This is a genomic window from Pseudoalteromonas sp. CO109Y (assembly GCF_004208935.1).
Classification (GTDB): Bacteria; Pseudomonadota; Gammaproteobacteria; order Enterobacterales; family Alteromonadaceae; genus Pseudoalteromonas; species Pseudoalteromonas shioyasakiensis.
This window is the reverse complement of the sequence record NZ_SGPD01000011.1, coordinates 288,356-346,026: the sequence shown is the minus strand read 5'-3', so window position 1 is coordinate 346,026 and position 57,671 is coordinate 288,356. Positions and strand designations below refer to the sequence as shown.

The following is a 57,671-nucleotide window of genomic DNA, read 5'->3' as shown; positions in this document are numbered from 1 at the left end:
ATTACGTTCTTTTTTTATCTAAGTATTAAACGCTGGTGTTATGTGTTCACGGAGAAGTGGCGCATTTAGGAAACTGGGATAGCGCAATTATTAAAGCTTGTCATTGGTAGACTTTGGAGTGATTGTAATAACTCTGGTGATGGGTTCGCTCACTACAAACGAAAGTGGTACAGCTGGCTTATTTACATCAAGTCGCGGGTAATAGATATTAGATAAAAGAGAGGTTAAATTGAAGCGGAGTGTTCATTTCAAAGTAAATTTGGGTTTGTTAGTGTTTTGCATAATAGGCTTTCAATTTCAATCTATAACCATTGATGGCTTCTTTGTTAACCCATTTTATATAGGTAGCATGGTACTTGGTTTTCTATTAGTGGTTAGAGCTTTGCGTTATACCTGCCAAAAGTGTTTAAGAAATCAAATAATGCTAGGCTTTTGCAAATATCGTTTACCAACGTCAAAGTGCTACAACTGCGATTATGAAATTGATCAACATCATAAATAACAAAAAATTCACGGCAGAACAAAAATATAGAATTAGAATATGGTCCGCTTCACATTTTAGCTAAACACTCTTGCCGGTTACAAAAGCTTTAGCAAACATCTGATCTTTAAATCAAGTAGAGATAACAAACCGCTTATCTAAACAGATAAAAGCCCAGTTAAACTGGGCTTTGCACTCTCACAATTTAATGCTTTTTCATTTTACTCATTTCAGCATGACAACTTTGAATTGTCAGCAGGGTTTTTGATAACGCGGCTTCACAATCATGTGGCTGTGGTTTTTTAAGCGCATGCTTGATTTCGGCTAGTGTTTTATCTTCAACTTCTTCAAGTTCACTAACATAGGTGGCGTTTTTGTCGGCACCGAGTTTAGTGATTACTGATGTATAAGCTTTACGCGCTTCTACAGCAAAATCAGAGCCATTTTCGCGCTCGCCATTTTCGTTAATAGCATAAGGTTGTAAGCGCTCAACACTCACTTTACGCGCATCTATCATGCGTTGAAATAAGGCAATTATGCTTGGGTCGGTTACTTTTTCCTGAGCTTTTTCATAAAAATCGATACCGCTATTCATAACTTGGATGATATCTGCAATATGATGAACGTCTTGTCCTTGATGAGTATTCATAATGACCTCTTTTTGAATATTAAAAACAATGCAATTAGATACTTGCAAAGCATATTCCAGTTCATCACTTAAATATAAAGTTATTGTATTTCAGTTGGTTATTGATTTTTAATAGGGGGGATGCTGCTGATAAGCTAAGCTAACGCTTTGCTTATCAGCAATAATTACAATTTGGTTGGTAAAATCTTACTTAAGCTCGTCGGCTACTTCTGCAACCTTTTGGCGTAACCAAATATGGCTTGCATCACGGTGTAATAGCGGGCTCCAAATCATATCGAGCTCAAACGGCGGAATAGGGAATGGCGGCTCAAGAATTTTAAGGCCCGGATCGTCTAAATAAATATTTGCGGCTTTTGAAGGTAGCGTTGCAACCAAGTTTTGTTCTTTCGCTAAGTGAATAGCTACATGGTAGTTACGGGTAAAGGTGGCAATATTACGGTGTTTACCAAAGTGAGCGAGCGCCTCATCAACCCAACCTAGCTTTTGCACATCTTTAGGGTCCATACCCACACCTACACCAAAGCCTGTTTTACTTACCCAGATGTGGCGCGCTTTTAAATAGCTGTCGAGGCTGAAGTCTTTGATAATTGGGTTATCTGCTTTTACTAGGCAGCAAAAGCTGTCTTTCCAAATTTGTTTATAGTGAAACGATTGCGGTAAGTTTTCAAAACGGTTGATAGCCATATCTACCTTACCGTTTTCAACATCGTGGAAGGTAACATCACTTGGGGTCAAAATATCGAGTGTGGTGTCGGGGGCTTCTTCGTGTAATTTACTTAATAAGCGTGGAGCAAGGGTACTTGCTGCATAGTCACTGGCCATGATACGAAAAACACGTTTACTTTGTGATGCTTCAAATTCTCGATTTGGTGCAAGTGTTTCTTCAAGGGTCATTAAAATGCCGCGGATCACAGGCTGCAACTCTTTTGCGCGCTCTGTCGGTACCATACCTTCGCTGGTACGCACTAAAATAGGGTCGTTGAATAAATTACGGAGTCTTTTTAGGCCATTACTCATGGCAGGTTGGGTAATGCTTAGCTGGTTAGCAGCTTTAGTTACATTACATTCCCTTAGTAAAGTATCTAGGTAAACAAGTAAGTTTAAATCTATTTTACTTATATTCATTGTGTGTCCTTGGTGTTTACCAATAATGGATAAATCGTTGTGCAGCAGGGTATGGATAAATGTGGCTAACTACACCTTGCTTATAATTGTATTGTGCTTGTCGCCAATAGGCTGGATCTTCAAGCTCTGGGTGTGTGCTCAATAAATATTGCTTATACACCGGGTTTGCTGTCACAAAGGTACATAATTGCTCTGGAAACACATCTTGTGGTGCCACAGAGTAACTTTGCTCATTGGTTAAGTAATCATCGTACGACTTTGCTTTTGGTAAGGCCCGAAAGTTCATGTCTGTTAGGTACTGAACTTCATCATAGTCGTAAAAAATAATGCGATTATGTTTACTCACCCCAAAATTTTTCAACAGCATGTCGCCTGGGAAAATATTTACGGCGATCATTTCTTTTAAAGCTTGGCCATATTCTTCTATTGCTTCAAACGCTTGCTGTTCACTGGCATTTTCAAGATACAGATTTAACGGTGTCATCCGTCTTTCTATATACAAATGCTTAATGATTAACCATTCGCCTTCAATAATCATCGAAGAACCAATGGTTTTATGTAACTCTGCAAGTAATTTACTATCAAATCGGGCTAGTGGAAATACGACGTTCGAATACTCTATGGTGTCGGCCATGCGGCCAACACGGTCATGGCTTTTTACTAATTGATAGCGTTTTAATACGGTATCGCGGCCAAAGGGTTTGCTTTCTCCAAAGGTGTCTTTAATGACTTTAAACACATATCCAAACGACGGCAGGGTAAATACCATCATCACCATACCCGGTGTACCAGGGGCAATTACAAGCTGATCGTTTGAATGATCTAAATGACTTAAAAACTCTCGGTAAAACTCGGTCTTACCTTGTTTATGAAAACCTATTGCATTGTATAGCTCAGCCAGTGTTTTATTCGGCATAAGCTGATTTAAAAAGCGTACTAACGCTGATGGCGCATGGGTTTCAACCATAAAATAAGCACGGGCAAAACCAAAGATAACCCGCATTTGCGATGATTTGGTGAGTAGGGCATCAAGGTATAACCCTTTGTCTTCATGGTGCAATACCGCAATAATAAATGGCTGTACGCCACTTTCTGACACCACGCGACCAACAATATAAGCCGCTTTGTTTCGGTAAAACGGGGCTTGCAGTATATCAAAGCGCATTTGCCATGCTTGGTGATGTGTATCGGGCGCTTGTTTATAAAAGGCTTTTACCAGCAAGCGAATATCGCGTTCTAAATCAACAAAGGGCGCTTTAAAATCAAACTGATTAATAATTTTGCGTATTGTGGGTCTTAAGCCATCAACAACAGGGTGGTAACTGCGGTATTCAACTTCCATTGGAAGTGCGGGGGCATCTGCAAGCGTCGCTTTTACAAAGATAAAGTCATTATTAAAATAACGACGATGAAATAAACGACAAAAAACAGAGTTGTAAAAGGTTTCGGCAAGTTCTGCCTGAGGGTGAAAGCGCAAAAATTGCTGATAGAGCTGTTTGGTTTCGAGCCAGCAGGTTTGATCTAAGGTAATAATTTGCTGTTCGTTGAGCGACTTGAGCTTAGCAATGGTTTCGTTAACCCGATCATCGTAATGGCTAATTCTGAGTTTGCTAATCTCATTTATTTTTTGCCAATCACGATGCGCAAACGCAAGTGGTGCTTTGGCTGTAATTGCTTGAAAGAGTTTATAGTGATTGCGAAACCCAGATAAAATTAACTCTGCAATGTGTTGTGGCTGCATATAAACTCCTTACTAATAACAACATAGAGCAATAACTCTATTGGTGTTAAGAATATGTTATTTATTCTTCAAACCCAATAGTAAAGTGTATTTAATTATAGCGAGCGAGTTTTTTCTCTAGATTTGCGAGTTTTTTATTAACGCTTTTTACGTCGCGCCCGTATTGCTTGTTAATTGCTTTTAGCTGCTTTTTAATGTCTTTATTAATTTGTTTCGCTTCTTTATCAGACAAAATTCGGTTTAAGCGCTGCTCTTGCTGGTACTGAGCTCGGTCTCGATCACGGCTTAAAATATCTAAACGGTGTTTATAGCTGCGAATTTCAGCTTCGAGGTTTCTGATAATTTGCTGGCGTTCAAGCTCGTTGAGCTCTTTAACAAAGTTTTGCGGAGCTTGTAAGTCTGGATCGGTTACTTGAATTTTGTGCTTGGTTGCACGGCTACCACAGGGGAACTCACTAAATACCGTGCCTCTGTCTGTGACACATTTATAGTATTCTGTGGTGGCAGCAAGTGATGTGTTGGTAAAACAAACTAGTGTAAGCGATATTAGATAAATGATTATGGCTTTCATGACGTCCGTGTCTCCTAATCAAATAAGGTGTCTAATATCTAAAGCTAGCTTGAAATATTGATTTATCAATAAGCGCTAGGGCGTATATCGTTTCAGCTTTTTAATGCTTTGCACTAAGAATGGAATATCTAGGCCTTGTTCAATGGCAAAGCCTTGCGCTGCTGAAATGTTTTTAAAGTTACCGTCTGAATCAATCAGGGTAATTCTGTCTTTCTTGAATGCGATAAATACATTCTGCGAGTAGTTAACACCGGTGTCGTCATGGCGCTTGTATAAGTTACTGCCTAACATGCTTTGTTTAGCTAGGGTTTTGCAACCTAAATAATGGCCTACGCTGGTGGCGATAATATCACTTGGTTGAATAAGGCCTTCGGTTTGTACAACTTTTTTATCTGAGCTGTATAAACGAGAGGCTGTAACAATACCATTGCTCTGCTGTGCAAGACTAAAGGCAAACACGGCATTAGCTGATTCACGCGCGTGTGTTGTGGCGTCTGCACGTACAAGGCGAACCGCTGGGTTTTGGTCGTCGTTATTAATAAATTCGAATTGCTCAAAACCATTAATTTGAATTGAGCGATTATCAGCAAGCCACACAGGCAGTTGCTGTTTGTCTAGAATAGGGGCTTTGTAAAATGCTGGCAGGCCATACACTAAACTAAATAGCGTATCTTCTGTTTCTACAGGTTGTAAGAACAAGTCTGTCTTGCGTAATGCAGGCTCAGTGGCAACAAATTGCTCTAGGTCAGCATTATTTTCAAATACTAAAATATCGATAGTCGCACTCGACTCAGCTTTACACTCGGCAAGTGGAGTAGGTGCTAAGTAATCAATATTATGTGGGTCAAGCCTTACATCGTGTGCTTCTTTATAGCTTTCTAGATCTAGCAAATCGTTTTTAGCTAATAAGCTTTTAGCTGTTGTAGGGTAAGACAACGGCAATACATTATCTTGTTTAGTGATATCAAACTTTAAATTGGCATCTGCCCAAATATGAATACTGTGGCTAAGTGCAAAACACACTAAAATTGTGCTGGTTGCATAGCGCGGGAACTTATATTGCTTTAAACGCGCCAAGTGGTGCCAGGTGTAGTTACTGACTAATAACTGGAACGCTAAAATTAGCAGCACAATGCCGCCTGCAAGAATCGTTGTTAATGCCGGTGAGCTTGTTAAACGGTGCCACAACAAAGAAACGATTTCAGGTAGAGCAGACGTATTTAAGTGATAGCCCAAGTTAAAATAAACATAGGCATCAAGCGTTAAGAATGACGCGCCGAGGGTTGCAATAATGGCTGCCATCCCCCGGATATGCCGAGGGTATGGAAACACTAAGCTTAATGGAAATATCGTTAAAACAAAGGCAATAAAAGTAATAAAGCTGGTGTGGCTTAACCAGGTCACGAGCATGTATAAATAGCCCATGAAGGTTGTCGGTGCACTATCTGCGACTAAGTAGCTTAAGCTAATAAATAGCACTAAACCTATGTTTGCAAAGGTGAACCAATGGCCCCAACTTAAAAGCTGACTTACTTTTGAAGAAAACTGACTTTGTTGCGATAAATTCATAAATCTTATTTAACCGACTGCGCTAATGCTTTGGCAAAGTTGTCGGCAACAGCTTGTCTTTTCTCTGATGGTACATGCTCTTTTAAAATATGCGTGATAGAATTTCCTAAACACATAAGGCTTAAATCAACAGGCGCTTTGTGCTCTGTTAGTACATCAATCAGCTGATCAACGATTTGTTCTACTTGCTCATTAGAATATTTTGATATGATAGGCATCAGTTGGTTCGATAAAAAGAGTTATATTCCCGTATTTTAACACCAGAGGCGTGAAAAACAAAGATGACAATAGATGTTAAAAAATTAGTCGTTCATTATGTAGACAAAAAAGATGACGATACAGATATTCATTTACGCAATGATGAGATGGTTGTTAACGATAAAGTAGCCGTTTTTATAGAGCAGCTACACCATGCATATAATGGTAAGCCTGGTAAAGGCTACTGTGCATTCAGCGGCGAGAAAAACAGCATTGTTGCTTCGGCTATGCAAAGTTACCGTAACGACGAACTTGGTTTTTGGCACATGACAGAGCAAGCAACAAATGTGCTAAAAGAAGAGTTAAATAAGTATGCCTTTAATGAAACGGGTTATTTAGTTTTTTGCCATTATCAATATGTTGCAAGTGACTTCTTGTTAATTGCGATGATCAATATTAAAGAGCATTACTCAATTACTTCTGAGCTTGATTTAGCTTCATCTCGTCACTTAGATATTTCGCGTATGCAACTAGCTGCACGTGTCGATTTAACTGCGTGGGATACTCAACCAGAAGATAATCGCTATGTGTCGTTTATTAAAGGTCGTGCAGGTCGTAAAGTGGCTGACTTCTTTTTAGACTTTTTAGGCTGCGAAGAGGGCATTGATCCTAAACAGCAAAGCCAAGTTATGCTTAGTGCTGTAGAAGATTATTTATCTGAGCAACAATACGACAAGTCAGAGAAAGATGAGCTACGTAAGCAAGTTTTTGATTACTGTAATGATTGCGTAACCACAGGTGAAGATGCCAACGTTAAAGAGCTTTCTGCAACCTTATCGAAAAATGACGACAGCCCATTTGAAAGCTTCTGCCAAGAGCAAAGCTATGACTTAGAAGAGTCGTTCCCTGTTGATAAGAAAACAGTCACTAGTATGGTGAAGTTTTCTGGTATGGGCGGCGGTGTTAGCGTGAGCTTTGAACGTAAACACTTAGGTGAGCGCGTCATGTATAACGAAGCAACTGATACACTGGTGATTAAAGGTATTCCACCTAACCTTAAAGACCAGCTTCAGCGCTTTATGGAGCAGGACGAAAGTTAATCGGGTTTAAGCTTCAAGTTTTAAACCATAAGCCGATAGATACTCGTTTTATAGCCCAGCACTTGCTGGGCTTTTTAGTTTTGGGCCTTACACTAGAGATGAATTTACAGCTTTAGAATTTCAACTCGATTTACCTAAGCTAAAGTAAAAATTTACTTCTAATATTTTCTTTGCTTTAGTTCATCAGACAGTTCATGTTCTGACGGCGGCGGTGATTGCGGTGGCGGAGATTAGATAAAGCAGTTCCATTTGCCATCATTGATTTAGTAAAACATCTACTGATGGTTTTAAGCATGGTTAATATAAAAATTCGAATAGTGGAAGGCGTAAAAATGCTTTTCTTTTCCTTCAGTATCGCTTAGTTTTAATACACTCAAGGTACAAACTTCCCCGATGGCTAAGGAGAGTCATAAATGAAACTTGCCCAATTGAATATCGCTCTTGCCAAATATCCATTGGATGCCCCAGAGATAAAAGATTTTGTTGATAATCTTGATTTAATAAATGGCGTTGCTGAAAGCAGTGCTGGTTTTGTATGGCGATTAAAAGACGAATCAGGCGATGCCACCAATATTAAATTGTTTGATGATCCAAATATGATTATCAATATGTCTGTGTGGGAAAGCGTTGAAGATCTCAAAAACTTTATGTTTCGTACTCACCGCAGAGATTTTATGCGCAGAAAAGGTGAATGGTTTCAGCGCTTATCAGAAGATAGCTATGTTTTATGGTGGATTGAAGATAACCATATTCCAACCCCTCAAGAGGCATTAGAAAGGTTGCAAAATCTTCGTGAAAACGGCGACACACCACATGCTTTTACATTTAAAAGTAATTTTACGGCTGAAGAATTTAAAAAATATAAATAACAATTAACTGCGATAAAAATAAGGAAAAATTATGCATGTTGTATTAGGTGTTTTAGGTATTGTAGTGACCATTTTGGTGTTACTGAATCGACTTCAAGAAGGGGGGATAGATATTGGTTGGTTGAATCCTTTTAGCTGGTACCGACGTCGTAAATTCAGGAAACACCATGATTTAAATCCTGCATTTAAGTTAGATTCACCCATGGATGTAGCTGCGTTATATATGGTCGCAGTATCCAAAATAGACGGTGAAATGAGTAAAGAACAAAAAGAAAAAATCTTATCGCTTTTTAACAGCGAATTTCATTTAACTATGAAAGAAGCAACTGATTTATTACGCTCAAGTACGCATTTGTTAGGGCATACTAGCGACGTTTACGATAAACCTCACAAAGTAATTGAGCGATGCTTAGATAAAGTAACAAAAGAGCAAGCAGCTTCAATTTGTTATCTCGTCGATGAGGTAGCGAATGTTGAAGGTGAACCGACGGCTCAGCAAAGAAAACTTGTCACAGAGATAAAAAATGCATGCCCTCGGGAGGCTGCTGGCAAGTGGTAATTCATCAACAAAACCAATCAACTGAAAATTAAAATGACAATTATAACCCCTTAACTGATTTTGAAACGTTCTAGTGAATATCGTGAAGGTGTAACTACTTATCAAATCTTTAAAGATGTTTATGAGAGAGTTTTTATGAAAAAAAAGTTATCAGTGGCTTTATTGGTTTTATCATCTTTTGCTAACTCAACAACGTGGGGAGAGTTAGAAGTAGATGACCCAATCGTTAAGGGTGCAAAATGTGCGGTTGCTGAGCCTGCAAGCTATGGTGGTTATATTTACAGTTGGCCATCAAAATATGACCAGGTGTTTTGGCCACATACGGAAAGTAATGGCATTTGGTTTTGCGAAACATCGGGTTTTATAGCTTTAATTGGGGACTTTGACGAACTTAAACCTGCAGAAATCGAGAGAATAACGGAATTTCTTTCGTCTCAACACATTTCGAAGCCAACTCTAGAGCAAAAATTAGCTTTGCTCGAGCAAACTTACGCACTTCGCGAAAAAGATGAATTTTTTAAAAATAAGTTGCTAAGGATCCTTGCTCGTTGGCAGCAGTCTTTAGGGTACCTTGATAAGGCAAATAGCTATCGAGCTAGAGCATTTCAAGAGGTTCAACATGCCCTAAATGGAGATTTAGATGGATATAAACGACTTGAATACCTTTATTTGGCGACGAACTACTCAAAGCAGTTTGCAGAGCAAAATAAACATGTAGGTTACTTAGACGATTTGGAAACAGCATTGAAAGCGGTGACTGATCCTGAGTTAAAAGGCTATGCAGGGTACTTGTCTGAATTGATAAAGGACAGCGTTTATATCAACGAAGGCGGGAAGCTCGACCCTGACTTACCGAAACAGTGATGAATACCGAATAACAAGGTTGATTATATGAAGTACAAGATTCTAGTGTTGTTAATGCTTGCGTCAAGCTTTCAGGCTAAATCGGTTCAGAAGCTGTCTAATACTGAACTTAGCTTTATACTTTCTTCTATGGAAGTGCTTTATAAGAATAAATCTTTCCCGCAAATTAGGGTCATTCAAAGCTGGGAGTCGCAGACTGAATGTGATGGTGAATATCAAACTTGCCCAAATGCTAGGTTATTCATATCAGTAAATACAGGCGATCTTTACGAAGTTCCAGCCTTATTTGAATTACCAAAATCCAAAGGCTGGCAATACGTTAGTTTTGTAGAACATGATGATTCATTCTTACTTATGATTAAAACAACGCTAGATCATGCAAATATATCCGCTGAGTCGAGAAGTAAGTGGCGCAGTAAAGCCTATGCAATAAAAATTTCAAAATATGAATACGATGTACTAGAGGTCATAGAAAAGTAACTTCATTTAATAATTTTGCCTTGCAGCAACATGGATATTTAGGGCAGAAGTAATGTAAAAAATGAGTACTAGGAATAAAGCAATAGCTAAATAAGGGACACGACCATGATAAAACGTAACAAAGCTAATACTGGGCTACTTTTTTGTATCGGTGCCGCTATTGGATTTTCGATCTTCATTGCATACCAGCAACTGATTATTGGTCTTTTATTTGCTGTAATAAGCGTTAGTGTTGCAATCTTAATTGTTTCAAATAAATGGCTTAACTAATGCTTTTCTGAGTGATGAAAAATGAATTTATCTTTCACTACAAAAAGATTAAATGTGATTGAAATAGACGCAAGCTCGTCAATGGTTGAGCATCATCAATTGACGATTGCCTTGCCGGCGATATTTACCCCCGCTGTAGTTGCTAACTTACCTGGTTATTTTCAGGGGATAGATTCTATAGCTGCTGCAGAAAAGTGGTTGGCTAACATGCTTAACGAGTGCCGCTTATTAATGGTGCAATCTCAACATCAAGAAGTTGTTGGGCTTTTATTTATATATACCGAAAACCATGATGCTCATATTGGTTATTTGTTAGCTGAGCAATATTGGGGGCAGGGTCTTGCATTTGAGTTATTGCAGGGATTTATAAACCTCGCTGGTACTCAGTCACAATGGCATAAGCTCATTGCTGGTGTTGATGAATCAAATACACCATCAATTAAACTTTTAAAAAAGTTGGCTTTTGAAAAGCAAGCATCTAAGGAAAATGGCATGTTGTTTTATGAATTAAACTTAAACCAAGGCATACAATAATGATAATAACTGCATTTTTAGTTAACTCGTTTAGTGCAAATAATACAGGCGGCAACCCAGCAGGTGTCGTGTTGAATGCAGATAAACTCACAAACGCAGAAAAACTGACGATTGCAAAAGAAATTGGCTTTTCAGAAACCGCATTTGTAGCGCAAGATCATGAAGTTGACTTTGCTGTGTCATTTTTTACGACAACCGAAGAAGTTGATTTTTGTGGCCATGCAACCCTAGCGGTGTTTGCTACGCTCTTCGAACAAGGGTTATTAAAACCTGGCTATTACACTCAACGAACAAAAGCGGGCTTGTTAGGTGTAACAATTGCCGCAGATGGGCAAATTACCATGGAGCAAGCCTTACCAAAGTACCTTGGCAACTTTGCTTATGATGACCTTGCAGGCTTACTAGGGCTTGATGAAGCAACACTGTCAGAAACATGCTTGCCGATCGATGTAATAACTACAGGATTGCCGGATATTATCGTTGCTGTGCCGAATGGCTACTTAGATAAAATTGTTATTGATGAGGCAGCGCTTAGCGAGTTCTGCCAACAGCATAATGTGATTGGTGTGCATGCCTTTGAATTATGTGAAGAGCAAAGTGAGCTGACCGCAAGTTGTCGTAACTTTGCGCCTTTGGTTGGTATACCCGAAGAGTCAGCAACCGGTAGCGCCAGTGGCGCGCTTGCATGCTACTTATCAAAACATGTATTTGTACAGCAAGAAAACCATTTCAAGTTTGAACAAGGCCGAGCAATGGGGTGCAGTTCACATATTTCTGCCAGTGTTTATTCGGATGAGCAGGGTGTTTATAAGGTTCTTGTAGGTGGTTATGCCAATCACCTAGGTACTCAACAGGTTGTTATTTAAAAGCATTACACACAAAAAAGCCGCGTTATAAACGCGGCTTTTTTATTAAGTGACTAAATTAATCAGCCGCTAAGGTTTTTGCCATATCAGCACGGGCTCTGCCAGCAGGTTTAATTGAACCTGCACGAAGGCCGCTATCTGGAATAGCTGTACGCTTGTCATGCGCCATAGCCGATGGTGTTGGCTCTGGCTCACTATCTGCAACTGGCGTAGGTTTTGCCATTGCAGCGCTAGCTGAACCTTTTACTAAAACAGTTTTTTCATTTTTAGCAGGTTCTTCAGCTTTTACTGGTTCTTCAGTTTTAACTGGCTCTTCAGTTTTAACTGGTTCCTCAGCTTTCACTGGCTCTTCAGCTTTCACTGGCTCTTCAGCTTTTGCTGGTTCTTCAGCTTGTACTGGTTCTTCAGCTTGTGCGGTTTCTTCAGCTTTCACTGGTTCTTCAGCTTGTACTGGTTCTTCAGCTTGTACTGGCTCTTCAGCTTGTACTGGCTCTTCAGCTTGTACTGGCTCTTCAGCTTGTACTGGGTCTTCAGATTGTACTGGATCTTCAGCTTGTACTGGTTCTTCAGTTTTAACTGGTTCTTCAGCTTTCACCGCTTCTTCAGCTTTCACTGGCTCTTCAGCTTTTACTGGCTCTTCAGTTTTAACTGGTTCTTCAGCTTTTGCTGGTTCTTCAGTTTGAGCTTGTTTCGCTTTTAGCTCAGCTTCATATTCAGCAGCAGCTTGGTCGGCAACTGGAATAAATGCTGGCGCATCAGTTTTCTCATCACTCGATTTTTCATCATGCTCAGGGCGACGGCGACGTTGACCAGCAGCACGTAAGTGGCGAGGTGAACGACGAGAGCGTGTACGAGGTTGAGCTTGTTCTTCATCAGTTGATGCTTCAACTACCGATTCAGTTTGCTCTGCTTGTTTAGGCTCAGCGTCAGCTTTTACTGGTTCTGCAGGTACTTGCTTTTCAGCAACTGGCTGTTCTGCTTGTTCAGTTTCAACTGCTACTTTTTCTTTTGCAGGCTTAGCTGGTTTTTCAGCTTTAGGTGCTTGCTCAGTTGTTTCAGTTGTTTGTACTGCTTTTGCTTCATCTGCGCTTTCATCTGTTACGCGAACTTTTTTGCGTAAGTTGCGACGTTGACGACGAACCTTAGGTTTAGTTTCCTTTGGTTGCTCAGATTTCGTCTCTGGTGCAGTGTCTTTATTCGTTTGTTCTACATCATCATTACGTTTTTCATTACGTTTTCTGTTGTTAGAATTACGACGACGTTTGTTGCGATTCTCATTACCTTCTTTTTGCTCAGGCTTATTCGAAGTATTTGTGTTTTCTTCTTTAGCTTGTGCATCGTCAGGACGTTTATTACGAGAGTTGCGACGGCGCTGGTTGTTGCTTCGGCGACGGTTGTCGTTGTTGCGACGATTATTACTACGTCTTTGTGCTGCTTTTTTCTCTTCTTGCTCTTTTTCAGCTTCTTCTTCGGCATTACTGAATAGCGACTTGAAGAACTTACCAATGGCAGCAAATAAACCACCTTCAGACTTTTTAGCCGCAGGGGTCGTTTGCTCAGCTTTTGGTGCAGCTTGAGGTGCAGGTGTATTAGGCATAACAACACCTTTAAGAACCGGCTCTTCACGAACTGGTGCTGAAGGCGCTTTAGCCATTTCAAATGCTTCTGGCTCAGGAGCAACAACTTGCTCGTAGCTTACTGTTTCGATTGTTTCGTCTTTACGTAAGCGAACTACTTCGTAATGTGGCGTTTCCATGTGTTGATTAGGAATGATCACAACATCAACGTTATGGCGCTTTTCGATGCGTTGCACACTACGACGTTTTTCGTTTAATAGGTAAGCGGCAACAGCCACAGGCACCTGTGCATTTACTTGTGATGTGTTGTCTTTAATTGCTTCTTCTTCGATTAAACGAAGGATAGACAATGCAATTGATTCGTTAGAACGAATTGTACCTTGACCATTACAACGAGGACATGGACCTTGGCTTGCTTCACCTAATGAAGGGCGTAAGCGCTGACGCGACATTTCAAGCAGACCAAAGCGTGAGATCTTACCAATCTGTACACGGGCACGGTCAGGGCGAGCAGCGTCTTTTAAACGATTCTCTACTTCGCGTTGGTGGCGTGGTGGAGTCATATCGATGAAGTCGATAACAATAAGACCACCTAAGTCACGTAAACGTAATTGACGAGCAATTTCGTCTGCCGCTTCTAAGTTAGTATTAAGTGCTGTTTCTTCGATATCACCGCCTTTAGTGGCTTTAGATGAGTTGATATCGATAGACGTAAGCGCTTCAGTTGGATCAATTACAATTGAACCACCTGATGGTAAGCGAACTTCACGTTGGAAAGCAGACTCAATTTGGCTTTCAATTTGGTAGTGGGTGAATAGTGGTACATCGCCCTGATAAAGCTTAACGCGGCTCATGAAATCAGGACGGAAACGCTCAATATGCGCTTTCGCTTCTTCAAATACACGTGCTTTATCAATTAAAATTTCACCAATATCACGACGTAAATAGTCACGGATTGCGCGGAAAATTACGTTACTTTCTTGGTGAATTAAGAACGGAGCAGGGCCGCTATCAGCAGCTTGCTGAATTGCTTGCCAATGCACCAATAGGGCTTTTAAGTCGTACTCTAGTTCTTCAAATGATTTACCAACACCTGCAGTACGAACAATTAAGCCCATGCCTTTAGGTAATTCTAAACGGCTTAGTGCTTCTTTAAGTTCAGTACGCTCATCACCTTCGATACGGCGAGAAATACCACCGGCACGAGGGTTGTTAGGCATAAGTACTAAATAGCTACCTGCAACGCTGATAAAAGTCGTTAACGCAGCACCTTTTTGGCCACGCTCTTCTTTATCAACTTGCACAATTACTTCTTGGCCTTCTTTGATCACGTCACGGATATTTGGACGACCTTGGAATGTATAGCCTTGTGGGAAGTAGGTGCGAGCTATTTCTTTAAGAGGAAGGAAACCGTGTCTCTCAGCGCCATAATCAACAAAGGCAGCTTCTAGTGACGGTTCGATACGGGTAATTTTACCCTTGTAAATATTTGCTTTTTTTTGTTCGTGACCTGGGCTCTCTATGTCTAAATCATACAGGCGCTGGCCATCAACCAGTGCAACGCGCATTTCTTCTTGCTGCGTCGCATTGATTAGCATACGTTTCATATTGTTACTCTACTAATTCTGTCGCTGACATGACGATATAAACTCGTCTGTTCAGTGGTTTCTGACGGTTGTTTTTGTGCAGTCTCACGACTGGGTAAAGTCAAAACCTGAAGTTGTTTGCTTACATTGAGCATCACTAAGTGTGGCTGACAATAACATGTTGTCACGTTATTAAATTCTTATAGGTGTCAAAACTGCCGCCAATTCTGCGGTTTTAATTTACGAGTTTTGTCCCGAAGTCGACCATGTTCAAATTTTTATTCAATGTCTTGCTACAACAGCTGCTTCTGAATGACGTTGCTACGTCGTCACTATCAGTCAATTTATCTTGTTCAATTGCTTTTTATGTTCATTAATCAACATTCGTGCTCAAATTATTCAGGCAATATATTACGCGCATCGCCGATAATTGAACGCTCGTGTTGGCTGGGTAATTATAAAAGCTTTGGAAAACTTAGCGCGGATCTGTATGATCGGCAACCCAGAATATGCTTCACGAATGTATTAATGTGATAAAAGCACCGTTGTTACTTGCAAACTTTATGTTCGCGACGGTGATTATCCCACTATTACAGTCGCGTTAGCAACTAAATTATTTACTTAAATCAGTGATTAGGCAATGTCAGAAAAAACCGGCTTACAAGTTTCGTTTGTTACCATAGGTGAAGACCATCTAGGTCAACGTATTGATAACTTTCTTATTACTCACCTAAAAGGTGTGCCTAAAAGTGCAGTTTATAAAATTCTTCGTAAAGGCGAAGTGCGAGTAAATAAAAAACGCATAAAACCTGTCTACAAACTACAACTAAATGATGTGGTTCGTATTCCACCTATTAAAGTGGCCGAAAAAGAAGAGTTTGTGCCAAAAAAACTCGATAAAGTAAAACAACTTGAAGACGCCATTTTGTTTGAAGATAAGTATTTAATGGTGATCAACAAGCCTTCGGGTATGGCTGTGCATGGTGGCAGTGGCCTAAGTTATGGCTTAATCGAAGCACTTCGCGTACTTCGCCCTGAAGAGCGTAGTTTAGAGCTTGTACACCGCCTAGACCGTGACACATCAGGTTGCTTGCTTATTTCTAAACGTCGTTCAGTGTTAACTGATTTACATAAACAGTTACGTGAAAAAACCATGGAGAAAAACTATTGGGCATTAGTTGATGGTCAATGGGATTCTAAAACGAAAAATGTTACCGAAGGACTTCGTAAAAACACCTTGAAGTCTGGTGAGCGTGTGGTTCGTGTTGATAATACCGAAGGTAAACCATCACACACGCGTTTTCGTGTGCTTGAGCGATATGCTGAGTGCTCATTAGTGCAAGCGTCGCCGGTAACAGGGCGTACTCACCAAATTCGTGTACATACGCAATGTAAAGGTCATCCAATTGCGTGTGATGATAAATATGGTGTTGCAGAGTTTGATCAATACGTAAATAAGCTGACTGGTTTAAATCGTTTGTTTTTACATGCCCACGATTTACGTTTTATGCACCCTAAAAACGAAACAACCATGCATGTTGAAGCGCCACTCGATAATGCACTTCAAAACTGTATCAAAAAGCTACGTGCCGATAATGAACAAGTTTAAGCTGGTTATTTTTGATTGGGATGGCACTGTGATGGACTCTGTGCCAAAAATTGTTACCTGCTTGCGAAATACTGCGCGAGACTTAGGTATTCCTGTTCCAACAGAGCAACAAGCAAAAGATGTTATTGGTTTATCGCTGGCAAAAGCCACTGAAGTGCTTTTTCCGGCGCATTTACATTTAAGAGACGAACTCGTTGCAGGTTATAAAGCACAGTACCGTGAGTTAGATGTTACACCTACACCTTTATTTAAAGATGTAGAATCCGTTTTAAAGCAGTTAAGTGATGCAGGCATGCAATTGGCAGTGGCTACCGGTAAAGGGCGTGAAGGCATTGATAGGCTTCTTGATGAGTCAGGCCTTGGGAAGTACTTTTTGAATGTAAAATGCTCTGACGATGCTGAGTCGAAGCCATCTCCAGATATGCTTGAGCAAATTTTACGTGAGCAGGGTATAGCAAAAGGTGATGCTGTGATGATTGGCGATAGCCAATTGGATATGGCAATGGCTAATGCCGCAGGTATTGCTTGTGTTGGAGTGAGTTTTGGTGCTCATAGCCCGGCGCAGTTACAACAACATACGCCGTTATGTGTTGTTGATTCATACCAACAACTTTTGCAGGTTTTAACTACGCCCCTTGCAGCGCTAACACGTCAACACCAAACTCAGCCAGCACTTTAGTTAATGTGATCAGTGGCAGGCCTATCAATGTATTAGGGTCATCGCCACTGAGCTTTTCAAATAAACAGATACCTAATCCTTCACTTTTAAAACTACCTGCACAGTTGTATGGCTGCTCTGCATCGCAATAAGCATTGATCTGTTCAAGTGTGAGTGCTTTAAATGTCACATCAAATGGCACCACGGTGGTAATTGATTTATCGCTTTGTATATCAAATACACTTAAACCCGTTAAAAAGGTCACTGTATGGCCACTAAACGATGTTAGCTGCTTAATGGCATTCTCTTTAGTATGAGGTTTACCTAAAATTGTATCGTTGAATACCGCAACTTGATCAGAGCCGATCACCAATCCTTCGCTAAAATGTTGTTTGGCAACTCGGGCTTTTTGTTCGCTTAAACGAGTAACTAATTGCTCTGGCGTTTCAGCTGCGATAGGAGACTCATCAATATCTGGAGAAAAACTTTGAAAAGGTAAGTTAAACTTAGTTAATAATTGCTGTCTAAATGGTGAGCTTGACGCTAATATAAGTGTTGGTTTCATAATAAATTCTGGATGAAAATTGTATTTTGCCAAGGATAAGCCACAATGAATCCGAAAACAAAGCAGAAGATCGTTAAAAACCTACCAAAATTGGTTTTTTACTTTGACTAACTTACTAACTATCTATATGATGCAGCCCCTATGCAAAAGGTGAAAATTCCCATCACTCTTCATCCCAGCAAAGCAGCTCAACATCGTTTAACGTATGACGGTATTGTCCCGCTTGAAAAACTTTCTCGTTTAGAGCAAGTTGTGCAGGAGGAAGCAGGTGAAATAGCGGTAAAGATTCATTGCAAAATTGACGAGCAAGGTTTAGTGGTAATAAGTGGAAACTTATCAACACATGTAACTGTAACTTGTCAACGCTGTAATGGAGAATTAGGGTTGGATTTGGAACAAGACTTTGTGTATTCGCCAATTGGTTTGGATGCAGAGTCAGATCATTTACCTGAAGGTTACGATGAAGTAGAGCTGGACGAAAACGGTGAAATCAACGTATTTGAGTTAATCGAAGACGAACTGATTTTAGCTATTCCAATAGTGCCTACACACAACGAAGCTTCATGCAGTTATTCATCAGAGCCTACTAGCTTTGGTAAATTAGCAGCAAAAGATGACAAACCAAATCCATTTGATATTTTGAAACAACTTAAGAAAGATTCTTAGGAGAAGACTAATGGCTGTACAAAAAAGCAAAAAGTCTCGTGCAAGACGCGGCATGCGCCGTTCACACGATGCGATCAGTGGTCCAACTTTAACTGTAGATCAAGTTTCTGGTGAGACTCACCGTCGTCACCACGTAACTGCTGACGGTTACTACAAAGGCGTTAAAGTAATTTCTAACTAAGAGATTGCTATATGCTGACCAATCTAACCATAGCGTTAGATATGATGGGGGGCGATTACGGCCCCCGTTCATCTATCCCCGCTGCCGTGCAAGCGGTAAATGCTAATACCAACTTAAGACTCATCTTATGTGGTAATCAGCAAGTTATTCTAAAAGAACTCGAAGCACTCGATTCTGTTTCACACCCTCGTTTAATTATTCGCCATTGTAGCGAAGTGGTCACAAATGCGTGTGAACCTGCTTCAGCGGTTCGTTCTAAAAAAGATTCATCAATGCGAGTTGCCCTCGATTTAGTTAAATCGGGTGAAGCGCAAGCGTGTGTAAGCTCTGGTAATACAGGCGCGTTATTTTTTATGGCGCATTATGTATTAAAGATGCTTCCAGGCGTAAAACGTCCTGCATTAATCTCTGCTGTTCCAACCGAACGTAAAAACCCTGTTTATTTACTTGATTTAGGTGCTAATGTGCATTGTGACGCACAAACCCTTTATCAATTTGGCATTATGGGTTCTGTGGTAGCAGGGCAGGCACTTGGGTGTGATAACCCAAGAGTTAGTTTATTGAATATTGGCTCTGAAGACATCAAAGGGCATGAAGGAATAAAACAAGCTGCACAGTTAATGCAGCAGTGTGAATATCTCAACTACACAGGTTACAGTGAAGGTAGTGATATTTTCAGCGGAAAAGCCGATGTTATTGTGTGCGAAGGATTTGTAGGTAATGTGGCATTAAAAACCTGTGAAGGTATTGCCAAACTGATCATGCATAAACTCACCAAAGCCTTACACAAGCATTTCTTATACAAAAGTTTAGCGTTTTTATTGCGTCCAGTGATAAAAAAACTCTACAAGCGGGTGAACCCCGACCAGTATAACGGCGCAAGTCTGGTAGGATTGCGCGGTATTGTTGTTAAAAGCCATGGCAATGCCTCACCAAAGGCGTTTCATGCTGCTATTGATGAAGCCGCGCGGGAAGTCGAACGCCAACTCCCTGAAAAAATCGCTGCGATTTTTGAGCAAACACATCCAACAACAAAGTAGTGCAGCATATCTAAAACTTGTTATGCTGCCTGCTACAGAATATTTTTTTGTTTAATTATAAGAGCAAAGTATGGCACATAAAATTGCACTCGTATTTCCAGGTCAAGGCTCACAAACTGTGGGCATGTTATCTGAACTATTAGCTGATTCACAAATTGCTAAAGCAACATTCGCTGAAGCATCTGAAGCTCTTGGCTATGATCTAGCTGCACTTGTACTAAATGGTCCAGAAGAAGAATTAAATCAAACCCATCGTACACAACCAGCACTTCTTACTGCTAGTGTTGCTATTTACCGTCAATGGTTAGACGCAAACCCTGATGCCGATGTTGTTATGGCTGGTCACAGTTTAGGCGAGTATTCAGCATTAGTTTGTGCTGGCGTTGTAAGCTTAAGCGAAGCAGTTAAACTAGTAGAAAATCGTGGTTTATATATGCAAGAAGCAGTACCTGCGGGTGTTGGTTCTATGGCTGCAATCATCGGCTTAGGTGACGACGAAATCAAAGCAGCGTGTGAAGCATCAGCAAATGGTGAAGTTGTTTCACCAGTAAACTACAACTCACCAGGTCAGGTTGTTATCGCTGGCCACAAAGCGGCAGTTGAGCGTGCATCAGAAGCATGTAAAGAAGCAGGTGCTAAACGTGCTTTACCACTTGCAGTAAGCGTACCTTCTCACTGTGAACTAATGAAACCAGCTGCTGAGAAATTAGCTGCTGATTTAGCCGCTTTAACATTTAATACACCTAAGTGTGATGTAATCAACAACGTTGATGTAAAAGCTGAGCAATCAAGTGAAGCAATTAAAGATGCATTAGTACGTCAACTTTACAGCCCAGTTCGCTGGACTGAAACTGTACAAGCATTAGTTGCTCAAGGTATCACACAAAGCTATGAGTTTGGCCCAGGTAAAGTATTAACGGGTCTTGCTAAACGAATTGATAAAGCAATGGTATGTGGTGCGGTTAATACGCAAGCTGCTATTGATGAAGCGAAATAAGTAGGAATAGAATGACAAATTTATTTTCTCTTGAGGGCAAGGTTGTCCTAATCACTGGTGCAAGCCGTGGTATTGGTAAAGCGATTGCAAATACGCTAGTTGCACAAGGTGCAAAAGTAGCGGGTACTGCTACAAGCGAATCAGGTGCTGCTAAAATCAGTGAATACCTAGGTGACAACGGTAAAGGTTATGCCCTTAACGTTACAGATCCTGAATCGATTGAGGCGACACTTGCTGCGATCAAGGCTGATTTAGGCGATATCGACGTATTAGTTAACAATGCGGGTATTACTCGCGATAACTTATTAATGCGTATGAAAGACGGTGAGTGGGATGACATCATCGATACTAACCTAAGCTCAATTTTCCGTTTATCTAAGGCTGTTTTACGCCCTATGATGAAAAAGAAAAATGGCCGTATCATTAATATCGGTTCTGTTGTGGGCACTATGGGTAATGCGGGTCAAGCTAACTATGCTGCAGCGAAAGCGGGTGTAATTGGTTTTACTAAGTCATTAGCACGCGAAGTGGCATCACGTGGCATTACAGTGAACGTTGTTGCACCTGGTTTTATCCAAACAGATATGACAGATGAGCTGACTGAAGACCAAAAAGCAGCTACGCTTGCAAATGTACCTGCAGGGCGTTTAGGCCAACCTGAAGAAATCGCTGCTGCGGTATGTTATTTAGCATCTGACGCTGCTGCGTATGTATCAGGCGAAACATTGCACGTAAATGGCGCGATGTACATGGTTTAATGAAAGTTAGCAAAAATTTGCTAACGAAAGATTATCGAAAATTGTTGAATTTTTTGTGATCTTGCTTTAAACATACTTGAATTCGCTATTAAAATAAGCGATAAATGAACAAATACTATTCGAGAGGTTTGACCAGATAAGTAATTATCAGCAAATCCTTGAATCACAGAATTATGCGGCGTAAACTACGCCGCAATCTGAAAATAACGCATTGGCGTTTTTAATAAAGGAAAGAAGAATGAGCGACATCCAAGAACGCGTAAAGAAAATTATTATTGAGCAACTAGGTGTTAAAGAAGAAGAAGTAAAACATGAAGCTTCTTTCGTTGACGACTTAGGTGCTGATTCACTTGACACTGTAGAACTAGTAATGGCTCTTGAAGAAGAGTTCGACACTGAGATCCCAGACGAAGAAGCTGAAAAGATCACTACAGTTCAAGCTGCGATCGATTACGTTACAGCTCACGCTGAGTAATTTTACGCATTTTGATTTTAAGGGCAGCATTAAGCTGCCCTTAGTCTATCTATAGAATGATACTAATAAATTTGGTATACACCCCACCTAAAATAATTCCCTTATTGGAGGCAACCCGTGGCTAAACGTCGAGTCGTCGTAACTGGCTTAGGAATGTTGACACCGCTAGGTAATGATGTTGAATCTACTTGGCAAGGTTTGTTAAACGGTAAAAGTGGTATTCAAACTATCACGCATTTCGATACCTCAAGTTTCGGCACCAAATTCGCAGGTTTGCTGAATGACTTTGATGCATCAGCTTACATGTCACCGAAAGATGCAAAGAAAATGGATTTGTTTATCCAATATGGCATTGCAGCGGGTGTACAAGCACTACAAGATTCTGGTCTAGAGATCACTGAAGAAAACGCCACTCGTGTTGGTGTAGCAGTGGGTTCTGGCATCGGTGGTTTAACTTTAATTGAAGAAAACCACATCAAACTATTAAATAGCGGCCCGCGTAAGCTTTCTCCGTTTTACGTGCCTTCGACCATTATCAATATGATTTCTGGTCATTTATCGATTATGCACGGTTTACGTGGCCCTAATATTTCAATCGTTACAGCCTGTACTACAGGTCTACATAACATTGGTCATGCTGCACGTATGATTGCATACGGCGATGCAGATGCAATGGTAGCCGGTGGTGCTGAAAAAGCATCGACACCAATTGGTATGGGTGGCTTTAATGCAGCACGTGCATTATCAACTCGTAACGACGATCCACAAGCAGCATCTCGTCCTTGGGATAAAGACCGTGACGGTTTTGTTCTTGCTGATGGTGCAGGTGTTATCGTACTTGAAGAATATGAGCATGCTAAAGCACGTGGCGCGAAAATCTACGCTGAACTCGTTGGTTTTGGTATGAGTGGCGATGCTTATCACATGACGTCTCCACCTGAAGACGGTGCAGGCGCAGCTCTAGCGATGGAAAATGCCCTAAACGATGCACAAGTTAATGCAGACCAAGTTGGTTACATTAATGCTCACGGTACATCGACTAATGCAGGCGATAAAGCCGAAACATCAGCTGTTAAAACTATTTTTGGCGATGCAGCGAAAGATGTGATGGTAAGTTCATCTAAATCAATGATGGGTCACTTGTTAGGTGCAGCAGGCTCGGTAGAGTCGATCATTACTATCTTGTCACTTGTTGACCAGAAAGTAAGCCCTACAATCAACCTTGATAACCCAGATGAAGGCTGTGATTTAGACTACGTACCGCATACTGCACGTGATGCTAAATTGGATTACGCACTATGTAATTCATTTGGTTTTGGTGGTACTAATGGCTCGTTGCTATTTAAAAAGGTATAATTCTTTTTAACAACGGACTAAAAAGAAGAGCCCAGTTGTTTAACTGGGCTTTTTTGTATGAGTAAATTAAAACAAACAATAAAAATAATCACACCAGACACCACAATAAGCGCGCAAGATCGTGGCTTAAATTATGGTGACGGCTTTTTTACCACGGCCTCTGTGGTGAATTCTGTCGTTGAGCACTGGGGTTTACACAAAGCGCGTTTAGAAGAATGCGCGCAAAGACTATTTTTCCCCGAATTAGATTTAAGAGCAATTGAGCGTGAAGTTAACCACGCAATCACTGATACACAAACCGGTATTTTAAAAATAGTTATCACCCGTGGTGCAGGTGGGCGTGGTTATGGCTTACCAGATACACCAAGTATCCAAGTGTTGATCAGTATCATGCCTGCAGTTTCACACTATAAAAGTTGGCAACAGCAGGGTGTAAACCTAGCGGTCAGCGACGTGAAACTTGCACATCAACCTTTACTTGCAGGCTTAAAAACATTGAACCGTTTAGAGCAAGTGCTTATCAAAAAGCAAATGAGCAGCCTTGAATGTGATGACGTTGTTGTACTTGATTATGATAACAATGTGATTGAGTGCTCTGCTGCAAATATTTTTGCTATTAAAGACGGTCAAGTTATATCACCTAAGTTAGACCGCTGCGGTATCACTGGGGTTTATCTCAGCGCTTTATGTGATAAGTTAGCCATTGAATTTAAAGCAATCCAATTCGATGAGCTTTTAGCTATGGATGCCGTATTTATGTGTAACAGTTTAATGGGCGTGGTTCCCGTTGCACGGATTGCTGATACACAGTTTGATATTGAATGCAGTAAAGCGCTATTAACGGCGCAGTTTGCCAAGGAGAGTGTGTGATAAAAGTCATTGTTAGCGTGCTGTTATTAGCATTGCTATGTTGTGGTATTGGCTATCAACAGCTTCAATCAGCATTAAAAATGCCGTTAAAAGTTGAAAACAGTACTTTATTTAAAGTAGAACGTGGCACTGGCTTTAATCAGCTTTGCCAAGCATGGCAAACAAAGCAGTGGGTTGATAGCTGCTTTAAATTTCAGGTACTCGCAAAATTAGATCCTACGCTTACCGATTTAAAAGCGGGTCTTTATGAACTAGATACAAGCGCCGTTATTGATAATATTCGTCGTATCAATCAAGGTGCACAAGTGAGCTTTAGCTTCACAATTATTGAAGGTCAGCCACTTCGTGACGTTGTTGCTAATATCCAAAAACAAGCGCATTTAAGCCAAGACTTAGATACAGAAAATTTAGCGACGCAGATAAGTAGCACACAAGAAAATTTAGAAGGCTGGTTGTTCCCTGACACCTATCACTACCATAGTGAAGATACTGCCAGCGGCGTATTAAAACGCGCATACAGCAAAATGCAGCAGGAATTAGACGCTGCATGGCAAACTAGAGCAGCAGATTTAGTATTAAGTTCACCGTATGAAGCGTTAATACTGGCTTCTATCATCGAAAAAGAAACGGGCCTTGCTTCTGAGCGACCACTAATTTCTGCGGTATTTACCAATCGTTTAAAAACCAATATGCGCTTACAAACCGATCCAACGGTTATTTATGGTATTGGTGCTGATTTTGATGGCGATATAAAACGAAAAGATTTAACAACCTATACACCGTATAACACGTATAAGATAAAAGGCTTGCCGCCAACACCCATAGCCATGCCTTCGAAAGCAGCGATTTTGGCCGCGGTTAATCCACCTGAGTCTGAATATGTGTATTTTGTTGCGAAAGGGGATGGCAGCCATCAATTTTCGAAAACATTGCAAGAACATAATCGAGCGGTAAAACAGTACCAATTAAACTAACAACCAGAATTGAGTCATATGACAGCGAAATTTATAGTGATTGAAGGCCTAGAAGGGGCCGGAAAATCAACGGCTATTGCCGTATGCCAAGCTTATTTAGAAAACAAGCAAGTCGATTTTATTAATGTACGTGAGCCTGGCGGTACAGCTATGGCTGAAGAGCTGCGTAATATCGTCAAACAGGCTCACCAAGAAACAGTGACGAGTGAAACAGAGCTGTTAATCATGTATGCAGCACGCTCGCAATTGGTTGCTAATGTTATTAATCCGGCACTTGAAAAGGGCACTTGGGTTTTAGGTGATCGTCATGATCTTTCATCACAAGCATATCAAGGTGGTGGTCGTGGTATTGAACAAACTAAACTCTCTTTTTTAGCTGATATGGTGCTAAATGGTTTAAAGCCTGATTTAACTATTTATTTAGACATTGACCCAGCTGTGGGTCTTGCCCGTGCAAAAGGCCGTGGTGAACTTGATCGTATCGAACAAGAAGCATTAGGCTTTTTTGAGCGCACTCGCGCACGCTACCTTGAAATAGCTAAAACTGATAGCAGTATCAAAACAGTGGATGCAAACCAAACAATGCCAGAAGTACATGCGGCAATCACAACCGTGCTTGATAACTTTTTTGCAGGTTTAAATTAATATGCCTTTGCCGTGGCTTGAAGGGCTTTATCAGCAACTAGCGCAAAGTTTTGCACAGCAACGCTTTCATCATGCTCAGCTATTTAACGGTGATAAAGGTGTTGGCAAACAATGTTTAGTCGATTCGCTCGCCGATGGCTTACTTTGCACGTCACCTGTAAATTTAAAAGCCTGTGGCAATTGTAAAAGCTGTCAACTTAATCAAGCGGGTACTCACCCTGATAAACGCGTTGTAAAGGTGGAAGGCCAAACAATAGGCGTTGATGAAATTCGTGAAATCAGTGATTTTATCAACCATTCAGCGGCGCAAAATGGTAACAAAGTAGTGGTGCTCGAACAGTGTCACAAAATGACCACTGCCGCGGCTAATGCTTTATTAAAAACCCTTGAAGAGCCAAGCTTACGCCGTTATTTATTGTTAACGTGCGAGCAAACAGCATTATTACCAGCAACTATTTTAAGTCGCTGTGCCGTACATGAAATAAAAGTTAACCCAGAATATACAACACAATGGTTAACTTCATTAAATATTGCTAATTATTCATGGTTAGAGTTGTTCGCTAGGCAGCCACTGCTTGTGCAGAAGTGGCAAAATGACAACCAACTTGAAGCTATTGATTCACTTTTTAAATTTGCAACTGAGATAAAAGACAGCCATAATTTCAGTGCGTTAGTCGACATTCTTAATAAAGATCATAGCTTGGTTAATGTATTTGCTTTGTTTTTAACAGAGCATCTTAAAACGCAATTGGTTTTAGGAATGGACTTTTTCAATTATCAGAAAGCGCAATCTGCAATTTCAGAGTTTCTTTATAACAGTTCACATGTGCTTGGATTAAACTTGGAACTAGCAATTTCACAATTAGCGTTTACTTTACGTGAAAGCCAAAATCAGGAAGTATCGTGCAAGAATTATTAGTAGATATTGAAGACTTAGAAGAATTATATCGCTGTTATATGCCTTATCTAAAAAATGGTGGTTTGTTTGTTCGCACTAATATGCGCTTTGAAATGGGTCATTCATTGGCTTTAAAGGTCACATTACCAGATGCACTAGAGGATGATGTAGTAACAGGTAAAGTTGCTTGGATCACACCGCAAGGTGCACAAAGCTCAAACCCACCAGGTATCGGTGTTAATTTTATCGACGATAAAACCAATTTGAATGCGAAAATCGAAAAACTACTCGGTACTATGTTAAACTCCGGCAATCCGACCTATACCATGTAATAAAAGTAGTACCATGATTGTAGATTCTCATTGTCATTTAGATCGTTTAGATTTTGATAAACTCGACTTAGACTTAGACCAAGTACTCGATAATGCTCGTGCAAAGAAAGTAGAACACTTTTTATGTGTAAGCGTAACTTTAGATCAATTCCCAAGTATGCTGGATAAAATTAAACACTATCCAGATGTTTCTGCATCATGCGGTGTGCATCCACTTGATCAAAAAGACGCACTCGATAAGCAAAAGCTTATTTCACTTGCAAGCCACGACAAAGTGGTAGCTATTGGCGAAACCGGTCTTGATTACTATTACTCAAAAGACACCCATATTGTTCAGCAAGAGAGTTTTGTTGGTCATATCGAGGTTGCCAATGAGCTAAATAAGCCGCTTATTATTCATACACGAGACGCTAGAGAAGACACTATTAACTTAATGCGCGCTCACAATGCCGAGAATTGTGGGGGTGTATTGCATTGTTTTACAGAAAATTGGGAAATGGCCAAAAAAGCCATTGATATGGGCTTTTATATTTCGATTTCGGGCATTGTTACGTTTAAAAATGCCGTAGAGTTAAAAGACGTTGTAAAGCAAATTCCGTTAGATCGCTTATTGATCGAAACAGATTCACCGTATTTAGCGCCTGTTCCATATCGTGGTAAAACAAATCAACCAGCCTATGTTGAAGATGTCGCTTACTACATCGCTGAGTTAAAAGGGCTTACTTTTAACGAATTAGCTGAAGCAACAACTAACAACTTTTATTCGTTGTTTAATCAAGCTAAAAGGGCGTAATAGTGCACGGCGTATCAAACTTACCTCAGTTAGTAATGGGGCCAATGGTTCGCCGAGCAGATGCAGGGCGAGTGTGCTTTCAATTTGTTACAACTAGGCCTTGCCAATACCGAATAGAGTTTAGCGGTGTTGAAACATTCTCTAGCTTAGAATCAATCCAATTAGGGCAAAACCTTTACTTAAATTTCATAAATGTCATGCCAGTCAGTGGCCAGTTTGCAGTTGATTCACTGATCTACTATTCATTACATGATGAAGAAAAAAGCCTTGATTTATCGTCTTATTGCTATGAACGTGCCGAATCTCCGGCATTTGTGATCCCCAATCGACTCGATAGAATTCTGCATGGTTCGTGTCGTAATCCTCATCACCCTGCAAAAGATAGCCTTGTGGCTGCAGATAATTGGCAAAATGGTCAGCGCCAATCTCTTAATGCAGGTGCTGACCTATTATTGTTATCTGGTGACCAAATATATGCTGATGATGTCGCAGGGCCTATGCTGCTTGCGATTGAAAAAGTGATTAGCTTGTATGGTGTGTTTCAAGAGCCAGCGCTTGATTTAGATTTACCAACAGGGTTCGAGCAGCAACTTTATCAGCGCCATTTACACTTACCCAAAGTACCTTGGCAGAAACGGAGCAAATTTGGTGTTGGTTATTGGCTCAAAAAAGATGAGCCACACTTCTCAAGTTTAAAAGCTGAAAACCACTTAATTCATTTTCAAGAATTTATAGCGCTTTATTTATTAAACTTCAGCGCTGTTACTTGGCAGCTAATTGAGTTTGAATCAATTGAATGCCCAGCATTAGCCCCTAAATACGCTAACCTATTTAAACTTGAAAAGGACGCACTGCTTGGCTTTGCACAGGGTCTTCAAAGCGTTGAAAGGTTATTCGCCAATGTGTCGACATTAATGATGTTCGACGATCATGATGTCACCGATGATTGGAACTTAACCGCAGGCTGGGAGCAGGCTATTTATCAGCACCCAGCTAGCCGTCGTATTGTAAATAATGGCCTGATTAGTTATTGGTTAATGCAGGGGATTGGTAATGATGCAGGTGATAACTCGCTGTCTTTATTAGCCAGTTTTAAACAAAGCCTGCAACAACAGAGCTGGCATTTTAACGACTTTGATAAGCTAATACTCAATTTTAACCATTGGCATTACGAGCTTAATACCATCCCCAAAGTTGTGGTGCTCGATACCCGAACCCATCGCTGGCGTAATGAGCAAAACTTCAATGAACCATCTGGCTTACTTGATTGGGAAAGGCTCACCGAATTAGAAGAAAGCTTATTGTCTCACGATAAAGTGATTATCGTATCTCCAGCACCGGTGTTTGGTGTTAAATCGATTGAAGCTATCCAAGCAATTTTTAATTTTTGCGGGCAACCTTTGTTGGTTGATGTTGAAAACTGGATGGCCCATGAAGGTTCTGCTAAAAAGCTGTTAGATACTTTTCGCCGTGAAGATACGCCAAAAGAAACCTTGATCCTCTCTGGTGATGTTCATTATTCATTTTGTTTTTCAGTGCAAAAGCGCTTTGGTAAGCATAAAAACCGAATTTGGCAGTTGACTGCCAGTGGTATTAAAAATGAGTTCCCACGCAAACTTATTAATGTACTCGATAAGCTCGACTCAATTTTATATGCGCCGAAAAGCCCACTTAACTTTTTCACTAAACGTTGGCAAATGGAAGTTGATAAACACCAAACCTTAGGCGAAGGGCAAAAGTATTTGGTCAGTAATGCGGCTATCAGCTTAATTGAGCTCAATGACGGTTTGCTAGCTAAATATGAACTTATTCACGCTGATAACCAAATAACTGAATTTGATTTAAACGATAATTAATCGATTGCTTTGCGATTAGCCTCAACGTAGTCAGCAACATTACTTACTGTATCTAACCAAAAACCATTTTTAGGATCTTGTAGATAAACTATGAGCTGCTCTAGGGCGTCGGTGCCTGTAGTGTACTGATTTCGTTTGCCAATATCGTGGCCTGCCAGAATTATCCAACTATTGTTAGTTCGGTGCTGCTCTATGGTTTTTTTAATTTCTTCGAAAGTAAGCCCATCAATGGGTAAGCTAGTTAACTGCGAAAAGTCTGTAAAGTTGGGGTTATTCGCCGTTTCGTCGAGCCAAGTTCTACCTGTTTTAAAGTGCTTGGCTATTAACGGTACATAACTTTTAGTATTTGCACCACGGCCAACAAAGGTGTTACCGCAAGGGTAGGCAAAAGCGGTTGGTGTCACGTTGAGTGTGGCTTTTATATAGTCTTGCCCCTTTAAGATATCTTGCTCCATTTCTTTTAACGTAAATTGCTCAAGCGACACCCCAAGTTCACGAAGCCATTCAAAGTTGCCAGTACACAAGTGGCTTGCCGAATGATTAGCAATTTCGTGACCTGTTTTTACAGCCATTTGCCACTTTTCAACACGTTCTTTTACGTTAAAAGGGGATACATAAAATGTCGCTTTTATTTGGTATTTGTTTAAAAGCGCTAAACCGGTATCAACTTGGCTATGTCTTGCATCATCAAAAGTGATACTGACAGCATTTTTAGCCTTATTAGGGTAGTCAAAGCCTAGGTAGTCACTGCTTTTTGCCAGAGTTTGGCAGCTTATTAAAAATGGTAGTACGACGCACAAGGGTTTAAGCATAATCAATCCTTTATCATTGTTTTTACAATGAAATCAAAAAGGCTAATGCTTTGCTATGCGACTTTTGAATAAAAAAACGCCCAGAACGAATCCGCATTGTTCTGGGCTTAGGGGGTGGCTCGTGTGAGCCTGCGCTAACTATAAAAAAACACCTTCTAAATTCAGTAGGGAGAAGTAGAAAGTACTTTTAAGTGTAGTTAATCAGCAGGAAATTGCACGGTAAATGTACAAATTTTATACTAATTTAAAATCAGTCTGTTACAGCTTTTTACCTAAATTAGCGCCTTATTTATACAGTCTTTATGCGCAACTTATACCCAAGTTATCAACTGGGCATTTTGGACCAAATCACGAGGTAATGAGTTCTTAATTTTATTCTTTTGCCACTTACCTAAGCCTACCGGACAACCACATAACATTAAAACTACTTCACCATTATCTTGCGTTGGTTTTTCGAGCCTAATATCTTTACCGTTAAAGTAATCGTTTGCTTGGCAAGCAGACATCTCAAAGGTATTTTTATCGCAATCTTGGCCAAAGACAGTGGCAAACTCGTGAGTTAAGCGAACACCACCTTTGTGGATCACACCAAGTTGAATACCTAAACGTGAGTATTTAATTTTATCTTGCAGTTCATCAAAGCCATCTGGAAACAACCAAAGCTCTTTATCACGCTGCATTAACGTGCCTTTGAGTGATTTTAGACCGAACTGTTTTTTAATTGTTTGCATAAACGCTTGGCTTTGCTTTTTATCAAACTCAGCAAACGGAAATGCGCCTTTTTTAACTTTTTGATTAGGGTTATCGCTTGACGCTATTTTTTTAAATTTAGCGATGAAGAAACCTTCACTGTCGTAAGTTTGCGGCCAAACATGTAAATAACCTTCGCTGGTTGTCGCTTTGTCTGCGCCATCAAACAGGCTATTGAGCGATTGTACTTCGATGCAACCCGGAAACTCTGCTAATAGATACTCACAAACTTGTTGGTTTTCAAGGGGTGTTAAAGTACATGTTGAATAAACTAGAGTACCGCCAGGCTTTAGGGCATAAAAGGCACTTTTGATAAGGGCTTTTTGCACAGCAGCAATATCAATATTAGATTCGATTGACCAATTCTTTAGGGCGTCTGCATCTTTACGAACCGTGCCTTCACCTGAACACGGGGCATCTAGCAAAATGCTGTCGAAGCACTCATACATGTAATCCCCGAATATCACACCGTCAAAATGTGATAATGCACAATTACCCACACCCATACGTTTGAGGGTTGCTGCCAATACTTTTAAGCGTGACGATGACAACTCATTGGCCACTAACACACCACTATTATCCATCATTGCGGCGATTTGTGATGTTTTTGAACCTGGAGCCGATGCCATATCAAGTACTGCATCGCTTTGCTTAATTTCGGCTCTCAGTGCTACCGGCGGTAACATTGAGCTAGCTTCTTGCACATACATAGCGCCACTTAAGTGTAAATCGGTATTACCAATTGCAAGGGCGGCTTCTTCGTCGCTTGGTCGTGTTAGCCAGAATCCTTCTTCACACCATGGAATTGCTGTTAATTCCCATCCTTTATTGGCGCATTGACGCTGAAATTCTGAGACTGACATTTTTAATGTATTTACGCGAACTGAGCGTCTAAGTGGGCGACGACAGGCAGCAATAAAGTCGTCTAATGATAAATGTTCAGGAAGGTAGCTTTTTACATCATCAATAAATGAATCTGGAATATATGTATTAGCGTCCACTAAATGGCTCTCACATCACGTAATAATAGCTGGATCATACCATTTATAGCGCTATCAGGGGATATTTTTAGCTTTTTAAGAGTGATATTGAAGTGTCGACATATTGCTAATATAAATGTTCTTTATAGCCATTATTTTTGATAAATATCAATTTATGTCGACATTTTGCTGGTTTTTTAGCCTGTTTTTCCGATCTCAAGGTTGACACTTGCAATGATAGGGCGCATAGTGAACTCACAAATTGTCGACAATCTTAATTTAGTACTTTGATAGACCTATTATGACAGAGCAAAAAGCCAATGATAACTACAACGATATCACGATAACAACAGCATCAGACCAAGTGTTTGTCGACATGCGTCGTGAAATTGTCCAAGGCACCATTGAGCAGGGTAGCAAAATTTCTGAGCCAGAACTTGCTAAACGCTATGGTGTAAGCCGTGCCACCTTACGTGAGGCGCTAAATCGTTTAGAGAGCTGTTATTTGGTAGAGCGTAAAGCAAATGTCGGTTGTCGTGTTGTTGCGCTAACCGCAGAGCGTTTAATCGAAGTCTATCAGGTTCGTAGTGCCCTTGAAGGGCTGGCTTGTCGGTTAGCTGCCGACAACATGGAACCTGAAGAAGTGCAGGGTTTAAAACAGTTATTGAACCAGCACTTACAAACACAGCGTGTAAAAGAAGGTGAATCATACTACCAAGAAGCGGGCGACCTTGATTTTCATTATCGCATTATTAAAGGGTCGAAAAACGCACACTTAATTCATCTTTTATGTAATGAGTTGTACCAGTTAATTCGTATGTACCGTGTACAAATGGGGATGGTTGGGCCGCGTGTATCAAAAGCGTTTGATGAACACTTGGCTATTATTAATGCCATTGAAAACCATGACGGTGAATTAGCCGAAATGCTTATGAAGCGCCATATTAGTGCGTCTCAGGCAAATATTCAGACTAAGTTTGACTTACTCGCAGCAAAAAATCAGTAGCGCGGTAGTTAAGCAGTCACAATTTAGATTTAAAAAATAGAGTCAGCCAAAGAGCTGAAACCGTTCAAAGATAGGAGTTATCCAATGTCAGCAGGATTAAAGTTCAAACAGGCAATCGCCAACAACAAGCCATTGCAAGTGGTTGGCACCGTCAACGCGTACTGCGCAATGATGGCAGAGAAAACCGGTCACCAAGCACTTTACCTCTCAGGTGCGGGTGTTGCTAACGCATCATACGGCATGCCAGATTTAGGTATGACTAGCCTTGATAATGTACTTGAAGATATTCGTCGAATCACCAGCGCTACCGACTTACCGCTTCTTGTTGATGCTGACACAGGGTGGGGCGGTGCTTTTAATATTGCTCGTACCGTTAAAGAAATGACCAAAGCAGGCGCAGCAGGCTTCCATATTGAAGACCAAGTAGCACAAAAACGTTGTGGTCACCGTCCTAATAAAGAGATCGTGTCTAAAGATGAAATGGTTGACCGTATTAAAGCTGCGGTTGATGCCAAAACAGACAGTGATTTTTACATTATGGCGCGTACTGATGCATTCCAAAAAGAAGGCTTAAATGCAGCGATTGACCGCGCAGCAGCGTGTGTTGAAGCTGGTGCAGACGCTATCTTTGCAGAAGCGGTGCATGATTTAGCAGATTACCAAGCGTTTGCTAAAGCGTTAAATGTGCCAATTCTTGCGAACATCACCGAATTTGGTCAAACACCACTTTATACAAAAGAGCAACTGAGCGAAGTGGGTGTTGAAATTGTACTTTATCCACTTAGTGCATTTAGAGCGATGAACAAAGCTGCACTTAATGTGTATTCGTCTATTCTTAGCGAGGGCTCACAACAAAGCCAAGTAGACAATATGCAAACACGTGCGGAATTATATGAGTTTTTAGATTATCACTCATATGAAAACACACTCGATAACCTTTTCTCAGCTAAAAAATCATAACGACAACATATAAGGAGAACACTCATGGTAGATAAAGCATTAGGTGGCGCAGGTTTACGTGGTCAAGTAGCAGGTGAAACAGCACTGTGTACAGTAGGTAAGTCAGGTTCAGGTTTAACTTATTGTGGTTATGATATTAGTGAATTAGCAGATAAAGCGCAGTTTGAAGAAGTGTCTTTTTTACTGTCGCGTGGTGAATTACCAACAGAGTCTGAGCTGACTGAATATAAAGCAAAGTTAAAATCACTACGTGGTTTACCAGATGCACTAAAAACAGTGCTTGAGAACATTCCTAAAGACGCGCACCCAATGGATGTAATGCGCACTGGTTGTTCTATGCTAGGTAACCTAGAAATGGAGCAAGATTTCTCAGAAGCGAATGATGCGATTGATCGCCTAGTTGCCGTATTCCCAAGTATTATTTGTTACTGGTATCGTTTTAGCCATGACGGCGTTCGTATTGAAACTGAAACAGATGATGATTCGGTAGGTGCACACTTCTTACGTTTATTACATGACGAAGCACCATCAGCACTGTTTGAGCAAGTAATGAATGTGTCTTTAATTCTTTATGCAGAGCATGAGTTTAATGCATCAACATTCACTGCGCGCGTGTGTGCATCTACATTGTCGGATATTCACTCTTGTGTAACGGGTGCGATTGGTAGCTTACGTGGCCCATTACACGGTGGTGCGAACGAAGCCGCTATGGATATGATTGAAGGCTTCACAAGCCCAGATCAAGCTGAAGATGCATTAATGGGTATGCTTGAGCGTAAAGACAAGATCATGGGCTTTGGTCACGCCATTTACCGTGAATCAGATCCACGTAACGTGATCATCAAAAAGTGGTCAGAAAAACTGGCAGCAGAAGTGGGTGATGATGTTCTATATCCTGTGTCTGTTCGCTGTGAAGAAGTTATGTGGCGTGAAAAGAAATTATTCTGTAATGCTGATTTCTTCCATGCATCTGCGTATCACTTCATGGGTATCCCAACTAAGTTATTCACGCCAATTTTCGTGATGAGCCGTGTAACAGGTTGGACAGCACACGTGAAAGAGCAACGTGCTAATAACCGTATTATTCGCCCAAGTGCAGATTATACGGGCCCAGAAGCGCGCAGCTATACGCCAATTTCTGAGCGTTAATCGTTAATTAAATCACTGATAGGGGTAGCTTAGCTGCCCCTTTATGAAGGGGCGAAATAAATACAAAAACAATCAGCCCACCTTTGTTCACCGTCACCAAGTACAAGTAGAATTATCATGAATACAAATTTTAGAAAACCATTAGCAGGCACAGGAGTCGATTACTTTGATACTCGCGCTGCTGTTGATGCAATTAAACCAGGCAGCTATGCCACACTTCCTTACACATCGCGAGTACTTGCCGAAAACTTAGTTCGTCGCTGTGATCCTGAAATGCTAAATGATGCACTGTCGCAGTTAATTGACCGCAAGCGTGATTTAGATTTTCCATGGTTTCCTGCGCGCGTCGTGTGTCACGACATCTTAGGTCAAACAGCGTTAGTTGATTTAGCAGGTCTGCGTGATGCTATTGCTGCAAAAGGCGGCGATCCTGCAAAAGTAAACCCGGTGGTACCTACACAGTTAATTGTTGACCACTCATTAGCGGTTGAACACGCAGGTTTTGAACCTGACGCATTTGAAAAAAACCGTGCTATTGAAGACCGTCGTAACGATGACCGTTTCCACTTTATCAATTGGACAAAAACAGCATTTAAAAATATTGATGTGATCCCGCCGGGTAACGGCATTATGCATCAGATTAATCTAGAGAAAATGTCACCGGTGATCCAAAAACGTGATGGCGTGGCATTCCCAGATACCTTAGTTGGTACAGATAGCCACACACCTATGGTTGATGCGTTAGGTGTTATTGCTGTCGGTGTAGGTGGTCTTGAAGCTGAAAGCGTGATGCTTGGCCGTGCATCTTACATGCGTTTACCTGACATTGTGGGTGTTGAACTAAAAGGCAAGCCACAACCGGGTATTACTGCAACCGACATTGTATTAGCGATCACCGAATTTTTACGTAATGAAAGAGTTGTGTCGACCTACCTTGAGTTTTATGGCGAAGGTGCTGATGCACTAACCTTAGGCGATAGAGCAACAATTTCTAATATGACGCCAGAGTTTGGCGCAACAGCTGCGATGTTCTACATCGATGACAACACACTTGATTATCTACGTTTAACTGGCCGTGAAGAAGAGCAAGTTAAACTAGTTGAAACATACGCAAAAGAGACTGGCCTTTGGAGTGATAGCCTTAAAACGGCTGAATATGAGCGTGTGTTAACCTTTGATCTATCATCAGTTGGTCGCAATATTGCGGGCCCTTCGAATCCACATCGCCGTGTTGCAACTAGCGATCTTGATAAAGCGGGTATCACTGGCGTTGTTGAGAATGAAGAAGGCTTAATGCCAGATGGCGCCTGTATCATTGCAGCAATCACAAGTTGTACTAATACCAGTAACCCACGCAACGTTATTGCTGCAGGTTTACTTGCGCGTAATGCCAACGCTAAAGGTTTAACTCGTAAGCCATGGGTTAAAACATCACTGGCACCGGGTTCTAAAGCGGTTAAGTCTTACTTAGAAGAAGCAAATTTATTACCTGAGCTTGAACAACTAGGCTTTGGTATTGTTGCCTTTGCGTGCACGACCTGTAACGGCATGAGTGGTGCGCTTGATCCAAAAATTCAGCAAGAAGTGATTGACCGCGACCTATACGCAACGGCTGTACTGTCGGGTAACCGTAACTTCGATGGTCGTATTCACCCTTATGCTAAACAAGCATTCTTAGCTTCACCACCACTGGTTGTTGCTTATGCTATTGCCGGTACTATTCGTTTTGATATCGAAAAAGATGTATTAGGGCATGATCAACAAGGTAACGAAATTCGCCTAATGGATTTATGGCCATCAGATGAAGAAATTGATGCGGTGATCAAACAAAGTGTTAAACCTGAACAATTTAAAAAGGTTTACGAGCCAATGTTTGATTTAAGTGTAGATTACGGTGAAGACAACGACCCGCTTTACGAATGGCGTCCACAAAGTACTTATATTCGCCGTCCTCCTTATTGGGAAGGCGCATTAGCGGGTGAGCGCTCTTTGAGTGATATGCGTGCGTTAGCTGTGTTGGGCGACAACATCACTACTGACCACTTATCACCTTCGAATGCGATTTTAGCGTCAAGTGCTGCTGGTGAATACCTGGCTAAAATGGGTCTCCCAGAAGAAGATTTTAACTCGTATGCTACTCACCGAGGTGATCATTTAACAGCACAGCGTGCTACATTCGCTAACCCTAAGTTATTGAATGAAATGGTTAAAGAAAATGGTGAAGTGAAGCAAGGTTCATATGCTCGCATTGAACCAGAAGGCAAAGTGACGCGTATGTGGGAAGCTATCGAAACCTACATGGAGCGCAAACAACCGCTTATCATTGTGGCTGGTGCCGATTATGGTCAAGGTTCATCACGTGACTGGGCTGCAAAAGGTGTTCGCTTAGCTGGTGTTCAAGTGATTGCAGCCGAGGGCTTTGAGCGTATTCACCGCACTAACTTAATTGGTATGGGCGTACTACCGCTTGAGTTTAAAGCAGGCACGACGAGAACTACGCTAGGTATTGATGGTAGTGAGAGTTTTAGTGTCAAAGGTGAGCCAACACCCGGTGCAACCCTGACTTTAGTGATCACCCGTGCCAATGGTGAAATCGTTGAAGTACCAATGACGTGTCGTTTAGATACCGCTGAAGAAGTGTCAATTTATTCAGCGGGTGGTGTGCTGCAACGTTTCGCGCAAGATTTCTTAGAATCTGAGGAGCACTAAGTAATGGCGTTTAAACCACAAATTAAGGTGCCAGCGACCTATATGCGTGGCGGCACCAGTAAAGGGGTGTTCTTTAACTTAACTGATTTACCTGAGCCTGCCCAAGTGGCAGGTGAGGCGCGCGATAATCTGTTATTACGTGTGATTGGCAGCCCAGATCCTTACCAAAAACAAACTGATGGTATGGGCGGTGCAACCTCAAGCACCAGTAAAACGGTGATTTTATCGAAAAGTACTAAAGCTGATCACGATGTTGATTATCTGTTTGGTCAAGTGGCTATCGAGAAAGCGTTTGTTGATTGGAGTGGTAATTGCGGCAATTTAACTTCAGCAGTCGGGGCCTTTGCTGTGTCGAACGGCCTTGTTGAAGCCAGCAAAATTCCAGATAACGGCGTTGTTGAAGTTAAAGTATGGCAAGTCAATATTAGTAAAACCATCATAGTGCACGTGCCAATTACTAACGGTGAAGTGCAAGAAACTGGTGATTTTGAGCTTGATGGCGTGACCTTTCCAGCCGCTGAAGTGAAACTTGAATTTATGGACCCTGCAGATGGCGAAGGGGCCTTATTTCCAACAGGTAACTTAGTCGATGAATTAGAGGTGCCGGGTATTGGTATGTTGTCTGCAACGATGATCAATGCGGGTATTCCTACAGTTTTCATTAACGCCAGTGAAGTTGGCTACGATGGCACAGAGCTACAAGAAGCCATTAACGGTGATGCATCGGCACTTGAAAAGTTAGAAACGATTCGCGCCTATGGGGCGTTGAAAATGGGGCTAATTTCTCATATTGATGAAGCAAAAGCACGTCAACATACGCCAAAAGTAGCTTGGGTTGCACCAGCTAAAACTTATCATGCATCAAGCGGTAAAATTGTAAATGAAACCGATATTGATTTAGTAGTACGTGCTATGTCGATGGGGAAATTGCACCATGCCATGATGGGCACGGCTGCGGTTGCAATAGGTACTGCAGCTGCTATTCCTGGCACATTGGTAAACCTTGCTGCAGGTGGTGGTGAGCGTCAGGAAGTAAACTTTGGTCATCCTTCTGGCACTTTAAAAGTCGGCGCTGCTGCAACACTTGTTGATGGCAATTGGCAAGTCACAAAAGCAAGTATGAGCCGAAGTGCACGTGTATTAATGGAAGGCTGGGTTCGAGTTCCTCAATAGTACACAGCTGTGCACAGATATAATTTAAATAAAGCGGCGGTTACGCCGCTTTGTCTAATCCGTAGCACTGTTGCTTCATACCTTCAATAAACTCGTCAAACTTGCCGCTCTGTTGCATGAGTTCTATTTCATCATTTAAGTCTTCTAAAACTTTTTGCCAGTGCGGCGTTGATTTGCTGACAGAAAAATATAGCGGTTTGTATTCAAGCTTAGGCTCTAATGCGACCAGTGATTCTAGTATTTGTCGTTTGCCGCTAAATGATAATTCAGACTTGTAAACGCTTGCTTTTAACACTTCAAGATCTGCCACAATTAGGCTTACGCGGTTGCTAAGTAACAGGTGAATTAGTTGGTACTCATTATTAGCGACGATTGTGTCGATTTCTTTATTATCAATCATGGCATCGAGTTCTTTGGTGTTTTTATATGAGCGAACTACACCAATAGGCAAGTCTTTTACAGAGTTTAAATCCCCATTAAATGGAATTTGAGTTCCTTTTAATGCCACGAATGATAAATCCCCACCTGGAATAGCATGACTCAAGGCGAGTAAATCGTTGCGGGTTTTATCGAGGAAATTATCTGAAATAACATCATCTTCAATGAAATATTCAGGAAAGAGAATATCAGCGCGACCTAATTCAGCTTCTCTTACGGCGCGTGCCCAAGGATAAAAGCTAATGTGCACGCCATAGCCTTTTTCAAGTAAGGAGCTTACAGCAAATTGGTAAAGCCAGCCTTTGTTGCATAAGTTTTCGTCTATATAAGGAGGCCAATCTAAAGTAACGAGCTTTAAAACATGTTTGGCATCTAAGTTATAACCATATCCGCCGTTGAAACGCACCGCTTCTTCAGTGATGATTTCGCCATTTTTTTCAAAGCTAACAGGCGTAAGGCCCGCAAGAGCTTGATATGAGGCGAATAAAAAAAATACGGTTAGTAGTTTCATAAATTGTTTAAGTTTTTGTTATTTATATAAAGCTTAGCCTTTTGCCGTAAATATACAACCTAGTAACTGTAACAATATCTAACGGATGGAGTACATTTTTCGATCACAGCTTATTTTAATAGGCTTGAGTGACAAAAAGTTTACATTTGTATTATGATATCACTTAATGCTTTTGCAGCTTAAGGATAACAACAATGATAAAACCAAGTATCTATATATCACTTCTAACAAGCTCTATGCTTGCTCACGCACAATTACCGCTTAGCGTTACAAGCCCAGATGGACAAATAACTGTAAAACTCGAAAAACAACAAAATCAGCTTGTTTATAGCGTAAATTATGGCAACCAAGAGTTTTTGCAGCAATCACAGCTTGGTTTAAATACCAACCTGGGTGATTTTTCACAAAGCCTAAAATATAAAAGCCATACAACAGCTTCAGTCAATGAAAGCTATAAGCTGCATAATGCGAAGGTGAGTGAAGTAAACTACACGGCAAATTCACTCAAAGCGCAATTTGAAAACCAAGAGGGCAGAATGCTTGGCGTCGAATTTAACGTGTCTGATAGTGATGTTGCATTTCGTTATCAGATATCGGGTGCTGAAACAGATACCCGTATTAAGGTGTTAGCTGAATACAGTGCTTTTAACCTACCAGATAATGCAACTACATTTATAAGCCCACAAGCCTTACCTGAAACGGGCTGGATGCAAACAAAACCAAGTTACGAAGAGCCTTACACCTTTAACGAAGCTCTTGGAACACCGTCAGCGAACGGCGTGGGCTATACCTTTCCTGCATTATTTAAAAATAGCGATAAAGGCTGGTTATTAATTTCTGAAACCGGTGTTGATAGTCATTATGTTGGCTCTAAACTAAGCGAAGGTACGAAAGACGGTGTTTACCGTATTTCATTTCCTCAGGCTGGAGAAAACAATGGCATTGGTGCAACTTATGCGGCTATGGCAATGCCTGCAACCACACCTTGGCGCACCATTACGTTAGGAGCAAGTTTAAAGCCAATTGTTGAATCAACCGTGGCGTTTGATTTAGTTAAACCCCTTTATCAAGCAAGCCAAGATTATAAAATGGGTCGTTCAACATGGAGCTGGATTGTTTGGCAAGACCCAAGTATCAACTACGATGATCAAATCAAATTTATCGATTTAGCTGCGTCATTAAACTTTGAATATGTATTAATCGACAATTGGTGGGATAAAAACATTGGCCGCGAGAGAATGGCTGAATTGGTTAAGTACGCCAATGGTAAGAACGTTGATGTTATTTTGTGGTACAACTCAAATGGCTGGTGGAATGATGCACCACAGACCCCACAAAATAGAATGAACAGTGCACCAGCACGTCGAAATGAAATGGCGTGGCTGCAAAGCATTGGTGTAAAAGGGCTTAAAGTAGACTTTTTTGGTGGTGATAAACAAGAAACCATTAAACTTTATGAAGATATTCTCACAGATGCAAATCAGTATGGTTTAGTGATCACCTTTCATGGTAGTACCATCCCGCGTGGTTGGGAAAGAATGTATCCGAACTTCGTCACATCTGAAGCGGTACTGGCATCGGAGAACCTTGTTTTTCATCAAAACTCGTTAGATTTACATGCCTATAACGCGACTATTTTACCGTTCACTCGTAATGCTATTGGCGCTATGGATTTTGCCCCAGTGTTTTTAAACAAACGCTTATCTCAAGATCAAACCGTCGGCACTATTCGCAAAACCACAGATACATTTGAACTGGCAACAGGTGTGCTTTATCAATCACCAGTACAGCATTTTGGCCTGACGCCAAATAACCTTGAAGAACAGCCTCAATTTGTTATTGATACTTTAAAGATGATGCCAACGGTATGGGATGAAACACGCTATATTGCAGGTCAGCCGGGTCAAGATGTAACGATCGCAAGGCGTCATCAGCAAACATGGTGGGTAGCAGCCGTGAATGGTGAAAATAAAGCCAAAACATTCGATATTGATTTACCTATGTTAGCGGGCAAAAAAGTCACCCTGTTGTTTGACAAAAAAGATGGCAGTGCTGGTACTAAGCAAGTCACAGTAAGTAACAGTGGCAAGTTAACCTTAAACTTATTAGCTCAAGGTGGCGCACTGATTATTGGTCGCTAACTGTGAGTTAATAGGCGATAAACAAAACCAAGTAGAGAAAAGCGAGCAGGTTGCTCGCTTTTTTTGGCTTTAGTTGCCTTACTAATTTGGGCGTGCTAGATTTCGTTGGGTGTGGTGATGTACTACACCGCTTTGAGGACGACCTTAAAGTTGTTATTTAAATTCGGGGACGACCCCATAAAGAGGTCGACCATGAATTGGATCCTACTTATTGCTGCTGGCTTACTTGAAGTCGCTTGGGCTTATGGCCTAAAACAATCAAACGGTTTTACTAAACCACTCATTTCATTCTTTACCATCTTAACCATGGCTGCGAGCTTCTATTGCTTAAGCGTGGCGCTTAAATCATTACCGCTCAGTTTGGCTTATGCAGTTTGGGTAGGTATCGGCATAATTGGCTCTGCAATTATTGGCATGACGTTTTTATCTGAAGGCGTAAGTCTATTAAAAATTGCCAGCTTACTGCTGATTGCCCTTGGCATTATTGGTTTGAAATTAGCGAGTTAAAGTTCGATAATTCGGCAGTTTTGTTTTAATTAATCCTTTTTCATTATATTCTTCTCGTCGAAGTATGAATTTAAAAAGGAATGAAAATGTATTGGGGATTATTAGGACCAGATAAAATTACCTCACAAAGGAGAACGCGAACATTAGGGTTAAGTTCAATTGTTCGTAAGTTTAATGATTTAGCCGTACCAGGTTTAGGTGGAGTTAAGTACGCTAAATCTGTTTTTTTAGCTTGTTTAGGTGTTGATGTTGCTGAAAAAGTTAGACAGTCAGGTAAACAGGTTACAAATATTCAAGTCACAAATGCGATAGAAGCACTTGCATGCTATTTGGCTTATGGCTCGACGGAGTGGAATAAAGATGACCGTTTAAGAGGCCGTACCAAATTAAACAGTCCAGCAGATTTAAGCTATAAAACTTTTAGCGGTACTAATTTTTATGTGACTCAGCCGATGCGTATGAGTACGGTGCAAGCATTACCTGGCTTAGGGTTTGTAGAATCAAAAGGTGAGAGATTTAATAGTTTTAGTCTTAACCAGCTGGGTAAAGATTTTGTAGACGCTGCTTGCGCAAGTTACAGGTGTCATCGACTTAGTATTATTGATTTTTTAGCTAGATGGGTAAAAGATGAAAAACAGCTCCCTTCATCATATACACCAAGCTTTGGCGAACTACTTCATGTAATGTCTCCACTTGTTCGGCTAGATCAGCATGCATTAAACTTGTTTAAGCAAGCTTTGCTTTCTGGTGAAAATAATAGTCGAAGAAGAGGTGTTCTTAAGTGGACGCAATCTGAAAACTTGAAAACTTATGTAAATTGGACAAAGCCTTTTTTTATTGAACAAACTCATTTTGATGATTTAAAAAGTGGAGCTTTCTTCTTTGAACTAAGAAATAAGTCTTTGGACTTGCTCAATGTAATTGAAGCTGAAATAGCGCCACTTAACCCACCAAGACTCGAGCTATCAGAACCTTTATCGCAAAGCATAATTGATGCAGTGAGTAACCTAAAAAAAGCTGCTAATGCTTTCCTGAGCCTTGAACATGATCCAAGCACATCAAAAGAAGCGACTTACTTTGCTAATCAATGCCTGCAAAAAAATGATACAGATATAATCATATCTTTATTAGAGCGAGATGAAGTTGTGCTTCGATGTCGGGGGAAACAAGTTCTTCCCGCAGCTGCATTTGGCAAACCAGAGCCTGTTAACAATGAAGAGCATGATTATTCTTTATTTCCAAAAGGTATTTCGTTCCGAGTATGGAATATGTATGTCCTTAATCAAGATTTTGAAAATAAGTTAGAAGAGTGGCTTGGTCTAGAGGGAGATAACGATGAGTAAGAAATTGCCCCCATCTTTAGCCAGCTATTTTGCTCCGCCTAGAGGTTTTAAAGGAGAGTTTGGTTTAGTAACAGGCTATTCGGCTGATGCTGAGTTTTTTAATGATGCGTTAGAAAAATTTACGTTAAATATGAAGGGGCAGAGGGCCTATCATGGAGGCATAAGCCTAGCCTTAATGCTTGACCCTAGTCACCCTCAGATATCTCCAATTGCATGCCCAGGCTTATTGCACCTAGCATTTAAAAACGATGCAACTAAACAGTTTAATTTATTGCATAGCAAAGTCGCATTACTTACTTTTAAAGCGATTGAGAGCGATGAGCAATTTATTCGTTTAATTGTTTCTACGGGTAACTGGACCAGACAAACACTTGAAAACAGCCTTGACCTTGTTTGGTCTATTGATGTTAAGCTCTATAATGAAGATGCACAAGGCAATGCTGATATTCTGGCTGCTTATCATTTTCTAAGTGATGTTCTTACCTATTTCGATACGGCTATTTTGAGTAACAGGGGTAACAGCAAGCTTATATCTGACACGCATAATAAATATGCAATGTTTCACAAGCTTTTAGATGAAGTGTTTGTTGAAGGTAATATAAAACCTCGCTTTTTTGACAATCGTTCAGCATCTCTTCTTGAGCAGTTGCCTGCTTTGGTAAAGCATCATTGTAACGATAAAAAGCGAAACTATTTAGCTTTAGGCTCCGGCTTTTACGAGGGAAGCTTAAGTGAAGGGGTCCCAAATGTAATCAGCGCTATCTACCAGCGTTTAAGTGATGAAAGCTTGCTCACAAAAAATGCTGAGAAAGATATTATTGTTAATCAGCACAGTTGTCAGTCTATTGCGAATAGCTTAAAAAGTTTAGATGAAAATAATTGGCAAGTATTAAAAGCATATGACCCATTATATCAAGGCGGACAAATGCAGCGAAGCTTGCATGCTAAGTTTATTTTTTCTGCTAAGTATTTACAAACCGATGATGAGTGTAAAAGATCGTGGGCGTATTTAGGATCTGGTAATTTAACTGGTCCAGGCTTTACCCAAAAAGCGTCAAAGTTTGGTGGTAACTTAGAAGCCGGAGTGGTCTTCAAACCTAAAGGAATAACGTGGTTTGGAGAAGGCAATCCAGAATCGGCTATAAGTTTAAAATTACCGGTTTGCTTTGATGAGAGCTATTACTTAACTGAAGCATCTCAACTAAGTGCAGGTAGTGAAATGCCTGAACATGATGCTGAACATTTATCTTTACCGATATCTTACTTTTTAATCGAAGAACTTGACCATGATAAACAAGTTTTAATACCCAATGCACCATTTACTGATGCATACACAGTCGCTAATACTTGCTCTGATAAGCTAACAGTTGAATCAGAAACCCGTTTACTATGGTATGGAAAACCACCAAGGCAACTCACTGTTTCATGGATTAATAATGGCACTGTCCACACTGAAGATATTCCCGTTATTGATCAATATGGTCGGATTGCTGCAACAGAACTCTCAGAATTAGCCCTTGATGATGCATGGTATATGTTTAGTTCTTTTCCGCTTCTACCAAGCTCTGAAACTGAAGGTGACGAGGGCGATGAAGCATCTGAAGATAATCTAGGAGTGAGGTCTGAAACAGATGTTGAAGTCGATAAAAGCTATTCAATTAACTCAATGATGGCTTTGATTGAGCTCATCGCAGAAAAGCAAACTGATGTACCAGAAAAAGACTGGTTACAATGGTGCACTCGCTTAGAGCAAACATTTTCTCAATTAAAGAACAATTTAGCTTTTGCTTTCTTTAAAGAGATAGGGGTTAATCCAATTTCACCATTATGGCAGCCTCCTTTTAGACCAGGTTATGCTGAAACAAATGCAACTGAGTCAGGTGCTTACTATGAAGAACTATTGAAACGTCTAGAACAAAAATTAGGCTTTGCAGCGTTAGCAAAATTAGGAGAGCAGTAATGAAATTTAAAGGTTGGGAGCAAGTAGCAAATATCATTTCTGACTCTTTGCAGACGAATGACAGGTTAAATGCAGGGCAAAAGCTCAGTGTTCAGAATTTAATAAAAACATTACCAAACTCAGGCGCCATAATTGCAGATGAAGTTGGTATGGGTAAAACACGTATTGCTGTTGAGCTTATTCATGCTGTTAAACAAGCTGGTGGACGTGTATTGGTTGTTGTGCCTACAACACTTGGTTTTCAATGGCAAAGTGAACTAGAAGAGAGAGATAAAAACCTAAAGCCTAAATCTGTAATAAGAAGTCTTTGGGGATTTCTCGATGTCTATAACGATGAAGATACAGCAGAGCCTTGGGCGGATGAGCATGTAGTTCTTCTTTCACAAAACTTTGCAAATTGGCGGTTAGGAGTCAGTTCTAAAGCTGAACGTTGGGCCTTACTGCCTGAGGTTTACGGCCAATATCATAAGTTTCATTATGGGAGTGTTCCAAGAGGTTACCATAAGCGCACAGACCTAGTGTCTTGGGAGGCCGAAGTATGTGCTAGAAACATAGTGACACATGCAAGTAAGTTACCTAAAAATCACATTATTAGCAAAACCCTAAGTGATGTAGTAAATAGCTTTAATTGGGGCATAAGTGGCTTTGAGGGTGATGTATTTTCAGCGGGGAGTGAATATAGAGCTCTACTCGAAAAAGCGGTAGGCTTGGGTTTAGGCGCTTTTGATTTAGTTGTAATAGACGAAGCGCATAAAAGTAGAGGTGAAACGAGTAGCCTTAGTACTATTTTGAATAATATAGTATTAAGAGCCGAGACAGCTCGTAATCTTGCTATGACTGCAACGCCAGTTGAATTAGGTGTTGGTCAATGGGAAGACATGCTTAGTAGGATTGAGCTTGAAAAAGATAAACGTGATGAAATCCTTGAGATGGTTAAACAATATGCCCAGGTTGTTTCAAAGTTAAAGAAAACGTGGCGTTCAGATCCATCAATTAGAAAACAGTTTAAAGACATTTCAAATCAGTTTCAGCAGGCTCTAGCGCCTTATTTGTTCAGAAGAGATAAGCGTCAAGATGAAACTATTAGAGCGTTCCAGAAAGCTTCAGACTTACCTATCAATGCTTATCGTAGGCAAATACCAGTCAATGTAGAAGTAACTGAACTTACAAACCAATGGAAAAAAATTGTTTGTGCCGTTGAAGGTCTATCAGCTGCAACTAGCATGCAGACAGATTCAACTTCTAAGAGAGCGAGGCTAACTTTAGCGAATGGTCACGGTATTGCAGGAATAATTGATAAATCAATTAATGCTTCTGAAGATGATGATGCATTAGAAGCTGATGACGTTTCCTTGCCTAGTAAAAAAGAGCAAAGAGCTCAGTGGTGGCAATCAATCATTGCAAATTCCTATCAATCGGGAGATGAGTCACTTTATAGTCATCCGGCCATTCTGAAAGTAATTAATGAGATTGAAAGTGATTTATCTCAGGGTCAGAAAGCACTTGTATTTGGCAAGATGACAAAACCAATGCGTGCTTTAGTTAACCTTCTAAATGCGAGAGAAATGCTTAGCTCTCTTCAACAAGCGCGTTATTGGCCTCAAAGTAAAATCCATGTAGCTACAGAAAACAGTTCAGAATCTGAAGAGCTGGCAGTAAAGGCGGCACTCGAACAGCTGAATATTGCATGGAGTATCGACGAAGTAAACCAGAAGCTAGCTAAACAATATACCCAGCACTCTTATAGGGTCGATAAGTTTAAAAACACTTTAATTGATAGGATTGAAGAAGCCAAAGTTGAAGTATTTGATGCTAGGACCTCTTCGTTGTTCGAAGCATTTAAAGCATCTGTGAATTTAAAACAACAAGAGCAATCAACAAATTTAAATGACTTTGCAAATGCAATATCTGAATTAATAGATAAAGAAGGATTTGAGTTTTCGTCAATTGAACTTGCACAAGGTTTTAAGGATTTAATGAGTGTGGTGACCGCTAAAAATGAGGGCGATGAAAATGGCGATGGTGAGTTAGATATTGATGAAGCAACAGGATTATGGCCGCTCATTACTCAGCGTGTTTCAGATGAGTTTGCTCATGTTAGAGGCGGTATGGCACGCTTAATGTACGGTGGAACGGAAGCACATAGTAGGAGAGTTATGCAGCTAGGTTTTAATCGTCAAAATAGTTTTCCTAAGGTGGTTGTAGCTCAGTCAGTAGTGGGACGTGAAGGGCTAAATTTACATCAAGCGTGTAGAGTTGTGTACTTACTTCACCCTGAGTGGAACCCTGGTGTAGTAGAACAGCAAATAGGTCGTGTTGATCGTCTTGGCTCGAGATGGCAAAAAGAATTCGAAGATTATCAAGAACAAGGCGGAGAATTGCCATTTATAGAAGTAAAGCCAGTGATATTTAAAGGCACTTATGATGAATATAATTGGCAAGTTCTTGATGCAAGGTGGGATGAACTTCGCTCCCAATTACATGGCGTGATCTTACCTGAGTCTGACAGAACTAATGGTGATGAAGAGATTTATGACGAGTTGTGTAAAGCAGCGCCTGATTTTACACCTTGTTGAAAAGATTTTGCATGTTCTATCTTAGAAACAAGCACCTTCTATAAGAGTTTGGTTGTTTAAGATAATCTCGATTCTCAAGTGTAGGTGGTCTTTAATTCCATAATAAAAATCCGATAGGCTGTTGCTCTATCGGATTTTGGGTCTAGATCAAATGCAATTTGGGATTTATTAATTAGTGTAATTTTTTATAATCAACGACTAGTTGCTGTTGTACGCCAAGGCCTTCAATGCCAAGTGTAACTGTGTCGCCGTCTTTTAAGTAAACCGGTGGAGTTTGCCCTAAACCCACACCTGGTGGCGTGCCGGTAGAGATAACATCACCCGGTTGTAAACTCATAAATTGGCTGAGATAACTAACTATAAACGCTGGATCAAACACCATGGTTTTTGTGTTGCCGTTTTGATACTGGGTATCGTTCACCTTTAACCACATATCTAAATTAAGTGGATCAGGAATTTCATCTTTGGTGACTAACCATGGGCCAAGTGGTCCAAATGTGTCACAGCCTTTGCCTTTATCCCATTGTGAACCGCGTTCTAATTGAAAATTTCGTTCAGACACATCGTTACATACACAATAACCGGCAATGTAATCATAAGCGTTTTCAACATCGACATACGAGGCGTGTTTACCAATGACAATGGCAAGTTCAACTTCCCAGTCTAGCTTTTCGCTATTTTTGGGCTTGATTATATTGTCGTTAGGGCCGCTAATAGCGCTGGTGGCCTTGCTAAATACTTCAGGCTCATTGGGAATGGCCATGCCAGATTCTGCGGCGTGATCAGCATAGTTTAAGCCAATGCAAATAAACTTACCTACATCAGCAATACATGAACCGATACGCACAGGCTCTTCAATAAGCGGCAAGGTGTTTAAGTCAATTTGACTAATAAAATTGAGTGTTACTGGTGATAAAGCTTGGCCATTGATGTCTTTGAGCACGTTACTTAAACAACGTAGCTTACCATCGCTATCAATGATGCCGGGTTTCTCTTGGCCAAAAGGGCCGTATCTTAGTAGTTTCATGATGATTCTCTTTACTTCTATTAGTTATTCAAGGTGACGAAACCGCCATCAATGGGAAAATTACTGCCGGTAATAAAGGCTGCATCATCTGAGCAGAGATATTCGACCAGTCCGGCAATTTCTTCTGGTTTGCCCATACGACCTATAGGTTGACTTTTAGAGAGCTTTTCAAACATTTCAGCTTGATTATCTGGGTAACTTTGGGCTAAAAAATCATCAACAAATGGGGTGTGCACTCGACCAGGCGCAATGCAATTACAGCGGATGCCATCATTTATATAGTCTTTTGCAACTGAATAGGTCATGGTTAATACCGCGCCTTTCGTCATTGAGTAAGCAAACCTGTGAGCAATACCAACCGAAGATGCAACCGAAGCAAGGTTAATAATGACGCCGCTTTTTCGAGATTTCATGCTCTCGATAGCTGCATGAATACAGTTATAAACGCCCTTAACATTAATGTTATAGAGTCTGTCCAAATCAGCTTCTGTGGTGTTTTCGATATTGCCGATATGGGCAATACCGGCGTTGTTAACCAAAATATCAATGGGGTAGTGCTTGGTAATCGTATTAAATAACTCGTGAACTTGTTGATGGTTTGCAACATCGACGGCGTACGCATCGGCACTGCCACTGTCGCGAAGAATTTCATCTTTCACTAAGTTTGCAGCGTCAAGGTTTAAATCAACCACCATGATATGCATGTCACGTTTTGCCAAACGCAAACAGATGCTGCGCCCGATGCCACTTCCACCACCGGTTACTAGGGCAATTTTTTTTGTGTTTTGCTGGCTCATAAAAAGTCCTTAACTGGGGGAATTAAAATAATTGGTAAAGTCTCTTGGCATTATCGGACCAAATCTTTCGCTGCTCAGAGACTGGTAGAACACTTATCAGCTCATCGCTGATGTAATGCCAGTCGGTATAACAGCCATTCATGTTAACCACTGGCCAGTCGCTGCCCCATAAAATACGGTTGGCTCCAAATAACTGATAAATGAGTTCAAAGTAGGGGCGATATGTATCGATATCGACACAACCTGCTTTAGCTTGTGACATGAGCCCAGAAAACTTAATTGCAACATTTTTTAAGCATGCGAGTTGATAGAGGGAGTCTTCCCATTGCTCTGATTTTGGCTTAGTTAAATCTGGTTTAGCCAGATGATTAATAACAATGTTTAAATTAGGATGTTGCTTTGCAATAGTGATGATATGCGGCAAATGGCATTCATGAACTAAGGCATCAAAGCAGAGGTTATGCGCCGCTAAAAATTGAAAAATTGGCGTAAATTCTGGGTTTAAGATCCAATCAATTTGCTCAATATCTTGCAGCATAGGGCGTACACCTTTGAAGTAAGGATCTGAAGCAAATAAGTTTAACTGTCTTATAGCGTTTGTATCGGTAAAGTCGACCCAACCAACAACACCTGCAATAAAGCTATGGGACTTAGCAAGTTTCAGTAAAAAACGCGTTTCATCATGTGAGTCGGCCGCTTGCACCACAATAGTGTTAGCAATGTCATTAATAGCAAGGGTCGTAGTGAGCCTTTCTGGTAAATAATCTTGATAAAGTACAGTTAAATCTTCACTTAACCAGCGATAGTCGCCACGGCTCAATTTCCAAAAATGTTGATGGCTATCTATTTTTTTAATCGGGTTGAGTGTGCTGATTGTGTTCATGATGCGTCTCCGCTTTCTGGAGTCGGTGCATGCTGTGCAATGAGACCCGCTGTTTTTAAATCTTGCCAAAACTGGTTCGGGATCACCTGATTAAATAATTCGACGGTTTTGTGCACCCGTTTTTCGTTACCAAGCCCAGGTATAACCGAGGCAACAGCGGGATGCGCGAGTGGAAACTGTAAAGCTGCAGCTACTAATGTGACATTATGATCAACACAAACAGCTTCAATTTTGGCGACTTTGTCGATGATTTCTTGTGGGGCTGGTTGATAGTTGTAGTATGGGTTTCGAAAATTGCTAACGCCCGTTGCTAATATTCCCGAGTTATAGGGCCCACCTAAGATAATAGACGCACCATGCTCTATACATGCAGGTAAAAAATCATCGAGAGGTTGCTGCTCTAATAGTGAGTAACGACCGGCTAATAAAAAGCAATCGAACTGACCAATTGCCATTGCACGTTGGCATATTTCAACTTCGTTAACCCCTAAACCGATAGCTTTAATTTGCCCACTTGCTTTGAGCTCTTCTAACGCGCGGTAGCCGCCTTGCTCAAATTGCATAAAATAAAAGGCATCTCGCTCGCCATGTGTATCAACCCCTAAGTCATGGACGAGTAAAATATCAATTTCAGCTAAGCCTAAGCGTTGCTGGCTATCTTCAAAAGAGCGCATAATGCCATCGTAGCTATAGTCATATTGAGCATCAAAAGGCATGGGGGTAGCAAAACCATGACGGAGCTGCGTTACATCAGCATGGGGATCTGGTTTGATCAATCTGCCAACCTTAGTTGATAGAATATAGTCTTTTTTACCAAGGCCGCGCAGGGCATCACCAACACGACGTTCACTTAACCCAGCGCCATAGCGAGGGGCGGTATCGAATAATGAAATGCCCACATCAATTGCTGCAGTTAAGGTGTTTTTAGCTTCTTCATCGCTCACTGCTTGATATAGGTTACCCATAGAGGCCGCGCCAAAACCGAGGGTTGAAACCTCAATGCCGGTTTTTCCAAGCGGACGCGTTTTAAATGTGTTTTTCATAACCTACCTCTTAAGGTTTCCTTACTTCACCAAAAAATCGGGCAGTTCAGATACAGTGGCACAGCCTAGCTGATTCATGATCTGAGTAATTTGCATCATCAAGGCATTGATGGTGTGAATGCCGCCTCTATCGCCAAGGGCACCCACGCCATACACAAAGGGCCTGCCTAAAAATGTAAAGTCAGCGCCGCTTGCAAGTGCACTCACAATATTTGTTCCGCTACGAAGCCCACTATCCATAAAAATTTTGATGTCGTTTGAATACTTGGCAGCGACTGTTTGCAGTGGTTTGACGGGAGATTCACCGGCATCTAGCTGACGCGCTCCATGATTTGACATAACAACCCCATCTGCGCCGAGCGCAATGGCCGCTTGTACATCAGACTCATTAATCAACCCTTTAATGATCAAAGGCCCTTGCCATAAATCGCGAATCGGTTTTAAACCTTCCAGATCAACGCGGCCCATGACGGTTTTATTCATAAAAGCTGCAAGCTCATCGGTAGGCATATTTTTTGGCATATACGGCTTGAGGGTTTCCATTTCTGGTTTACCAGCAAGCGCTGTTTCATAAAGCCAACGGGGTCTTGATAGCATTTGCAGAATATTAGACAGCGTCATCTTCGGTGGCATAGCAAGGCCATTTCGAATATCACGTGGTCTGTAGCCAAAAGTAGGCACATCAACGGTGACCACTAGCACAGGGTAGTGGGCTGCTTTGATGCGATTGAGTAAATCAAGCCTAATCTTTTCATCGGTCGGGTTATAAAGCTGAAACCACGCATGGCCTTCTGATACTTCTGCGATGCGCTCAAGGCTAGATGATGAAACCGTGCTTAATACATAAGGAATGTTTTTTTCAGCGGCGGCTTTAGCAAGAATCTCAGGGGCTTTTGGCCACATTAATCCTTGTAAACCAACAGGCGCGATACCAAATGGGGCAGCGTAAGTATGACCAAATAACTCGACAGTTTGGCTGCTACCTGTAAATGGCTTTAATAGCTCACTGCGTAATTGCACACTATTGATGTCATCTCTGTTTCGTTTTACACCATGCTCTTGCATACAACCGCCTTCAAGGTAATCGAAGGCAAAGCGAGGAATACGTTTCTTGGCTTTTTTCTTAAGGTCGGCAACATCTGGGTAAAGGTGGTTAAAGTAATTGCTCATGATGAATTCCTCAGCTTTATTTCAAGCACGCAGGCCCAATGCTATCGAAGGTTTTATACGTTAATAAAAACTCTTGATGTCCCATTTGCTCAGATTTGGTTTGTTCACCATTGCCAACTCGAACAATCAACTCAAAAATTTCATCTCCCACTTGCTTAACGGTTTTACTGCCTTCAATAACAGCGCCGGCATTTATATCCATATCATCACTGAGATTTGCATAGGTTTCTGGGTTAGCGCAGATTTTAATAACCGGTGAAATGGCAGAACCAACAACAGAGCCGCGGCCTGTGGTAAATAAGGTGATATGAGCTCCTGAGGCTATCATTTCGACAATCTCTTGGTTGTCTGAAATATTTGGAAAACCAAACATAGGTTCGCCATCGGGCACCACATCCATTAAGAACAAGCCTTTTTTATTTGGCTTTTCTCCTGGTTTGATAATGCCGTTTATTTGCGATGCGCCAGACTTGGCATAGGCGCCCATTGATTTTTCTTCTTGAGTTGTTAAACCGCCTTCCGCATTGCCTGGGGCAAAACTGCCATAGCCCATTTTGGTGTAGTAATTTTCTGCTTTGACAACACAATCAATAAGTTGCTTGGCGAGTTCTGGGCTTTCGGCTCGATGAGCCATGATTTGCTCACAACCGACAAGTTCACCGGTTTCTTCAAAAATGCAGGTAGCATCCGCGCTAATTAATCGGTCAAAACATTTTCCAACTGCCGGATTTGCGCTTATGCCACTGGTGCCATCAGAGCCACCACAAATAGTGCCAATGACAAGCTCATCGAGATGCATGTACTCAATTGGGCATTGAGCAAGCTGCTCAAGCATGATTTGGCTTTGCATAATGCCTTTGGCAATAGTGTTTTTTGTGCCGCCATTTTGTTGGATCACTAGGGTATTTACTGGACGACCAGACTCAGCAATCGCATCGCTCAAATACTCACGGTTAAAACCTTCACAGCCTAGTGACACTAATAAAACACCGCCCACATTAGGGTGAGTGCAAATGCTTTTCATCATTGCAAGCGCATAGTTGTTTGGATAGCAGCCCGGGAAACCGATTAGTTGCACATCAGGGTGATCCATCTTATTAACGATAGAACGTGCAACATGGTGCGCACACTCAACCAAGTAAACCACAACTAGGGTATTTCGAATGCCTTTTGAGCCATCGTTTCTTAAATAGCCGCGCATATTATTCTCCCGTTACTGTATGGCGAGTGTGGCTAGCAATGTAGTCACTTTTCATATTGTGTAGATGAACATGTTGGCCAGTTTTTATAGCTTCAGTCGCAGAGCCTATTGAAGCCCCATACTTTAAAATTTGCTCACCGGCAGCAATATCTTGGCAGGCAATTTTGTGTCCGATAGTGACACTTGAATCGAGTGTTATTACCTGATTTGTAATGTTAATTTGCTCGCCTTTTTGCGCCGAACGGCAGCAAACAATGACATTATCGTGTGGGTGTAACTGTACAAATTTATTCTCAGCCATAGCCATCTCACGTTGTTAATCTGCAACGATTTGAAAAATGAATTTCTTTGTAAAATATGTTTGGGCTTGAAGTGAGTCAACGCGTTTAGCACGTATTTTAAACAGGTTTTTGTATATGAAATTTTGGCTGTAGCGATGTTTTATGTTTAATCATTTGTACAAAAATCACTCTGGCTGATGGTGATTTTCTACATCAAATATGTGCGACTCTATAAACTGGTTTGACATTGTTTAAATCGATTTTACATGGCATAGCGAGTAATCAGTGAGCCTTGTATTAAAACAACAGGCTTGATTATGAACACACATAAAAGAACACACACGAAACGTAACAAGGACCGCGTCGTATCAAATGACATGCTGATCCCTTTTATTTTGGTTGCGGCACTATTTCCGCTTTGGGGTTTTGCAAACGATATAACCAACCCTTTAGTTAAAGCATTTAAAGATATTTTCTTGATCTCAAACACACAAAGCAGCTTGGTGCAATTTGCGTTTTATTTAGGCTATGGCGTAATGGCAATCCCTGCTGCTTTGTTTATTCGGCGCTTTAGTTATAAATACGGCATCGTTTTAGGGCTTGGTCTTTATGCTGTTGGGGCTTTATTGTTTATTCCAGCAAGTGTGTATGGCGAGTTTAACTATTTTCTTGCGGCATTATGTATCTTGACCTGTGGTTTAGCGCTGTTAGAGACAACGGCAAACCCATATATTTTATCAATGGGCAGCCCACAAACTGCAACCAAACGACTTAATTTAGCGCAAGCATTTAACCCAGTAGGCTCTTTACTTGGCATGTTTGTGGCCTCAAACCTGATTTTAAATAATCTTCATGTTGCAAAGTTTCGAGCAGAAGAAAAAGCAGCACATCCCGAGTATGCGCAAATGCTACCTTCGATTGTCAATGGTAAATTAACCGATGCACTACAGCAGTTTGCAGTAACCAATCCTGTACATCACCAACTCATGCAAAGCGCTGATTTAGCGACTATTCGCACCCCGTATGTGGCAATTGCATTGGTTGTGATCTGTTTATTGTTTGTTTATTTGTTTTATCGGTTGCCTAATACACAGCTCATGGCATCAGATAAACGCAATCAAGCATTAAAGCCTTTATTTATAAGGCTTATAAACAACAAACCCTATCGTGAAGGGGTCGTTGCACAGGTGTTTTATGTAGGTGCTCAAATTATGTGTTGGACCTTCATTATTCACTACGGCATGGCTGAGGTAGGGCTAAGTGCAGCCGAGGCACAGCATTTTAATATTATTGCTATGTGCTTTTTTCTTGCGAGCCGATTTTTATGCACCTACCTACTTAATTGGTTTAAAGCGGGGCTGTTATTAATGTGGTTTGCAATAGCCGCTGCGAACTTGATGTGTTTGGTGGTTTTTATCGGTGGTGAAGTGGGGCTTTACTCTTTAGTTGCGACCTCTGCCTGTATGTCTTTAATGTTTCCAACTATTTATGGCATTGCTTTGAATGGCTTAAAAGCGGATGCAAGTATTGCCTCTGCGGGGCTGGTAATGGCAATCGTTGGCGGGGCATTAATGCCCCCATTACAGGGGACGATTATTGATGCGAACCCCATTGCCTTTTTAAGTGCTGAACAAGCGTCATTTTTATTACCTATGCTGTGTTTTGTTGCAATTACGATTTTTGCGTATCGTGTTGTTTTTATTCATAAACAATAAAAGGAGAGTCAGATGCAGTACTGCCTTACATTAGAGCTAAAAAACGACCCAGAGCTTATAGCTACCTACGAGCAATACCATAGCCCTAAACAAGTTTGGCCTGAAGTCATAAGTGCTATTCGCGATTCAGGAATTACCGACATGGCTATTCATCGTGTTGGCACAACTCTTATCATGATAATGCAAACCGATGATTCATTTAGCTTTACAGAAAAAGCAAAACAAGATGCGATGAACCCAAAGGTGCAAGCATGGGAAAGCCTAATGGAGCAGTTTCAGAATGTAGATAGCAATAATCAACAAGAAAAGTGGCAGTTAGTCGAGAGGATATTTTCTCTAGAAGAGCAGGTGGGTTAGTTTCCGAATTTAAGTTTCGAGGGGCTAGTTTCAAGTTACAAGTTTCAAGGGGCTAGGAGCTAGGTACTAGGCGCTAGGGTAGACCGAGTGGATTCGAACCACTGACTTTTGGGTCGGGTTATAGAGAGCGGTAGTGTGCTAACTAGCTGAGATAGAACTGTATAATGTTGATTTTAGGATAATAAAATTCTGAGAAGTTTTAATAAATTGGTACGACCGAGTGGATTCGAACCACCGGTTTTGGCGTGGGTCATACAGAGCGGTAGTGCTCTAACCAACTGAGTTTCAACTGTATAATATTGACTCTAGGATAAAAAATTATGAGGAATTTGAATAAATTGGTACGACCGAGTGGATTCGAACCACCGATTTTGGCGTGGGTCATAGAGAGCGGTAGTGCTCTAACCAACTGAGTTTCAACTGTATAATATTGATTAGGATAATAAAATTATGAGGAATTTGAATAAATT

The 57,671-nt window shown here is 40.9% G+C and carries 53 protein-coding genes and 1 tRNA gene (1 of these 54 cut by a window edge); 35 read left to right on the top strand and 19 right to left on the bottom strand.

Annotated features, from left to right (window positions below; genetic code table 11):
• Positions 1-686: 686 nt before the first annotated feature.
• The 6 genes from EXT43_RS04410 to EXT43_RS04385 all read right to left on the bottom strand — a co-directional run bounded on the left by EXT43_RS04410 (position 687) and on the right by EXT43_RS04385 (position 6,354).
• On the bottom strand, positions 687-1,130 hold the full coding sequence (locus EXT43_RS04410; protein ID WP_058584881.1) for a PA2169 family four-helix-bundle protein: 444 nt from the start codon (positions 1,128-1,130) through the stop codon (positions 687-689).
• A 186-nt stretch (positions 1,131-1,316) separates the two neighbouring features.
• Positions 1,317-2,255, bottom strand: a complete 939-nt coding sequence (locus EXT43_RS04405; RefSeq protein ID WP_054554698.1) for a LysR family transcriptional regulator — start codon at positions 2,253-2,255, stop codon at positions 1,317-1,319.
• A 16-nt stretch (positions 2,256-2,271) separates the two neighbouring features.
• The gene (gene aceK / locus EXT43_RS04400; protein ID WP_054554699.1) at positions 2,272-3,996 is read right to left on the bottom strand and encodes a bifunctional isocitrate dehydrogenase kinase/phosphatase; all 1,725 of its coding nucleotides are present in this window, start codon (positions 3,994-3,996) and stop codon (positions 2,272-2,274) included.
• 91 nt (positions 3,997-4,087) lie between these two features.
• Positions 4,088-4,567 carry a DUF4124 domain-containing protein gene (locus tag EXT43_RS04395; protein WP_130166437.1) on the bottom strand — a complete coding sequence of 160 codons (480 nt, stop codon included), beginning with the start codon at positions 4,565-4,567 and terminating at the stop codon, positions 4,088-4,090.
• 75 nt (positions 4,568-4,642) lie between these two features.
• A complete protein-coding gene (locus EXT43_RS04390) occupies positions 4,643-6,136 on the bottom strand; it encodes a DUF3413 domain-containing protein (RefSeq protein WP_130166436.1) in 1,494 nt (497 codons plus the stop codon).
• A 5-nt stretch (positions 6,137-6,141) separates the two neighbouring features.
• Positions 6,142-6,354 carry a DUF1414 domain-containing protein gene (locus EXT43_RS04385; protein WP_036967930.1) on the bottom strand — a complete coding sequence of 71 codons (213 nt, stop codon included), beginning with the start codon at positions 6,352-6,354 and terminating at the stop codon, positions 6,142-6,144.
• Between the two features lie 63 nt (positions 6,355-6,417).
• Here EXT43_RS04385 and yejK point away from each other — a divergent pair, with 63 nt between their 5' ends.
• The 7 genes from yejK (at position 6,418) to EXT43_RS04350 (ending at position 11,876) form a co-directional block, all read left to right on the top strand.
• A complete protein-coding gene (gene yejK / locus EXT43_RS04380; protein ID WP_054554703.1) occupies positions 6,418-7,434 on the top strand; it encodes a nucleoid-associated protein YejK in 1,017 nt (338 codons plus the stop codon).
• Positions 7,435-7,847: 413 nt separating this feature from the next.
• Positions 7,848-8,303: a DUF3291 domain-containing protein gene (locus EXT43_RS04375; protein ID WP_130166435.1), complete on the top strand. Its 456-nt coding sequence runs from the start codon at positions 7,848-7,850 to the stop codon at positions 8,301-8,303.
• Between the two features lie 31 nt (positions 8,304-8,334).
• A complete protein-coding gene (locus EXT43_RS04370) occupies positions 8,335-8,862 on the top strand; it encodes a TerB family tellurite resistance protein (RefSeq protein WP_130166434.1) in 528 nt (175 codons plus the stop codon).
• A gap of 135 nt (positions 8,863-8,997) precedes the next feature.
• A complete protein-coding gene (locus EXT43_RS04365; RefSeq protein WP_130166433.1) occupies positions 8,998-9,726 on the top strand; it encodes a hypothetical protein in 729 nt (242 codons plus the stop codon).
• 27 nt (positions 9,727-9,753) lie between these two features.
• Positions 9,754-10,206 (top strand): hypothetical protein, encoded by a 453-nt coding sequence (locus tag EXT43_RS04360; RefSeq protein WP_130166432.1) that lies wholly within the window; start codon positions 9,754-9,756, stop codon positions 10,204-10,206.
• 324 nt (positions 10,207-10,530) lie between these two features.
• Positions 10,531-11,010 carry a GNAT family N-acetyltransferase gene (locus EXT43_RS04355; RefSeq protein ID WP_240701465.1) on the top strand — a complete coding sequence of 160 codons (480 nt, stop codon included), beginning with the start codon at positions 10,531-10,533 and terminating at the stop codon, positions 11,008-11,010.
• Positions 11,010-11,876: a PhzF family phenazine biosynthesis protein gene (locus EXT43_RS04350; protein WP_130166430.1), complete on the top strand. Its 867-nt coding sequence runs from the start codon at positions 11,010-11,012 to the stop codon at positions 11,874-11,876. Before EXT43_RS04355 ends, EXT43_RS04350 begins: the two co-directional genes overlap by 1 nt.
• Before the next feature lie 58 nt (positions 11,877-11,934).
• Here EXT43_RS04350 and rne read toward each other — a convergent pair whose 3' ends face one another.
• Positions 11,935-15,060, bottom strand: coding sequence for a ribonuclease E (gene rne / locus EXT43_RS04345; protein WP_130166429.1), 3,126 nt, complete (start codon positions 15,058-15,060; stop codon positions 11,935-11,937).
• Between the two features lie 619 nt (positions 15,061-15,679).
• Here rne and rluC point away from each other — a divergent pair.
• Both rluC and EXT43_RS04335 read left to right on the top strand, forming a co-directional pair.
• Positions 15,680-16,648: a 23S rRNA pseudouridine(955/2504/2580) synthase RluC gene (rluC, locus tag EXT43_RS04340; protein ID WP_054561362.1), complete on the top strand. Its 969-nt coding sequence runs from the start codon at positions 15,680-15,682 to the stop codon at positions 16,646-16,648.
• Positions 16,635-17,327: an HAD-IA family hydrolase gene (locus tag EXT43_RS04335; RefSeq protein WP_130166428.1), complete on the top strand. Its 693-nt coding sequence runs from the start codon at positions 16,635-16,637 to the stop codon at positions 17,325-17,327. Before rluC ends, EXT43_RS04335 begins: the two co-directional genes overlap by 14 nt.
• On the opposite strand, the gene EXT43_RS04330 is transcribed toward EXT43_RS04335, so the two are convergent.
• A complete protein-coding gene (locus EXT43_RS04330) occupies positions 17,275-17,871 on the bottom strand; it encodes a nucleoside triphosphate pyrophosphatase (RefSeq protein ID WP_130166427.1) in 597 nt (198 codons plus the stop codon). The two genes, EXT43_RS04335 and EXT43_RS04330, sit on opposite strands and share 53 nt — an antisense overlap.
• Positions 17,872-18,012: 141 nt before the next feature.
• Here EXT43_RS04330 and yceD point away from each other — a divergent pair, with 141 nt between their 5' ends.
• The 14 genes from yceD (at position 18,013) to EXT43_RS04260 (ending at position 29,712) form a co-directional block, all read left to right on the top strand.
• Entirely contained in the window at positions 18,013-18,537 is a 525-nt protein-coding gene (gene yceD, locus EXT43_RS04325; protein ID WP_054554711.1) for a 23S rRNA accumulation protein YceD, read from the top strand.
• A 10-nt stretch (positions 18,538-18,547) separates the two neighbouring features.
• A complete protein-coding gene (gene rpmF / locus EXT43_RS04320) occupies positions 18,548-18,718 on the top strand; it encodes a 50S ribosomal protein L32 (protein ID WP_036967969.1) in 171 nt (56 codons plus the stop codon).
• 11 nt (positions 18,719-18,729) lie between these two features.
• Positions 18,730-19,758, top strand: a complete 1,029-nt coding sequence (gene plsX / locus EXT43_RS04315; RefSeq protein WP_054554712.1) for a phosphate acyltransferase PlsX — start codon at positions 18,730-18,732, stop codon at positions 19,756-19,758.
• 70 nt (positions 19,759-19,828) lie between these two features.
• Positions 19,829-20,755, top strand: coding sequence for an ACP S-malonyltransferase (gene fabD, locus EXT43_RS04310; RefSeq protein WP_054561366.1), 927 nt, complete (start codon positions 19,829-19,831; stop codon positions 20,753-20,755).
• An 11-nt stretch (positions 20,756-20,766) separates the two neighbouring features.
• Positions 20,767-21,513 (top strand): 3-oxoacyl-ACP reductase FabG, encoded by a 747-nt coding sequence (fabG, locus tag EXT43_RS04305; protein ID WP_054554714.1) that lies wholly within the window; start codon positions 20,767-20,769, stop codon positions 21,511-21,513.
• A gap of 238 nt (positions 21,514-21,751) precedes the next feature.
• Positions 21,752-21,988: an acyl carrier protein gene (gene acpP / locus EXT43_RS04300; protein WP_016707440.1), complete on the top strand. Its 237-nt coding sequence runs from the start codon at positions 21,752-21,754 to the stop codon at positions 21,986-21,988.
• 117 nt (positions 21,989-22,105) lie between these two features.
• Positions 22,106-23,344 (top strand): beta-ketoacyl-ACP synthase II, encoded by a 1,239-nt coding sequence (gene fabF, locus EXT43_RS04295; RefSeq protein WP_054554715.1) that lies wholly within the window; start codon positions 22,106-22,108, stop codon positions 23,342-23,344.
• Positions 23,345-23,401: 57 nt separating this feature from the next.
• Positions 23,402-24,214 (top strand): aminodeoxychorismate lyase, encoded by an 813-nt coding sequence (gene pabC / locus EXT43_RS04290; protein ID WP_062565261.1) that lies wholly within the window; start codon positions 23,402-23,404, stop codon positions 24,212-24,214.
• The gene (gene mltG / locus EXT43_RS04285) at positions 24,211-25,188 is read left to right on the top strand and encodes an endolytic transglycosylase MltG (RefSeq protein WP_130166426.1); all 978 of its coding nucleotides are present in this window, start codon (positions 24,211-24,213) and stop codon (positions 25,186-25,188) included. Before pabC ends, mltG begins: the two co-directional genes overlap by 4 nt.
• Positions 25,189-25,206: 18 nt before the next feature.
• The gene (tmk, locus tag EXT43_RS04280) at positions 25,207-25,833 is read left to right on the top strand and encodes a dTMP kinase (RefSeq protein ID WP_130166425.1); all 627 of its coding nucleotides are present in this window, start codon (positions 25,207-25,209) and stop codon (positions 25,831-25,833) included.
• 1 nt (position 25,834) lies between these two features.
• Positions 25,835-26,752: a DNA polymerase III subunit gene (locus tag EXT43_RS04275; protein WP_130166424.1), complete on the top strand. Its 918-nt coding sequence runs from the start codon at positions 25,835-25,837 to the stop codon at positions 26,750-26,752.
• Positions 26,737-27,063, top strand: coding sequence for a PilZ domain-containing protein (locus EXT43_RS04270; protein ID WP_054554720.1), 327 nt, complete (start codon positions 26,737-26,739; stop codon positions 27,061-27,063). Before EXT43_RS04275 ends, EXT43_RS04270 begins: the two co-directional genes overlap by 16 nt.
• 13 nt (positions 27,064-27,076) lie before the next feature.
• A complete protein-coding gene (locus EXT43_RS04265) occupies positions 27,077-27,856 on the top strand; it encodes a YchF/TatD family DNA exonuclease (protein ID WP_130166423.1) in 780 nt (259 codons plus the stop codon).
• 35 nt (positions 27,857-27,891) lie between these two features.
• Complete coding sequence (locus EXT43_RS04260) at positions 27,892-29,712, top strand: alkaline phosphatase D family protein (protein ID WP_130166490.1); 1,821 nt, start codon at positions 27,892-27,894, stop codon at positions 29,710-29,712.
• Here the strand turns inward: EXT43_RS04260 and EXT43_RS04255 are convergent.
• Together EXT43_RS04255 and rsmF are read right to left on the bottom strand one after the other, a co-directional pair.
• On the bottom strand, positions 29,709-30,524 hold the full coding sequence (locus EXT43_RS04255; RefSeq protein ID WP_130166422.1) for a polysaccharide deacetylase family protein: 816 nt from the start codon (positions 30,522-30,524) through the stop codon (positions 29,709-29,711). The two genes, EXT43_RS04260 and EXT43_RS04255, sit on opposite strands and share 4 nt — an antisense overlap.
• 311 nt (positions 30,525-30,835) lie before the next feature.
• Complete coding sequence (rsmF, locus tag EXT43_RS04250) at positions 30,836-32,275, bottom strand: 16S rRNA (cytosine(1407)-C(5))-methyltransferase RsmF (RefSeq protein WP_130166421.1); 1,440 nt, start codon at positions 32,273-32,275, stop codon at positions 30,836-30,838.
• Between the two features lie 280 nt (positions 32,276-32,555).
• On the opposite strand from rsmF, the gene EXT43_RS04245 reads away from it, so the two are divergent.
• The 5 genes from EXT43_RS04245 to prpF all read left to right on the top strand — a co-directional run bounded on the left by EXT43_RS04245 (position 32,556) and on the right by prpF (position 39,251).
• Entirely contained in the window at positions 32,556-33,260 is a 705-nt protein-coding gene (locus EXT43_RS04245) for a GntR family transcriptional regulator (protein WP_054554723.1), read from the top strand.
• Positions 33,261-33,344: 84 nt separating this feature from the next.
• Positions 33,345-34,220, top strand: coding sequence for a methylisocitrate lyase (prpB, locus tag EXT43_RS04240; protein ID WP_054561375.1), 876 nt, complete (start codon positions 33,345-33,347; stop codon positions 34,218-34,220).
• A 24-nt stretch (positions 34,221-34,244) separates the two neighbouring features.
• Positions 34,245-35,369 carry a 2-methylcitrate synthase gene (gene prpC / locus EXT43_RS04235; protein ID WP_130166420.1) on the top strand — a complete coding sequence of 375 codons (1,125 nt, stop codon included), beginning with the start codon at positions 34,245-34,247 and terminating at the stop codon, positions 35,367-35,369.
• A gap of 117 nt (positions 35,370-35,486) precedes the next feature.
• Positions 35,487-38,078 carry a Fe/S-dependent 2-methylisocitrate dehydratase AcnD gene (gene acnD / locus EXT43_RS04230; protein ID WP_130166419.1) on the top strand — a complete coding sequence of 864 codons (2,592 nt, stop codon included), beginning with the start codon at positions 35,487-35,489 and terminating at the stop codon, positions 38,076-38,078.
• Between the two features lie 3 nt (positions 38,079-38,081).
• The gene (gene prpF, locus EXT43_RS04225; protein ID WP_130166418.1) at positions 38,082-39,251 is read left to right on the top strand and encodes a 2-methylaconitate cis-trans isomerase PrpF; all 1,170 of its coding nucleotides are present in this window, start codon (positions 38,082-38,084) and stop codon (positions 39,249-39,251) included.
• 40 nt (positions 39,252-39,291) lie between these two features.
• On the opposite strand, the gene EXT43_RS04220 is transcribed toward prpF, so the two are convergent.
• Positions 39,292-40,200 (bottom strand): transporter substrate-binding domain-containing protein, encoded by a 909-nt coding sequence (locus EXT43_RS04220; RefSeq protein ID WP_130166417.1) that lies wholly within the window; start codon positions 40,198-40,200, stop codon positions 39,292-39,294.
• 194 nt (positions 40,201-40,394) lie between these two features.
• On the opposite strand from EXT43_RS04220, the gene EXT43_RS04215 reads away from it, so the two are divergent.
• From EXT43_RS04215 to EXT43_RS04195, 5 genes are all read left to right on the top strand, one after another.
• Positions 40,395-42,341 (top strand): glycoside hydrolase family 97 protein, encoded by a 1,947-nt coding sequence (locus EXT43_RS04215; RefSeq protein WP_130166416.1) that lies wholly within the window; start codon positions 40,395-40,397, stop codon positions 42,339-42,341.
• A gap of 192 nt (positions 42,342-42,533) precedes the next feature.
• The gene (locus EXT43_RS04210; protein ID WP_130166415.1) at positions 42,534-42,848 is read left to right on the top strand and encodes a multidrug efflux SMR transporter; all 315 of its coding nucleotides are present in this window, start codon (positions 42,534-42,536) and stop codon (positions 42,846-42,848) included.
• 86 nt (positions 42,849-42,934) lie between these two features.
• Complete coding sequence (locus EXT43_RS04205; protein WP_130166414.1) at positions 42,935-44,191, top strand: hypothetical protein; 1,257 nt, start codon at positions 42,935-42,937, stop codon at positions 44,189-44,191.
• Positions 44,184-46,151, top strand: a complete 1,968-nt coding sequence (locus tag EXT43_RS04200) for a hypothetical protein (protein ID WP_130166413.1) — start codon at positions 44,184-44,186, stop codon at positions 46,149-46,151. Before EXT43_RS04205 ends, EXT43_RS04200 begins: the two co-directional genes overlap by 8 nt.
• On the top strand, positions 46,151-48,727 hold the full coding sequence (locus tag EXT43_RS04195; RefSeq protein ID WP_130166412.1) for a DEAD/DEAH box helicase family protein: 2,577 nt from the start codon (positions 46,151-46,153) through the stop codon (positions 48,725-48,727). The genes EXT43_RS04200 and EXT43_RS04195 overlap by 1 nt, the downstream gene beginning before the upstream one ends.
• A 172-nt stretch (positions 48,728-48,899) precedes the next feature.
• On the opposite strand, the gene EXT43_RS04190 is transcribed toward EXT43_RS04195, so the two are convergent.
• The 7 genes from EXT43_RS04190 to EXT43_RS04160 are packed head-to-tail and all read right to left on the bottom strand — an operon-like array spanning position 48,900 to position 55,149.
• A complete protein-coding gene (locus tag EXT43_RS04190; protein ID WP_130166411.1) occupies positions 48,900-49,754 on the bottom strand; it encodes a fumarylacetoacetate hydrolase family protein in 855 nt (284 codons plus the stop codon).
• 20 nt (positions 49,755-49,774) lie between these two features.
• A complete protein-coding gene (locus EXT43_RS04185) occupies positions 49,775-50,551 on the bottom strand; it encodes an SDR family oxidoreductase (RefSeq protein WP_130166410.1) in 777 nt (258 codons plus the stop codon).
• A gap of 22 nt (positions 50,552-50,573) precedes the next feature.
• A complete protein-coding gene (locus tag EXT43_RS04180; RefSeq protein WP_130166409.1) occupies positions 50,574-51,434 on the bottom strand; it encodes an amidohydrolase family protein in 861 nt (286 codons plus the stop codon).
• The gene (locus EXT43_RS04175) at positions 51,431-52,477 is read right to left on the bottom strand and encodes an aldo/keto reductase (protein ID WP_130166408.1); all 1,047 of its coding nucleotides are present in this window, start codon (positions 52,475-52,477) and stop codon (positions 51,431-51,433) included. Before EXT43_RS04175 ends, EXT43_RS04180 begins: the two co-directional genes overlap by 4 nt.
• 21 nt (positions 52,478-52,498) lie before the next feature.
• Positions 52,499-53,647 carry an alpha-hydroxy acid oxidase gene (locus EXT43_RS04170; protein ID WP_130166407.1) on the bottom strand — a complete coding sequence of 383 codons (1,149 nt, stop codon included), beginning with the start codon at positions 53,645-53,647 and terminating at the stop codon, positions 52,499-52,501.
• A 16-nt stretch (positions 53,648-53,663) separates the two neighbouring features.
• On the bottom strand, positions 53,664-54,848 hold the full coding sequence (locus EXT43_RS04165; protein WP_063529124.1) for a UxaA family hydrolase: 1,185 nt from the start codon (positions 54,846-54,848) through the stop codon (positions 53,664-53,666).
• A gap of 1 nt (position 54,849) precedes the next feature.
• A complete protein-coding gene (locus EXT43_RS04160; RefSeq protein ID WP_130166406.1) occupies positions 54,850-55,149 on the bottom strand; it encodes a UxaA family hydrolase in 300 nt (99 codons plus the stop codon).
• Positions 55,150-55,506: 357 nt separating this feature from the next.
• Here EXT43_RS04160 and fucP point away from each other — a divergent pair, with 357 nt between their 5' ends.
• Entirely contained in the window at positions 55,507-56,844 is a 1,338-nt protein-coding gene (gene fucP / locus EXT43_RS04155) for an L-fucose:H+ symporter permease (protein ID WP_240701469.1), read from the top strand.
• Positions 56,845-56,856: 12 nt separating this feature from the next.
• Positions 56,857-57,201 (top strand): L-rhamnose mutarotase, encoded by a 345-nt coding sequence (locus tag EXT43_RS04150; RefSeq protein WP_130166404.1) that lies wholly within the window; start codon positions 56,857-56,859, stop codon positions 57,199-57,201.
• Positions 57,202-57,670: 469 nt separating this feature from the next.
• Here the strand turns inward: EXT43_RS04150 and EXT43_RS04145 are convergent.
• Position 57,671 (bottom strand) — tRNA-Val (locus EXT43_RS04145); it runs 76 nt beyond the window's last position.

Coding starts and splice junctions, on each gene's coding strand:
- EXT43_RS04410 (WP_058584881.1), bottom strand. CDS start 1,130: ATGAATACTCATCAAGGACAAGACGTTCATCATATTGCAGATATCATC.
- EXT43_RS04405 (WP_054554698.1), bottom strand. CDS start 2,255: ATGAATATAAGTAAAATAGATTTAAACTTACTTGTTTACCTAGATACT.
- aceK (WP_054554699.1), bottom strand. CDS start 3,996: ATGCAGCCACAACACATTGCAGAGTTAATTTTATCTGGGTTTCGCAAT.
- EXT43_RS04395 (WP_130166437.1), bottom strand. CDS start 4,567: ATGAAAGCCATAATCATTTATCTAATATCGCTTACACTAGTTTGTTTT.
- EXT43_RS04390 (WP_130166436.1), bottom strand. CDS start 6,136: ATGAATTTATCGCAACAAAGTCAGTTTTCTTCAAAAGTAAGTCAGCTT.
- EXT43_RS04385 (WP_036967930.1), bottom strand. CDS start 6,354: ATGCCTATCATATCAAAATATTCTAATGAGCAAGTAGAACAAATCGTT.
- yejK (WP_054554703.1), top strand. CDS start 6,418: ATGACAATAGATGTTAAAAAATTAGTCGTTCATTATGTAGACAAAAAA.
- EXT43_RS04375 (WP_130166435.1), top strand. CDS start 7,848: ATGAAACTTGCCCAATTGAATATCGCTCTTGCCAAATATCCATTGGAT.
- EXT43_RS04370 (WP_130166434.1), top strand. CDS start 8,335: ATGCATGTTGTATTAGGTGTTTTAGGTATTGTAGTGACCATTTTGGTG.
- EXT43_RS04365 (WP_130166433.1), top strand. CDS start 8,998: ATGAAAAAAAAGTTATCAGTGGCTTTATTGGTTTTATCATCTTTTGCT.
- EXT43_RS04360 (WP_130166432.1), top strand. CDS start 9,754: ATGAAGTACAAGATTCTAGTGTTGTTAATGCTTGCGTCAAGCTTTCAG.
- EXT43_RS04350 (WP_130166430.1), top strand. CDS start 11,010: ATGATAATAACTGCATTTTTAGTTAACTCGTTTAGTGCAAATAATACA.
- rne (WP_130166429.1), bottom strand. CDS start 15,060: ATGAAACGTATGCTAATCAATGCGACGCAGCAAGAAGAAATGCGCGTT.
- rluC (WP_054561362.1), top strand. CDS start 15,680: ATGTCAGAAAAAACCGGCTTACAAGTTTCGTTTGTTACCATAGGTGAA.
- EXT43_RS04335 (WP_130166428.1), top strand. CDS start 16,635: ATGAACAAGTTTAAGCTGGTTATTTTTGATTGGGATGGCACTGTGATG.
- EXT43_RS04330 (WP_130166427.1), bottom strand. CDS start 17,871: ATGAAACCAACACTTATATTAGCGTCAAGCTCACCATTTAGACAGCAA.
- yceD (WP_054554711.1), top strand. CDS start 18,013: ATGCAAAAGGTGAAAATTCCCATCACTCTTCATCCCAGCAAAGCAGCT.
- rpmF (WP_036967969.1), top strand. CDS start 18,548: ATGGCTGTACAAAAAAGCAAAAAGTCTCGTGCAAGACGCGGCATGCGC.
- plsX (WP_054554712.1), top strand. CDS start 18,730: ATGCTGACCAATCTAACCATAGCGTTAGATATGATGGGGGGCGATTAC.
- fabD (WP_054561366.1), top strand. CDS start 19,829: ATGGCACATAAAATTGCACTCGTATTTCCAGGTCAAGGCTCACAAACT.
- fabG (WP_054554714.1), top strand. CDS start 20,767: ATGACAAATTTATTTTCTCTTGAGGGCAAGGTTGTCCTAATCACTGGT.
- acpP (WP_016707440.1), top strand. CDS start 21,752: ATGAGCGACATCCAAGAACGCGTAAAGAAAATTATTATTGAGCAACTA.
- pabC (WP_062565261.1), top strand. CDS start 23,402: ATGAGTAAATTAAAACAAACAATAAAAATAATCACACCAGACACCACA.
- tmk (WP_130166425.1), top strand. CDS start 25,207: ATGACAGCGAAATTTATAGTGATTGAAGGCCTAGAAGGGGCCGGAAAA.
- EXT43_RS04275 (WP_130166424.1), top strand. CDS start 25,835: ATGCCTTTGCCGTGGCTTGAAGGGCTTTATCAGCAACTAGCGCAAAGT.
- EXT43_RS04265 (WP_130166423.1), top strand. CDS start 27,077: ATGATTGTAGATTCTCATTGTCATTTAGATCGTTTAGATTTTGATAAA.
- EXT43_RS04260 (WP_130166490.1), top strand. CDS start 27,892: ATGGGGCCAATGGTTCGCCGAGCAGATGCAGGGCGAGTGTGCTTTCAA.
- EXT43_RS04255 (WP_130166422.1), bottom strand. CDS start 30,524: ATGCTTAAACCCTTGTGCGTCGTACTACCATTTTTAATAAGCTGCCAA.
- EXT43_RS04245 (WP_054554723.1), top strand. CDS start 32,556: ATGACAGAGCAAAAAGCCAATGATAACTACAACGATATCACGATAACA.
- prpB (WP_054561375.1), top strand. CDS start 33,345: ATGTCAGCAGGATTAAAGTTCAAACAGGCAATCGCCAACAACAAGCCA.
- prpC (WP_130166420.1), top strand. CDS start 34,245: ATGGTAGATAAAGCATTAGGTGGCGCAGGTTTACGTGGTCAAGTAGCA.
- acnD (WP_130166419.1), top strand. CDS start 35,487: ATGAATACAAATTTTAGAAAACCATTAGCAGGCACAGGAGTCGATTAC.
- prpF (WP_130166418.1), top strand. CDS start 38,082: ATGGCGTTTAAACCACAAATTAAGGTGCCAGCGACCTATATGCGTGGC.
- EXT43_RS04220 (WP_130166417.1), bottom strand. CDS start 40,200: ATGAAACTACTAACCGTATTTTTTTTATTCGCCTCATATCAAGCTCTT.
- EXT43_RS04215 (WP_130166416.1), top strand. CDS start 40,395: ATGATAAAACCAAGTATCTATATATCACTTCTAACAAGCTCTATGCTT.
- EXT43_RS04210 (WP_130166415.1), top strand. CDS start 42,534: ATGAATTGGATCCTACTTATTGCTGCTGGCTTACTTGAAGTCGCTTGG.
- EXT43_RS04205 (WP_130166414.1), top strand. CDS start 42,935: ATGTATTGGGGATTATTAGGACCAGATAAAATTACCTCACAAAGGAGA.
- EXT43_RS04200 (WP_130166413.1), top strand. CDS start 44,184: ATGAGTAAGAAATTGCCCCCATCTTTAGCCAGCTATTTTGCTCCGCCT.
- EXT43_RS04195 (WP_130166412.1), top strand. CDS start 46,151: ATGAAATTTAAAGGTTGGGAGCAAGTAGCAAATATCATTTCTGACTCT.
- EXT43_RS04190 (WP_130166411.1), bottom strand. CDS start 49,754: ATGAAACTACTAAGATACGGCCCTTTTGGCCAAGAGAAACCCGGCATC.
- EXT43_RS04185 (WP_130166410.1), bottom strand. CDS start 50,551: ATGAGCCAGCAAAACACAAAAAAAATTGCCCTAGTAACCGGTGGTGGA.
- EXT43_RS04180 (WP_130166409.1), bottom strand. CDS start 51,434: ATGAACACAATCAGCACACTCAACCCGATTAAAAAAATAGATAGCCAT.
- EXT43_RS04175 (WP_130166408.1), bottom strand. CDS start 52,477: ATGAAAAACACATTTAAAACGCGTCCGCTTGGAAAAACCGGCATTGAG.
- EXT43_RS04170 (WP_130166407.1), bottom strand. CDS start 53,647: ATGAGCAATTACTTTAACCACCTTTACCCAGATGTTGCCGACCTTAAG.
- EXT43_RS04165 (WP_063529124.1), bottom strand. CDS start 54,848: ATGCGCGGCTATTTAAGAAACGATGGCTCAAAAGGCATTCGAAATACC.
- EXT43_RS04160 (WP_130166406.1), bottom strand. CDS start 55,149: ATGGCTGAGAATAAATTTGTACAGTTACACCCACACGATAATGTCATT.
- fucP (WP_240701469.1), top strand. CDS start 55,507: ATGCTGATCCCTTTTATTTTGGTTGCGGCACTATTTCCGCTTTGGGGT.
- EXT43_RS04150 (WP_130166404.1), top strand. CDS start 56,857: ATGCAGTACTGCCTTACATTAGAGCTAAAAAACGACCCAGAGCTTATA.